This is a genomic window from Acinetobacter sp. VT 511 (assembly GCF_001077515.1).
Taxonomy (GTDB): Bacteria; Pseudomonadota; Gammaproteobacteria; order Pseudomonadales; family Moraxellaceae; genus Acinetobacter; species Acinetobacter schindleri.
Map to the genome: position 1 here is coordinate 115,344 of NZ_LFRE01000089.1, position 57,671 is coordinate 173,014.

56 protein-coding genes, 2 pseudogenes and 1 riboswitch (2 of these 59 cut by a window edge) are annotated in these 57,671 nt (G+C 43.5%); of the genes and pseudogenes, 33 read left to right on the forward strand and 25 right to left on the reverse strand.

Annotated features, from left to right (window positions below; all coding sequences use genetic code 11):
• A protein-coding gene (locus ACS72_RS13305) for a multidrug effflux MFS transporter (RefSeq protein ID WP_048882374.1) crosses the window boundary here: on the forward strand, positions 1–867 show its 3' portion. 342 nt of this gene lie to the left of the window's left edge; 867 of the gene's 1,209 nt are visible here — the last part of the coding sequence; its start codon lies off the left edge, out of view; the stop codon is at positions 865–867.
• A gap of 48 nt (positions 868–915) precedes the next feature.
• Here the strand turns inward: ACS72_RS13305 and ACS72_RS13310 are convergent, their stop codons facing one another.
• A complete protein-coding gene (locus tag ACS72_RS13310; protein WP_048882375.1) occupies positions 916–1,623 on the reverse strand; it encodes a nitroreductase in 708 nt (235 codons plus the stop codon).
• An 890-nt stretch (positions 1,624–2,513) separates the two neighbouring features.
• Here ACS72_RS13310 and gltS point away from each other — a divergent pair.
• Together gltS and ACS72_RS13320 are read left to right on the forward strand one after the other, a co-directional pair.
• Positions 2,514–3,752, forward strand: coding sequence for a sodium/glutamate symporter (gltS, locus tag ACS72_RS13315; protein WP_048882376.1), 1,239 nt, complete (start codon positions 2,514–2,516; stop codon positions 3,750–3,752).
• A gap of 55 nt (positions 3,753–3,807) precedes the next feature.
• Complete coding sequence (locus ACS72_RS13320) at positions 3,808–5,283, forward strand: sodium:alanine symporter family protein (RefSeq protein WP_005222998.1); 1,476 nt, start codon at positions 3,808–3,810, stop codon at positions 5,281–5,283.
• Between the two features lie 52 nt (positions 5,284–5,335).
• On the opposite strand, the gene chrA is transcribed toward ACS72_RS13320, so the two are convergent.
• Positions 5,336–6,544: a chromate efflux transporter gene (chrA, locus tag ACS72_RS13325; protein WP_048882377.1), complete on the reverse strand. Its 1,209-nt coding sequence runs from the start codon at positions 6,542–6,544 to the stop codon at positions 5,336–5,338.
• A 122-nt stretch (positions 6,545–6,666) separates the two neighbouring features.
• On the opposite strand from chrA, the gene ACS72_RS13330 reads away from it, so the two are divergent.
• The 7 genes and pseudogenes from ACS72_RS13330 to ACS72_RS13355 all read left to right on the forward strand — a co-directional run bounded on the left by ACS72_RS13330 (position 6,667) and on the right by ACS72_RS13355 (position 12,572).
• Positions 6,667–7,665 carry a patatin-like phospholipase family protein gene (locus tag ACS72_RS13330; RefSeq protein WP_005222992.1) on the forward strand — a complete coding sequence of 333 codons (999 nt, stop codon included), beginning with the start codon at positions 6,667–6,669 and terminating at the stop codon, positions 7,663–7,665.
• Positions 7,666–8,009: 344 nt separating this feature from the next.
• A complete protein-coding gene (locus tag ACS72_RS18235; RefSeq protein ID WP_171249867.1) occupies positions 8,010–8,186 on the forward strand; it encodes a hypothetical protein in 177 nt (58 codons plus the stop codon).
• A gap of 296 nt (positions 8,187–8,482) precedes the next feature.
• Positions 8,483–9,004 carry an acyl-CoA thioesterase gene (locus tag ACS72_RS13335; RefSeq protein ID WP_004814807.1) on the forward strand — a complete coding sequence of 174 codons (522 nt, stop codon included), beginning with the start codon at positions 8,483–8,485 and terminating at the stop codon, positions 9,002–9,004.
• Between the two features lie 132 nt (positions 9,005–9,136).
• A complete protein-coding gene (locus ACS72_RS13340; protein WP_008307536.1) occupies positions 9,137–9,700 on the forward strand; it encodes a TetR/AcrR family transcriptional regulator in 564 nt (187 codons plus the stop codon).
• A gap of 31 nt (positions 9,701–9,731) precedes the next feature.
• Positions 9,732–10,919, forward strand: coding sequence for an MFS transporter (locus ACS72_RS13345; RefSeq protein WP_034593102.1), 1,188 nt, complete (start codon positions 9,732–9,734; stop codon positions 10,917–10,919).
• Between the two features lie 13 nt (positions 10,920–10,932).
• Positions 10,933–11,826, forward strand: a complete 894-nt coding sequence (locus ACS72_RS13350; RefSeq protein ID WP_004891841.1) for a LysR substrate-binding domain-containing protein — start codon at positions 10,933–10,935, stop codon at positions 11,824–11,826.
• A gap of 129 nt (positions 11,827–11,955) precedes the next feature.
• A pseudogene (locus ACS72_RS13355) lies at positions 11,956–12,572 on the forward strand (glutathione S-transferase family protein).
• 74 nt (positions 12,573–12,646) lie between these two features.
• Here the strand turns inward: ACS72_RS13355 and ACS72_RS13360 are convergent.
• Positions 12,647–14,251: pseudogene (locus tag ACS72_RS13360) on the reverse strand (bifunctional 3-(3-hydroxy-phenyl)propionate/3-hydroxycinnamic acid hydroxylase).
• Between the two features lie 366 nt (positions 14,252–14,617).
• Entirely contained in the window at positions 14,618–14,854 is a 237-nt protein-coding gene (locus tag ACS72_RS13365; RefSeq protein ID WP_008307546.1) for a hypothetical protein, read from the reverse strand.
• A 398-nt stretch (positions 14,855–15,252) separates the two neighbouring features.
• Here ACS72_RS13365 and ACS72_RS13370 point away from each other — a divergent pair, with 398 nt between their 5' ends.
• The 5 genes from ACS72_RS13370 (at position 15,253) to ACS72_RS13390 (ending at position 20,037) form a co-directional block, all read left to right on the forward strand.
• The gene (locus ACS72_RS13370; protein WP_034593104.1) at positions 15,253–16,275 is read left to right on the forward strand and encodes a GTP-binding protein; all 1,023 of its coding nucleotides are present in this window, start codon (positions 15,253–15,255) and stop codon (positions 16,273–16,275) included.
• Positions 16,276–16,356: 81 nt separating this feature from the next.
• Positions 16,357–16,887: a YaeQ family protein gene (locus tag ACS72_RS13375; protein ID WP_004814824.1), complete on the forward strand. Its 531-nt coding sequence runs from the start codon at positions 16,357–16,359 to the stop codon at positions 16,885–16,887.
• An 87-nt stretch (positions 16,888–16,974) separates the two neighbouring features.
• Positions 16,975–17,598 (forward strand): MgtC/SapB family protein, encoded by a 624-nt coding sequence (locus tag ACS72_RS13380; protein ID WP_004814826.1) that lies wholly within the window; start codon positions 16,975–16,977, stop codon positions 17,596–17,598.
• Between the two features lie 79 nt (positions 17,599–17,677).
• Positions 17,678–18,016, forward strand: coding sequence for an FKBP-type peptidyl-prolyl cis-trans isomerase (locus tag ACS72_RS13385; RefSeq protein ID WP_004814829.1), 339 nt, complete (start codon positions 17,678–17,680; stop codon positions 18,014–18,016).
• A 173-nt stretch (positions 18,017–18,189) separates the two neighbouring features.
• Positions 18,190–20,037, forward strand: a complete 1,848-nt coding sequence (locus ACS72_RS13390; RefSeq protein ID WP_048882378.1) for a diguanylate cyclase — start codon at positions 18,190–18,192, stop codon at positions 20,035–20,037.
• On the opposite strand, the gene ACS72_RS13395 is transcribed toward ACS72_RS13390, so the two are convergent.
• Positions 20,038–20,505, reverse strand: coding sequence for a GNAT family N-acetyltransferase (locus ACS72_RS13395; RefSeq protein ID WP_048882379.1), 468 nt, complete (start codon positions 20,503–20,505; stop codon positions 20,038–20,040).
• 409 nt (positions 20,506–20,914) lie between these two features.
• On the opposite strand from ACS72_RS13395, the gene ACS72_RS13400 reads away from it, so the two are divergent.
• From ACS72_RS13400 to ACS72_RS13410, 3 genes are all read left to right on the forward strand, one after another.
• Complete coding sequence (locus ACS72_RS13400) at positions 20,915–21,406, forward strand: hypothetical protein (RefSeq protein ID WP_048882380.1); 492 nt, start codon at positions 20,915–20,917, stop codon at positions 21,404–21,406.
• A gap of 227 nt (positions 21,407–21,633) precedes the next feature.
• The gene (locus tag ACS72_RS13405; RefSeq protein WP_048882381.1) at positions 21,634–21,906 is read left to right on the forward strand and encodes a hypothetical protein; all 273 of its coding nucleotides are present in this window, start codon (positions 21,634–21,636) and stop codon (positions 21,904–21,906) included.
• Between the two features lie 166 nt (positions 21,907–22,072).
• The gene (locus ACS72_RS13410) at positions 22,073–22,570 is read left to right on the forward strand and encodes a DUF2505 family protein (RefSeq protein ID WP_048882382.1); all 498 of its coding nucleotides are present in this window, start codon (positions 22,073–22,075) and stop codon (positions 22,568–22,570) included.
• A gap of 63 nt (positions 22,571–22,633) precedes the next feature.
• Here ACS72_RS13410 and ACS72_RS13415 read toward each other — a convergent pair whose 3' ends face one another.
• Positions 22,634–23,914 carry an MFS transporter gene (locus ACS72_RS13415; protein WP_048882383.1) on the reverse strand — a complete coding sequence of 427 codons (1,281 nt, stop codon included), beginning with the start codon at positions 23,912–23,914 and terminating at the stop codon, positions 22,634–22,636.
• 335 nt (positions 23,915–24,249) lie between these two features.
• Between ACS72_RS13415 and def the strand changes: the two genes are divergently transcribed.
• Positions 24,250–24,726: a peptide deformylase gene (gene def, locus ACS72_RS13420; RefSeq protein WP_048882384.1), complete on the forward strand. Its 477-nt coding sequence runs from the start codon at positions 24,250–24,252 to the stop codon at positions 24,724–24,726.
• A gap of 9 nt (positions 24,727–24,735) precedes the next feature.
• Here the strand turns inward: def and ACS72_RS13425 are convergent, their stop codons facing one another.
• From ACS72_RS13425 to sdsA, 7 genes are all read right to left on the reverse strand, one after another.
• Positions 24,736–25,173, reverse strand: coding sequence for a YbjQ family protein (locus tag ACS72_RS13425; protein WP_005222964.1), 438 nt, complete (start codon positions 25,171–25,173; stop codon positions 24,736–24,738).
• A 3-nt stretch (positions 25,174–25,176) separates the two neighbouring features.
• The gene (locus tag ACS72_RS13430; protein WP_048882385.1) at positions 25,177–25,533 is read right to left on the reverse strand and encodes a YbjQ family protein; all 357 of its coding nucleotides are present in this window, start codon (positions 25,531–25,533) and stop codon (positions 25,177–25,179) included.
• A gap of 110 nt (positions 25,534–25,643) precedes the next feature.
• Positions 25,644–27,104 (reverse strand): multidrug efflux RND transporter AdeIJK outer membrane channel subunit AdeK, encoded by a 1,461-nt coding sequence (adeK, locus tag ACS72_RS13435; RefSeq protein ID WP_048882386.1) that lies wholly within the window; start codon positions 27,102–27,104, stop codon positions 25,644–25,646.
• Positions 27,104–30,283, reverse strand: a complete 3,180-nt coding sequence (locus tag ACS72_RS13440; protein ID WP_048882387.1) for an efflux RND transporter permease subunit — start codon at positions 30,281–30,283, stop codon at positions 27,104–27,106. Before ACS72_RS13440 ends, adeK begins: the two co-directional genes overlap by 1 nt.
• 12 nt (positions 30,284–30,295) lie before the next feature.
• A complete protein-coding gene (locus ACS72_RS13445; RefSeq protein WP_048882388.1) occupies positions 30,296–31,564 on the reverse strand; it encodes an efflux RND transporter periplasmic adaptor subunit in 1,269 nt (422 codons plus the stop codon).
• Between the two features lie 744 nt (positions 31,565–32,308).
• Positions 32,309–34,351: a site-specific recombinase gene (locus ACS72_RS13450; protein WP_048882389.1), complete on the reverse strand. Its 2,043-nt coding sequence runs from the start codon at positions 34,349–34,351 to the stop codon at positions 32,309–32,311.
• A gap of 15 nt (positions 34,352–34,366) precedes the next feature.
• A complete protein-coding gene (gene sdsA / locus ACS72_RS13455) occupies positions 34,367–35,344 on the reverse strand; it encodes an All-trans-nonaprenyl-diphosphate synthase (protein ID WP_048882390.1) in 978 nt (325 codons plus the stop codon).
• 456 nt (positions 35,345–35,800) lie between these two features.
• On the opposite strand from sdsA, the gene rplU reads away from it, so the two are divergent.
• The 8 genes from rplU to ACS72_RS13495 all read left to right on the forward strand — a co-directional run bounded on the left by rplU (position 35,801) and on the right by ACS72_RS13495 (position 42,143).
• Positions 35,801–36,112 (forward strand): 50S ribosomal protein L21, encoded by a 312-nt coding sequence (gene rplU, locus ACS72_RS13460; RefSeq protein ID WP_004814860.1) that lies wholly within the window; start codon positions 35,801–35,803, stop codon positions 36,110–36,112.
• Positions 36,113–36,131: 19 nt separating this feature from the next.
• Positions 36,132–36,386 (forward strand): 50S ribosomal protein L27, encoded by a 255-nt coding sequence (gene rpmA / locus ACS72_RS13465; RefSeq protein WP_004814861.1) that lies wholly within the window; start codon positions 36,132–36,134, stop codon positions 36,384–36,386.
• A gap of 240 nt (positions 36,387–36,626) precedes the next feature.
• Entirely contained in the window at positions 36,627–37,319 is a 693-nt protein-coding gene (gene lolA, locus ACS72_RS13470; RefSeq protein WP_048882391.1) for an outer membrane lipoprotein chaperone LolA, read from the forward strand.
• Between the two features lie 167 nt (positions 37,320–37,486).
• A complete protein-coding gene (locus ACS72_RS13475) occupies positions 37,487–38,248 on the forward strand; it encodes a DUF3298 domain-containing protein (protein ID WP_034593111.1) in 762 nt (253 codons plus the stop codon).
• Positions 38,249–38,348: 100 nt separating this feature from the next.
• The gene (serS, locus tag ACS72_RS13480; RefSeq protein WP_008307578.1) at positions 38,349–39,620 is read left to right on the forward strand and encodes a serine--tRNA ligase; all 1,272 of its coding nucleotides are present in this window, start codon (positions 38,349–38,351) and stop codon (positions 39,618–39,620) included.
• 73 nt (positions 39,621–39,693) lie between these two features.
• On the forward strand, positions 39,694–41,067 hold the full coding sequence (cysG, locus tag ACS72_RS13485) for a siroheme synthase CysG (RefSeq protein ID WP_008307579.1): 1,374 nt from the start codon (positions 39,694–39,696) through the stop codon (positions 41,065–41,067).
• 34 nt (positions 41,068–41,101) lie between these two features.
• On the forward strand, positions 41,102–41,578 hold the full coding sequence (locus ACS72_RS13490; RefSeq protein ID WP_004814872.1) for a tRNA (cytidine(34)-2'-O)-methyltransferase: 477 nt from the start codon (positions 41,102–41,104) through the stop codon (positions 41,576–41,578).
• 175 nt (positions 41,579–41,753) lie between these two features.
• Positions 41,754–42,143: a hypothetical protein gene (locus ACS72_RS13495; protein ID WP_008307582.1), complete on the forward strand. Its 390-nt coding sequence runs from the start codon at positions 41,754–41,756 to the stop codon at positions 42,141–42,143.
• A gap of 81 nt (positions 42,144–42,224) precedes the next feature.
• Here ACS72_RS13495 and ACS72_RS13500 read toward each other — a convergent pair whose 3' ends face one another.
• The 6 genes from ACS72_RS13500 to rpoD form a co-directional block, all read right to left on the reverse strand.
• Positions 42,225–43,616, reverse strand: coding sequence for an APC family permease (locus ACS72_RS13500; protein ID WP_004814876.1), 1,392 nt, complete (start codon positions 43,614–43,616; stop codon positions 42,225–42,227).
• Between the two features lie 268 nt (positions 43,617–43,884).
• Complete coding sequence (locus ACS72_RS13505; protein ID WP_004814878.1) at positions 43,885–45,069, reverse strand: iron-containing alcohol dehydrogenase; 1,185 nt, start codon at positions 45,067–45,069, stop codon at positions 43,885–43,887.
• A 1-nt stretch (position 45,070) separates the two neighbouring features.
• Positions 45,071–45,604, reverse strand: coding sequence for a hypothetical protein (locus ACS72_RS13510; protein WP_004891919.1), 534 nt, complete (start codon positions 45,602–45,604; stop codon positions 45,071–45,073).
• Between the two features lie 75 nt (positions 45,605–45,679).
• A complete protein-coding gene (lipB, locus tag ACS72_RS13515) occupies positions 45,680–46,339 on the reverse strand; it encodes a lipoyl(octanoyl) transferase LipB (protein ID WP_004814882.1) in 660 nt (219 codons plus the stop codon).
• A gap of 166 nt (positions 46,340–46,505) precedes the next feature.
• Positions 46,506–46,793, reverse strand: coding sequence for a YbeD family protein (locus ACS72_RS13520; protein WP_004814884.1), 288 nt, complete (start codon positions 46,791–46,793; stop codon positions 46,506–46,508).
• Between the two features lie 113 nt (positions 46,794–46,906).
• Entirely contained in the window at positions 46,907–48,793 is a 1,887-nt protein-coding gene (gene rpoD / locus ACS72_RS13525) for an RNA polymerase sigma factor RpoD (protein ID WP_004891926.1), read from the reverse strand.
• 398 nt (positions 48,794–49,191) lie between these two features.
• Between rpoD and ACS72_RS13530 the strand changes: the two genes are divergently transcribed.
• Together ACS72_RS13530 and ACS72_RS13535 are read left to right on the forward strand one after the other, a co-directional pair.
• Positions 49,192–49,398 (forward strand): PA3496 family putative envelope integrity protein, encoded by a 207-nt coding sequence (locus ACS72_RS13530; RefSeq protein ID WP_004814888.1) that lies wholly within the window; start codon positions 49,192–49,194, stop codon positions 49,396–49,398.
• Positions 49,399–49,470: 72 nt separating this feature from the next.
• On the forward strand, positions 49,471–49,995 hold the full coding sequence (locus ACS72_RS13535; RefSeq protein WP_004814890.1) for a YecA family protein: 525 nt from the start codon (positions 49,471–49,473) through the stop codon (positions 49,993–49,995).
• 78 nt (positions 49,996–50,073) lie between these two features.
• On the opposite strand, the gene ACS72_RS13540 is transcribed toward ACS72_RS13535, so the two are convergent.
• The 5 genes from ACS72_RS13540 to ACS72_RS13560 all read right to left on the reverse strand — a co-directional run bounded on the left by ACS72_RS13540 (position 50,074) and on the right by ACS72_RS13560 (position 53,271).
• Positions 50,074–50,514 carry an ABZJ_00895 family protein gene (locus ACS72_RS13540; protein WP_048882392.1) on the reverse strand — a complete coding sequence of 147 codons (441 nt, stop codon included), beginning with the start codon at positions 50,512–50,514 and terminating at the stop codon, positions 50,074–50,076.
• A 185-nt stretch (positions 50,515–50,699) separates the two neighbouring features.
• Complete coding sequence (locus tag ACS72_RS13545) at positions 50,700–51,122, reverse strand: ABZJ_00895 family protein (protein WP_048882393.1); 423 nt, start codon at positions 51,120–51,122, stop codon at positions 50,700–50,702.
• Positions 51,123–51,152: 30 nt separating this feature from the next.
• Positions 51,153–51,770 carry a DedA family protein gene (locus tag ACS72_RS13550; protein WP_004814896.1) on the reverse strand — a complete coding sequence of 206 codons (618 nt, stop codon included), beginning with the start codon at positions 51,768–51,770 and terminating at the stop codon, positions 51,153–51,155.
• A gap of 84 nt (positions 51,771–51,854) precedes the next feature.
• On the reverse strand, positions 51,855–52,133 hold the full coding sequence (locus ACS72_RS13555) for a hypothetical protein (protein WP_048882394.1): 279 nt from the start codon (positions 52,131–52,133) through the stop codon (positions 51,855–51,857).
• Between the two features lie 205 nt (positions 52,134–52,338).
• Positions 52,339–53,271, reverse strand: a complete 933-nt coding sequence (locus ACS72_RS13560) for a rhodanese-related sulfurtransferase (protein ID WP_004891935.1) — start codon at positions 53,269–53,271, stop codon at positions 52,339–52,341.
• 188 nt (positions 53,272–53,459) lie between these two features.
• On the opposite strand from ACS72_RS13560, the gene ACS72_RS13565 reads away from it, so the two are divergent.
• Together ACS72_RS13565 and ACS72_RS13570 are read left to right on the forward strand one after the other, a co-directional pair.
• The gene (locus ACS72_RS13565; RefSeq protein WP_005222926.1) at positions 53,460–53,948 is read left to right on the forward strand and encodes a DUF1289 domain-containing protein; all 489 of its coding nucleotides are present in this window, start codon (positions 53,460–53,462) and stop codon (positions 53,946–53,948) included.
• A 44-nt stretch (positions 53,949–53,992) separates the two neighbouring features.
• Positions 53,993–54,604, forward strand: a complete 612-nt coding sequence (locus ACS72_RS13570) for a LysE family translocator (protein WP_004814902.1) — start codon at positions 53,993–53,995, stop codon at positions 54,602–54,604.
• 65 nt (positions 54,605–54,669) lie between these two features.
• On the opposite strand, the gene ribB is transcribed toward ACS72_RS13570, so the two are convergent.
• Entirely contained in the window at positions 54,670–55,329 is a 660-nt protein-coding gene (gene ribB / locus ACS72_RS13575) for a 3,4-dihydroxy-2-butanone-4-phosphate synthase (protein ID WP_004814903.1), read from the reverse strand.
• A gap of 106 nt (positions 55,330–55,435) precedes the next feature.
• Positions 55,436–55,590: riboswitch (FMN riboswitch) on the reverse strand.
• Between the two features lie 170 nt (positions 55,591–55,760).
• Here ribB and ACS72_RS13580 point away from each other — a divergent pair.
• Together ACS72_RS13580 and ACS72_RS13585 are read left to right on the forward strand one after the other, a co-directional pair.
• A complete protein-coding gene (locus tag ACS72_RS13580; RefSeq protein ID WP_048882395.1) occupies positions 55,761–57,566 on the forward strand; it encodes a DUF2157 domain-containing protein in 1,806 nt (601 codons plus the stop codon).
• Positions 57,563–57,671, forward strand: partial view of a GDYXXLXY domain-containing protein gene (locus ACS72_RS13585; protein ID WP_048882396.1) — the 5' portion only. 476 nt of this gene lie beyond the right edge of the window; 109 of the gene's 585 nt are visible here — the first part of the coding sequence; the start codon lies at positions 57,563–57,565; its stop codon lies beyond the right edge, outside the window. Before ACS72_RS13580 ends, ACS72_RS13585 begins: the two co-directional genes overlap by 4 nt.

Genomic DNA, 57,671 nt, shown 5'->3' on the forward strand with positions numbered 1-57,671 from the left:
GGATGTGTTGGTGTGGTAATTGCCCGCGCTGCGATCCGTGATCGCCTGGATATGCATTCAGCAGCTCAGGCTTTTGCTAGCATGATGATTGTCAGTACGATTGCTCCAATTCTAGCGCCGAGTATGGGTGCCTGGGTATTACTGGTATTTGAATGGAATATGATTTTTGTATTGCTGATGCTGTTCGGTCTGGTGATTCTAGCATGCGTACATTTTTTCTTTAAAGAAACCCTGGAGCCAGAGCGCCGTTTGCAATTGAGTTTTACCCAGGTCATGAGCCTGTATCAGGCAATTTTTCAGGATGAAAGTTTCAGAAAGCCAATGTTTGCTGGTTGTTTTTCCAGTGCAGTCCTGTTCTGTTATATCACCTCATCTTCAGCGATTTTGATGGATCATTTTCATTTAAGCGAGCAGCAGTTTGCCTATGTCTTTGGTGGTAATGCAGTCGGGATCATGCTGTTTTCCACCCTGAATAAAAAGCTGGCACATCGGTTTGGGATTTTAAGTCGTTTAAGAATCGGAACGACCTTACAACTTGGTGGCGTAATTGCTTTGTTGGTGCTGGGAATAATTGAGACTGAATCTCTAATTCTGGTCATTATGGCCATGTTTATGGTGGTAGCATCCATTGGTTTTACCGGGCCAAATGCTATGGCAATTGCGATGTCTGAGCAAGGTGCACGTGCCGGAACTGCCAGTGCCATTATGGGCAGCATGCAGTTTGCCTGTGGTCTGCTTGGCGGGATTCTGCTGAACTTTATGTGGTGGAATGCTTTATTTAATATGGCGCTGGTAATGGCGATCTTTGTTGGGATTGCGGCAGCGACCATTTATCGTCTGCGGCTGCCGTCACCTAAAAGGGATTAAACTTAGGGACGGCATAACTGCTCAAGATAAGCTTACAAGTTCAGGCGATTAATCATTTAAAAAGACAGCAAAGTCCTCAACCGGCACACGTGGTGTAATGAAAGTATTTACAATATCCTCCGGATCTGCATAGCCGAGAGCCATACCGCAAACCAATTCTTCATCTTCAGGAGCACCCACCACGTCTAGCACAATAGGATGAAAATGGTTCCAAGCTGCCTGCGGGCAAGTATCTAATCCACGTGCTTTAGCTGCCAGCATCACGTTCTGGATCATCATGGAAATATCCATTTTCGAGCCAATGCCTAATGATTTGTGTACAGTAAAAAATAAACCTACTGGGGCATCAAACAGCTGGAAATTACGCAACTGCTGGCGTGCCATTTTCTCTTTTTCGCCTTTCTGAATATTCAGCAAGCCATACAGTCCCCAGCCATTTTCACGGCGACGGTCAATAAAAGGTGAAAGCCATTGTTCAGGATAATAAGAGAAAGTTTCTTTATATTGCTCAGCCAGTTTTGGATTCTGATAAATTTCCATTTGTGCCTGACATACTTTCTCGACCAGTTCATCGCGTTTTTTACCTGTAAGTACATAGACTTTCCAGGGCTGGGTATTGGTACCGGAAGGTGCGCGACTGGCAACCGTTAAAATATCTTTCAAGGTATTTTGATCTACAGGCGTATTCAGAAAAGCACGAACTGAATGACGGGAAGTGATGGTTTGATCCACAGCATTGACGATTGTTTGATCCATATGAATTGTTATTTCCTTGATGATAGGTTCTGACTATAAACTAAACAAATGATAGTAGCTGATGCGATGAAGTAAGTTCATCCATAAGTAAAGGTTAAACTAAAAATATTGGTTTTTAGGAATTGATCAATACTTCATATCTCTAAAACATGCAGCTGCACCTCTTATTCTCGGCTAAATCCAATATTAGCTATCTATAAATTAATTTTTTCTTAAATATCTTGTGATTAAGATAAATAAAACTTTAATAAAAATGTTGTATAAGCAATATAGACTACAATAATCCTAATAAAATAGATCGAAGCTTCAATGAATCTCCATTAAATATGCGGTATTTATAATGAATTGTTAAAACTTTAAAATAAGGAAAGATAGATCAAAAAATTATCTATTTATGAATTATTTTTATGAAAAGTCAGACTATTGTTAATAAAAAACAATAATACAGTGCATTAAGACACCGCATAATGTCCGACTTTTCATCTGAAGGTTCATTCTAAACATTCTGAACGGATCGTAAATATAAAAAACTGTGGTTATCGCGGTATTTCTGTAGCGTATCTGTGGGTTTGGAATGAATTTAAAAATATTGTGCTTCGAGATCCTGCAGGATGATGAAGCTTTTATCTCATCTTTCGATGCAGAACCGACTGTTTAACAGCCTCAAGATTTCGCACATTGTATTTTTAAGATGGTCTTAGGGTTATATGCAATCTGCCAGATTGCATTAACGAATTTGAATCAGGTGCTGAATTGTTTTGTTTTTCTAAAAGAGATTACTGTCCGTGTTGACTGATATAGGGTAGGGAGGTGGACATCATCCACTAAACTTAGGTCAAAAGATTACTTTTAGAACAACAAAAATTCAGAATCATCTTGGGCAAATAATTATGGATTTTACTTTTAACGCATTTTATACCTTGATTGCTGCAGTGATTGTCTTATTGCTCGGTCGTTTCCTGGTTAATAAAATCGATTTTTTAAAGCGCTATAACATTCCAGAACCTGTTGCAGGTGGTCTGGTTGCAGCGATTATCTCCCTGATCATCCATAGCTTGTGGGGTTACAGTATTACCACAAGTGCAGAATTGCAGACCAGTTTTATGCTGATCTTCTTCGCATCGATTGGTTTGAGTGCAAACTTTGCCAAGCTGCGTGAAGGTGGTATTGGTCTGGTGATCTTCCTGATCGCAGTTTCAGTGTTTATCATGGTACAGAACACTGTCGGTATGACATTGGCTAGCCTGTTGGGTATTGATCCACTGATCGGTCTGATTGCAGGCTCAATTACACTCACTGGCGGTCACGGTACGGCAGGTGCATGGGGCGAGATTCTGGAAACGCAACATGGTATCCAGGGTGCCTTGGTGATTGGTATGGCCAGTGCAACTTTTGGTCTGATCATTGGCGGTATCATCGGTGGTCCTTTAGCGAAAATGCTGATTAGCCGCCATGAATTAGCCACGCCTCGTACTGCGGCTCAGGTTGAAAAACGTGATAATACTCCGCTAGATGTGAATTCAACTGAATACATTCCATTTGAATATCCACACCGCGTACGCCTGATTACCGCAGATAATGCGATTACTACACTAGGTCTGTTTGCAGGCTGTCTGGCATTTGCAGAATTTATGACCGGTTTCAGTAAAGGCACTGCATTTGAACTGCCAACCTTCGTTTGGGCGCTGGCTGGTGGTGTGATCCTGCGTAACGTGCTTGAAGGTGTATTTAAGGTTAAGGTCTTTGACCGCGCGATTGATGTATTTGGTAATGCCTCATTGTCACTTTATTTGGCAATGGCATTGTTATCTCTGAAATTATGGCAATTAGCCGACCTTGCTGGCCCACTGATGGTGATCCTCGGTGCACAGACTATTACCATGGCACTGTACGCAGCATTCATAACCTTTCGTGTCATGGGCAAAAACTATGATGCGGCTGTCCTGGCAGCAGGTCACTGTGGTTTCGGTATGGGGGCAACACCGACGGCAGTTGCAAACATGCAGGCCATTACCAATATGTACGGTGCATCACATAAGGCCTTCCTGATTGTACCGCTCTGTGGTGCGTTCTTCGTAGACTTGATCAATGCCACTGTGATTCAGGTAATTCTGAAATTCTTTGTATAAGGATAGATATGCAGAGTCATAACAATAAATCTAAGACGGATAGAAAGGATTGAATATGAATGAACAGCTCAATGAAACCCTGCTGGGTTGGGTCAATGCCCTAAATGGTCCACTTTGGGATTTTCTGGTCGTCTTCCTAGTGGCAGTGGGTATTCTGTATACCATCATGACTGGGGCCGTACAGATTCGTCTGTTCTGGCACAGTATGAAAGTCATGAAACGCAGCCGGAATGAAACCAAGGATGAGCATGGGATCACACCATTCCAGGCCTTTGTAACGGGTTTGGCTAGCCGTGTAGGTGTGGGTAACGTTGCTGGTGTTGCGATTGCCATTGCCATTGGTGGTCCAGGTGCCGTGTTCTGGATGTGGTTTACCGCTTTTCTGGGGATGAGTTCGGCATTTGTTGAATCTTCATTGGCACAGCTGTTCAAGATTCGTGATACCCAGAACAAGCAGTTCCGTGGTGGACCAGCGTATTACATTACGCAAGGTTTGAAACAGAAATGGCTGGGTATCCTCTTTGCTATCGCGCTGATTTTGACGTACGGCTTTGTCTTTAATGCGGTGCAGGCCAATGCGATTATTGGTGCAACTTCACATGCCTGGGGCTGGGATCAAGCGAATCTGAACTTGCCATTGGGTGGTTTTGACCTTGAAGTTTCATGGTTAGGTCTATTTCTGGTCTTGATCACTGCGGTGATCATTTTCGGTGGCATCAAGCGGATTGCAAAAGTTGCTGAAAGCTTTGTGCCATTTATGGCGCTTCTCTATCTGATTGTGGCGCTTTATATTGCTGTGATCAATTACGATATGCTGCCATCTATCTTCCAGCTGATCTTCACTAAAGCGTTTGAGTTTGAAGCTGCTGCAGGTGGTTTCTTCGGTGCCATGGTTTCTATGGCGATGATGATGGGTATCAAGCGTGGCCTGTTTTCTAATGAAGCAGGGATGGGTTCTGCGCCGAATGCTGCTGCTGCGTCGGATGTAAAACATCCGGTGAATCAGGGCCTAGTACAAATGCTCGGTGTATTTGTAGATACCTTTGTGGTGTGTTCATGTACCGCGATCATTATTCTGGTGTCTGGACTGTATGAAAATGCCGGATTTGAAGGCGTAACCCTGACCCAGATGGCACTAGAAAGCCAGATCGGTGCTTGGGGGGATGACTTCCTGGCATTGATTCTATTCCTGTTTGCATACTCTTCCATTATCGGGAACTATGCCTATGCAGAAGGGAATGTGCAGTTCATCAATAACAATCCAGGTGTGATGATGATCTTCCGTATTCTGGTACTGTTCATGGTGTATTTCGGTTCGATTGCCAGCGTACCACTGATCTGGAACATGGCGGATCTGTTCATGGGTGTGATGGCAAGTATTAACCTGATTGCGATTCTGTTATTGATGCCATTTATCCTGATGCTTCTGAAAGACTATACTGGTCAGTTAAAGCGTGGGGTGAAAGAGCCAGTGTTTAAACTGGATCAACATCCTAAGTTTAAAGACAAAGTCAAATCCGATATCTGGTAAAACCCTATTGAAAAAGCCCCGAATCATTCGGGGCTTTTTTATGGCTCCAGTTTTATAAAAAACTGAGATAGCTATAATAGACTGCGAAGCCTGCAATCAGGCTGAACCAGAGTGGAAGTTTTGACCGTAGCAGGTAAATCATCACGATTATAAATACCACATCTTCCCAGCGCTTCAGATAACTTTGTCCAAGTTGCAGGACCAGATAAAGTAACAGTCCGACCACTGCTGCATTAATCCCTGCCACTGCATGACGGATCACAGCTTGCTGCATCAGCCAGGACCAGTAAGGTAAGCTTGCAAAAATCAGCAAGAATGAGGGCAGGAAGATAGCAATAGTCGCCAGTAGGGCATTGAGCCACAGCTGATCGGTCCAGTCCAATAAAGCACCAAGATAACTAGCAAAACTGAACAGCGGACCAGGCATCAACTGGGCAAAAGCATAGCCTAGGTCAAAAGCCTGTGCACTGACCAGCTGGGTGCTGACAAAGTCCTGATGAAGCAGGGGTAAAATGACATGTCCACCACCAAAGACCAGAGAACCTGTTCGATAGAAATCGGCAAAGAAACCGAGTTCAGACCAGTGCAGGTACTGAACCAGAAGGGGGATACTTATGAAGGGTAGCAAAAAGGCGATAAACCAGTAAACTGCATGATTTTTCTGAATATAGGGGGTGTCTAGAGTGGCATTTTTCACTGGTGTCGATTGTAACAGTGCTTGACTTTGAAACTTGCTCATCACAATACTGATCAAGCCAGCCAGTAGAATCACCAGGATCTGGTTAAAGCTGAGTGGGACGACAGCCAGAAAGATTGTGGCAGCGATCATTAGACTATATTGCCACCAGGATTTACAGAAGCTACGCAACATTTGCCAGAATGCCCAGCTGACCACTGCAAACACAATAAGCTGGATCACATGAAAGCTATGTGAGTTTAAAATATGAAAGTAGCGCTGTCCGAGCACGGCAACCAAAGTCATTAACAGTGCAGATGGCAAAGTAAAACCTAGCCAGGCCATTAAGGCACCGCTATAACCTCGTTGCATATAGCCGATGCCGATCCCGACCTGACTGCTACTGGGTCCTGGCAGTAATTGGGCCAATGCCACCAGTTGTTGATATTGGGCATCATTCAACCAGTTCAATTGACCGACCATCTTATGGTGAAAAAATACTAAATGTGCAGCAGGCCCGCCGAATGCGGTACATCCAAGCTTGAAGAAAGTCAGAAAAATCTGATAAAGGGTAGGTGACTGCATGGTAATACAGGTTTAAATAGCTACAAGTTATTCAAACTGTATGACAAATTTACGAAATTCAACAGTTAATTTAACATGGTGTTTATACACTATGCAGCTATTAAAATGAGGATAAGTGCTGTATGCGGAACTATGGGTTGAGCTTCATCATGCTGGGACTGTTTTTAAACGGCTGTCAGAGCATGCCTGATCAGCGAGTGATGGCAGTGAATGCAGGTATTCAATCCAAGCAAATGCAGTACAGCACAGCACAAGCACGTCCGAATCAAATCGATTTTCTGAAGATTAAAACGACCGAGCAGCGTCCTGTGGTTGCGCTGGTTTTAGGCAGTGGTGGTGCTCGTGGTTATGCGCATATTGGCGCGATTGAGGTACTGGAGCAGGCAGGCATTCAGCCGGACATGATTGTGGGAACCAGTGCGGGCAGCATTGTTGGTTCTATTTATGCCAGTGGCAAACCTGCGATTGAGCTGCGCAATATTGCGCTGAGCATGAAAGCCAATGATGTCCGGGATTTCAGAATCGATCTAAAAGGCTTCTTTGATGGCAAAAAAGTCGAAGACTATGTCAACTTGCAGGTAGATAATGTTCCTTTACAGGACCTGAAGATCCCCATGTTTGTGGTGGCGACAGACTTGAAAGAAGGCAAGAAAGTCGTATTTAATTATGGTAATACCGGTCAGGCGGTACGTGCATCGGTCGCGATTCCAAGTATGTTCATTCCCACCATGATTGAAGAAAAGGAATATGTGGATGGCGGTCTGGTTAGTCCGGTACCTGTAGATGTTGCTCGTGAACTGGGTGCAGATATTGTCATTGCCATCGATATTCTGGCGCAGCCGATTCATACCGAAACGACCAATGTCTGGGGCTTGTTTAATCAGAACATCAACATCATGCAGAAGCGGCTTGCCTTTGAAGAATTAAAACATGCGGATGTAGTGATCCAGCCAGACTTGCGTGAGAAAGGACATATTTTTGATGTGCGTGGCAGAACCATGACTATGGAAGCGGGTATTGAAGCGGCACGGGGGAAATTGCTTGAAATTGAACAGGTATATCAGAAATATGATTATGCAAAGGGACATCAGATTCCACAGTTACTGGCCCGTGAAAAATAATCTCTAAAGTAGCTATTCAATTAAAACCCTTATTTGTAATAAATGAGGGTTTTTTAATTCATATATTCAAAAAAATAATAAGAATTACTTATAAGAAAATATCAATCTATAGAAAATATGAGCTAAGTGTTATTAAGTATATATTAATAAAAAACAATCAGCCTTAAAAATATAAGCTGCTGAAATTTAAATAAATTACTAGAATTAATGTATTATTAAAGTATATATTTTTAGAATTTTATATGGTTATTTATATACTTAAGTTTATCAATTGTTTGAAAATTCAATCAGTCATGTCAGAATGCAATTGATGAAAACAGATAAGATCAAATCTGGGGTGATATATGAATAATCTTGAAGTCGGGCAGCAGGTCAAACTGGCTCAGTTTGAGCAATACATCTTTAAAGTAACTGCTACACATCAGGATGGCACTTATACCGTAGAAATACAGCTCGACGGTCAGCAAGTATTGAGTTATCAAAATGTCGCTCAGGAAATGTTAAGACTCAGTGCTGACTAAAGGATGAGTAAAAGAATTTATCTATGAGAAGTTATAAAAACAGTCTGGATAAATTCTTAATTCAATCTATATGCAGATTATTCATCATGAAAATAATAAGTGAATAATGATTTTCTGAAATACAGGTTCGATGGAATATCATTCAAGCTGCTTCTATTATATTTATTTCTGTATGAAATCATTTTTCATATAAATAATAATGATGGATTTTTTGCCGAATAGAACATTTAATTAGCAGTAAAAACGATATAATAATGTGCTTATATCATTGTCATTCAAAGAGTTCAAAGAAAGCGATGGCCCCATTAGATCAAATTGCACCAGCTTCAGACGATCAGTCAGAATTAACAATGACTGTTCTTATGACGCCAGACATGGCGAATTTTTCAGGAAATGTCCACGGTGGTACCATTCTGAAATTGCTGGATCAGGTTGCTTATGCCTGTGCGAGCCGCTATTCAGGCAGTTATGTGGTTACGCTGTCTGTGGATAAAGTGAATTTTAAAGAACCTATTCACGTGGGTGAACTGGTGACTTTCCTGGCGAGTGTGAATCATGTGGGTCGTACTTCGATGGAAATCGGGATCCGTGTAGAGGCGCAGAATATCCAGAAACGTACTGTGCGTCATACCAACAGCTGCTACTTTACTATGGTGGCAGTCGATGAAAATGGTAAACCGCAACATATTCCGCCACTGAATCTTGATAATGACTGGAAACGTTGTCGTTTTGAAGCAGCTGAACAGCGTAAGATTGCTCGACTGCAAGAAAATCATCATCCTTCTTGCAGTATTTATAAGAAAACAGCCCACAGCTAATTTCTATAAAGTGAAAAAAGACCTCAAATTAGAGGTCTTTTTTTGGCCTGTGCTTTTCATACGGACTGGTCATAACCTTATAAATCATCTAATATGAAACGATACGTATCGTTTCGTTTTTTGACAGATTATATGACACTAGAAGAAAAAGGCTCACGTCGTCAGAAATGTATTTTGCAGGCGGTGGCGGAAGCATTGACTGAATATGAATATCATCAGCTCACCATTGAAGATGTCGCTGCACGGGCGGGGGTGGGTAAGTCCACCATTTATCGCTGGTGGAAACATAAGTCTGAACTGGTTCTGGATACCTTCAGAGCACATACCGCGTCTATTTTTGATCTGGATTTTTCCAGGTCCTTGGAAGATAACCTGGTACAGCAATTAATACGGTTATCTCAGGCACTAGATCATCCGGTAGGACGGGCATTACTGGTGGTGATGGCTAATCATCGTGAACTTGCAGGGGAATTTTTCACCCAGTATCTGCTACCGCGTCGAGAACAAATGCGCGGCTTGATCCAGCAAGCGATTGAGCGTGGAGAAATCTGTGCGGACTATAATTTTGAATTGATGCTGGACTGTTTGTACGGGCCGATTCACTACCAGATTATCTTTTTTAACAAAATGCCGGATGAAAACTATATCCGCGCGCTGGTTGCACTGATACTCCAGCCTGCAAGACCTCAGGCCTGATTTTAGAATTTTCTGTATATAGTTGGTTTTTATGTCTAGCACGACAGCTCCCTTATGGAATCGCTCATTTATTTTGTGCGTACTGAATAATTTATTTCTGTTTACCTATTATTTTGCCCTGATCGCGATTTTGCCAATCTACATCACCACAGATCTGGGTGGAACGGTGAAAGAAGCGGGCTTGGCGCTGACCTTATTTTTGGTGTCTTCTATTGCCATTCGCCCTTTTTCAGGCTTGATTATTGAGAAATTGGGTAAGAAACTGGCGATGCGTGGGGCAGGACTCTTATTTGCGCTGTTTGCCTTTAGTTATCTGCTGATTGATAGCATGAGTTCACTACTGATCGTGCGTTTTCTGCATGGCATCTGGTTCAGTATTTTGACTACGGTGACCGTACCGGTAGCCAATGACTTTATTCCGGATCAGCGTAAAGGGGAAGGGATGGGTTATTTCGTCATGTCGACCAATCTGGGCGTAGTATTTGGTCCGCTGATTGCCTTGACTACGATTCAGTTCACCAGCTTTCAGATGCTGTTTGGCATTCTCGCCGTCCTGATCAGTTTGGGTTTGATTTTTAGTTTAATCTTGAATATTCGAGAGCTGCCTCAAGCGAAACTAAAAACCGCAGAAAAATCGCGATTAAGCTTGCAGGATATTATTGAAACTAAAGTCCTGGCTGTGAGCTTTGTAGCACTACTTACTGCATTTGCTTATTCTAGTATTACCAGCTTTATTACGGTCTTTGCAGAAACCAAGCAGCTGCTAGCCTATGTCAGCCTGTTCTTTATTGTCTTCGCGTTGTCCATGTTGCTGGTACGTCCTTGGGTCGGTAAGTTTTATGACAGTAAAGGTCCAGACGCCGTGATCTACCCATCATTGATCTTTTTTGCCTTAGGTCTGGTGCTGGTCACTTTAGTCAATAATCAATGGATGTTGTGGCTCTCCGCTGTTTTCATTGGGATTGGCTATGGTTCACTTTTCCCATGCCTGCAAACTCTGGCGATTCAGGCGGTGGAGAAACAGCGTATGGGACATGCCATCTCAACCTTCTTTACCTTGTTTGATCTTGGTTTGGCAGTCGGGTCTGTAATGATGGGTATTTTTATAGCGCATTGGGGGTATCAAACCACATATATGTTATGTGCGATGATCGTGATATTGACTCTGCTGGTCTATCGATACACCATATCCAAAAAACGAAAAAAAGTAGCGATATAACAGGAATAAGAACATGGAACTTAGACATTTACGTTATTTTTGTATGGTTGCACGCGAACTCAACTTTACTCGTGCTGCGGAAAAGCTAAATACAGTGCAGCCTTCTCTTAGCCAGCAGATCAAAGATCTGGAACAGGAAGTTGGGGTCAAGCTATTAGAGCGTTCTAACCGTAAAGTTGAGCTGACCGAAGCAGGAGAGGTATTTCTCAAAGAAGCTTTGCAGAGTCTGGAACATGCTGAACGGGCGATCCAATTGGCTCGCCAAGTCGCAGAAGTGGAAAAAGAGCATCTGGATATTGGCTTTGTACCTGTGGCAGAAATGAAAATTTTCCCTTACATCATGCCGAATATCCGTGCGCATTTTCCGGATTTAAAAGCCCAGTTTCATAGCCTGACCGATGCTGAACAGTTCTCATGGCTTCGCCAGGGGACAATTGATATCGCTTTTACCCGCTATCCAGATCCTTCAGCAGAATTTGAATCGATCAAGATTTTTGATGAGCCATTAACCTTGATCGTACCGCGCGACTCCGATGTAAGAGATATACCTGCCTTAAGTATCAAGAATTTTGCAGGACGTAACTTTGTGATCAGTGATGAACAGGCTTCACCTCAGCTCTTTAATATCATCCATGAATTCTTGAAGAAGTCAGGTATTAAGGTCAATGTGGTACAACATTCCACCAATATTTTGCTGAATGTGAATCTGGTCGGTATGGGAGTAGGCTGGAGTTTAGTGCCGGCTTATGTCATTCCGTTATTAGGTGAAAATATTATGGTGAAAAAGACCATCGAGCCGCTCCCGATGATTGGTTTGTATGCGACTTATCGCAAGGATCAGAAACATGAAGTGATTAACCTGATCCTGAAAGTGTTAAAAGAAAAATTCTGCCTGGATTTATTTTAATTTAGGGAGAGGGATCGGCTAGGGAAACCGACACAGATGAGGATGAAATGATTGGTAGCATATCCTCACTCATCTCGCTCTAAAATAACGCTATAGTCAGGGAATAAAATAAAGCATAGGTTCACGATTATGATGACCTTATATAATAATCCGCAGTCTCGCGGCCTGACTTTGCTGCCCTTGCTGAAAGAGCTGGAGATTGAAAATCAGCTTGAGCAGATTGAAATTGCTTATACTGAGATGCACCAGCCAGCTTATGAGCAGATTAATCCCATGGGTAAGGTTCCATGTCTGGTGGATGATGGTATTGTCATTTCAGAAATGGCAGCAATTTATGTCTATCTGGCAGATAAATATCGGGAGAAAGGTCTGGCACCTGCACTAGATGACCCTAAACGCGGGGCTTATCTGAAATGGATGTTCTTCTGCCATGGTCCTTTGACTGAATATATTGATATCAAAGCCTCAAGGTACTTCAGACAGAGATCGAAAAGAATCGTAGAAGCCTGAGCTTTGGTCACGAAGATTCTGTGTTTAGTTTCCTTAAGCACGAAATACAGAAAGCGAATCCATATTTACTTGGTGAAAAATGTTCGGCTGCAGATTTATATGTGGCTTATTGTTTAATCTTTGCTATTTCCTCCGGAATATTACCACCTTTTGATGAGTTCAAGCCTTTTCTACAGCAGATGGCGTACCGTGATTCACTCAAAGATATTCCATGGTTTCAGCGATACCGTACTTAGCTGAAACCTTATTTATTGTCATCCATACATAAAAAAACCACGCCGTAGCGTGGTTTTTTAAGTCAGGTCAATTATTATTTAACATGAAGCTTGTTGAACAGCGCCTTGCTTGTGCTTTCCATAGATTGAGGAATGGCAAGAGCTGCTACGAAGCGGTCTGGACGCAGGATGACGATAGAATCTTTGGTCTTGCCAAACCATGTATGGATATCAGTGCCGATATCACCAATGGTAATAACATCTTCATATTGCTTGCGCTGTTGATTAGACAGCTGGACCGCAGGAATGACCTGAATGAACTTCACACCAAGTTTTTTCCATTGCTGCATTGATTCCTTGTTTAAGCCCTATTTCGGATCTACACCCCAGGCAATGATAGCAAAATCATTACCAATGACTTCATCCAGTAATACTGTTTCACCAGATTCCAGTTTGACCTGTGGCTGAATGAACATTTTGCCAACTGGAGAATCTTTCTGAGCATTCGCCAGTAACGCACCATCATGATATTTCGGCATTGGTTTAAAGCGCATTTCCAGCAGGTACTGTTTGATTGGCTTAATATAGTTCAATGCATAGGCAATACCGTCACGCACAAAACCTTGCCATTTTTTCGGTGGCGCAAGCACGTGCCCTGCCATGACTGAAAGATCGATCATCGCTTTGGCATGGTCCTTACGTTCTACCTGATAAGAGTCCAGCAAGTCTGGACCTGCTTTGCCTTGTACCACTAGTGCTACTTTCCAAGCCAGGTTAAAGGCATCACGCATACCGCTGTTATAGCCTTGACCTTGCCATACAGGCATGATGTGCGCAGCATCACCGGCAAGCAGAATACGGTCGGCACGGAATTTGTCCGCAATACGCGCATTATGGGTATAAACACGCTGACGGATCACTTCAATACCATCAGTATTTGGCAGGACTTTAGACAAGAGTTGGGCAATATTTTCTGGCTTGCTCAATTCTTCCTGCGTTTCACCTGGCATGACCATGAATTCGAAACGACGGATACCGTGAGGCAGGGCAGCAGATACATAAGGGCGCACCGGGTCACAGCACAGGTAAATATGCGGGGTTGCCAATGGGTCATTGTCGATATCGATCACAATCCACTGGTTTGGTGCAGTTTCACCCTCAAATGGAATATTTAAAGTACGACGCACATAAGAGTTACCGCCATCGCATGCGATCAGGTATTGCGCACGTACAACTTCTGAGCCGCCATCTTTAGTCTGGACATTTAGTGTCACGCTGTCAGCATCCTGGCTGAAATGAGTCAGGTGACGAGAGAACAGTACTTCAGTTCTCTTATACTTTTTTAGACCTTGCAGCAGAACATTGTCTACCTGTGGCTGAATAAATGCATTACGGCGAGAGAAGCCAAACTCACGTGTCAGTGGTTGAATATCCGCAAAACAGCGACCTTTTGGAGTCAGGAAACGCATCGCATGGTTGGGTGTAGTATGTGGAAGGACCTGATCCACCAGACCTAATGATTGAATCGTACGCAATGATTCATCATCAATGCCAATTGCACGAGGGTAATCAATCAGGCTGTCCAGCTGTTCAACTACAGTGACCTGTACACCCTGTTTACTCAGGTAGTTGGCAATCGTCAGACCTACCGGACCTGCACCCAAAATGGCTACTTCAGTTGTGTAATTTGCATTGCTCATCGCAAGGTTCCTTAAATCCGTCCAGAATGAAGTTGATTAAGGGCTAAATCCAAAGTCTAAACAAGCTATGCCATAGTCGGTGCTACATAGTTATAATGCATGGTTAAAAAACAATTTTAATATTTATATTATTGATAAATATTAAAATTAATTAATATATCTCATAGTCGGGAGTGATTTAATAATCATCATTTATTATGATGGAAAGTAAAAATAGCTTAGAAAAATGGCTGAATGCAGAGGTCTGCAATCAGCCATTTAAAGTTCCTGTAGAGTATGGACTATAAATCCACTGGAGAGTTACCCAACAGGAGCTATGAGTACCCGAATGAACGGCTACTCATTATCGGTAAAAGCAAAATTGCCTTATTGAGCAGATGATGCTTTTGGTGTTTTAGTTGCAGGTTCTGCAGCTGCTTCTGAAGCTGGTTGTTCTGCAGTCGCCGGAGCAGTTGCAGCTTGAGTTTCAGGAAGCTCCTGAGTGCTCACGACCACTTTTTCTTCTTCAGTTGTTGCTTTGCTATCTGTGGTTTTAGTTGCTGCGAAGCTAGTTGCCGCTGCTGCGCTGAGTGTAGTTGCAAGTAGAATTTGAGCATAGTTCATGTTTGGCATCCTTATAGGTTTTATTCACAAGTCATTTATTGCGTTGACCATCACATCAACACAACAGGGATTTATGCTAGGGGCTGAAAATTCGTACCGCAATTGATTTAACAGAAGGTACAGAACAATATATACGTCTGATATACAAAACTCAGAGTTATGTTTTATTTTGGTTAAATTTAACCCCAAAAAATCAATTAAAATGTTTTAAAACATTTCATATTTGGTTAAATTTTAAGCTTGTGTCAGTGGTTGTCTACGCTGAAAATTGGTAAAAACTGACAGAATTGAAGTTTTGAAGAACTTACTAGTTAAGTCAGTAAATTAACTCCCTGTAAGCCAAATGGCATTGTTATAATGTATCAATTTCTTCATTTTCATTGCTATGTGAGCTCGCCTTGAAACTCCTTTCTCCTTCATCTGCAGTGCCCGTGCATATTATTTCCGGTTTTTTAGGGGCAGGAAAAACCACACTACTGAAGCATTTGCTCAGTCAAAAGCCGGAAAATGAAGTCTGGGCAGTATTGATGAATGAGTTTGGTCAGATTGGCGTGGATCAAGCCTTATTACCACAAGATGAAGGCTACGCAGTCAAAGAACTATTGGGTGGCTGTTTATGCTGTAGCAGTCAGTTGCCAATGCAGGTGGCATTGTCCCGATTATTATCTGAATCCAAGCCAGATCGACTGTTTATTGAGCCGACCGGGTTGGGGCATCCAGCGCAGTTATTGGAACAGCTCACAGAACCGCACTGGCAGACTCATCTGAAGATGCAGGCATTAATGACTGTCGTCGATGGTTCGCGTTTGCATGATCAGGCCTGGACGACCCAGAACCTGTATGCCGATCAGCTCAAGGCTGCACATATTGTCATTGTGTCGCATACCGATTTAATGACTGCAGAAGATCAGGAAAGTTTGAAACAGCTACAGCAGGAGTACCAGGCTTATAACCAGGTCTGGTTATTTAGTGCAAATGGCCAGATTGATATTGAACAGCTCAAGCAGGACTATATCGGTTCTGTTCGTCAGATTCAGCCCTTGTTAAAACAGCAGCGTTCCCTTGGTGCAGATGAGGTTGCAGTGAAAATCCAGCAGCTACCTTATCATTATGTGGAATCCGCACAAGGTTATGCAGTGGCTGGCTGGAAGTTGCCAAAACGCTGGCAGTTTGATTTTTATGATCTGCTTGATTTGCTCTGTGAACAGCAGGACTGGCTACGTATCAAAGGGATTTTTAATACCAATCAGGGCTGGAAAAGCTTTAACTTTAATCCGGAGCAGTTTAACTATCAGTCAGCAGAAGAGGGTATTGATAACCGGGTCGAGATTATTTACCAGACTGAACGTGACTGGCTGAATTTTGAAACTGCGCTGATGCAATGCCGGATTGATGCGGAAGCAGGACATTCTGCTAGCTAAATTTTCTGGCATGGCGATAAATCTGTTCAGCAAAATCGATATAAATCTTATATGCTAGGCGCCAAATTTGAGGATTGTGTTATGGCGCTTAAAGCAACGATTTACAAGGCTGACCTGAATATTGCCGATATGGATAACCATCGTTATGAAGACTATCAGTTAACGATGGCATTGCATCCTTCGGAAACCATTGAACGTCTAATGGTGCGTGTTTTGGCTTATGCACGTTTTGCTGGTGAAGCGCTTGAATTTACTAAAGACCTGTTTGAAACTGATGAACCTGCTCTCTGGGAGAAAGACCTGACCGGTCAATTGATACAGTGGATCGAAGTCGGCTTGCCCGATGAAGATAAGGTCAAAAAGGCAAGTGCCCGTTGCAAGAAAGTTGCAGTCGTGGCTTATGGTACTTCTGTCGATGAATGGTACAAGCGCAGTTCTAAACTGAAGACCCTATCCAATGTGGAAGTTTGGAAGCTGTCTCCGGCCAGTACCGAAGCGGTACAACAACTGTGTGAACGCACTATGCAGTTGCAGCTAAACATCATGGATAGTGAATGGACTTTGATTGGCGATCAGGCACAGGCTGTAATTGAGTGGGAACAGTTACAATAACAACTCACAAGGATGCAAGTTTCGACTTGTATCCTCGCCCCAATATTTCGTATATCTGGAGAGAATAATAAGTTCCAGGGACGAAGCATGTATCATGAACTTTATGATTTGCTGTTAGCAGTCGTGATTGGTGCAGTTATTGGGGCAGAACGGGAATATCACAGTAAGTCTGCCGGACTGCGCACCATGATCATGGTCAGTCTGAGTTCCTGTCTATTTACTATTATTTCCTTAAAAATCGGCGTCGCCAACCCCGACCGTCTGGCAGCCAATGTCTTAACTGGCCTGGGTTTTCTGGGAGCCGGAGTGATTTTAAAAGATGATAACCGGATTTCTGGTATTACCACTGCAACCACAATCTGGATGACAGCTGCACTGGGCATGGCAGTCGGTGCGGGCTATGAACTGTTAAGTGTCTGGGCAACGGTGATCGTGCTGATCGTACTGGTTCTACTGGTCTACGTGCAACGTGGGATTGAGCATCTGAATCAAGAACGTAACTACGAAATTGTCTGTCCTTTTGAGCAGCATGAGCCGGATCATTATGAAAAACTGTTTAAACAATACAAATTAAAAGTCATTCATTCCAGCCAGCAAAAAATCGACCGACGGATCACAGGCCGCTGGATCCTGATGGGTTCGGCTAAAAATCACCAGAAATTAACCCAGTATTTATTACAGGATAAGAAGATTCAGGAACTCAGCTTTTGATCCATTGCAGTTAAAGTCTGAGGAATTTGGCTCAATCGTGTTTATACTAGGGCTATTTGCAAAATGAAGGATATTGGCGATGACCAAAGAACTAGAAATTATTGACCTGGTGGTGGGTGAAGGTAAAGAAGCGGTAAAAGGTGCACTGATTACAACGCATTACACTGGCTGGCTGGAAGATGGAACCAAGTTTGATTCATCGCTGGATCGTGGCAACTATTTTGAGACGGTCATCGGCACTGGTCGTGTGATTAAAGGCTGGGATCAAGGCATCATCGGCATGAAAGTAGGGGGCAAACGTAAGCTGATCGTACCTGCTCATCTGGCTTACGGTGAACGTAAAATGGGGAACATTATCCCGGCAAATTCCAACCTGATTTTTGAAATCGAACTGTATGACGTTAAAACACGTGACTGATATTATGTGACTTTCTGAACAGTACAATATGTCAGGAATTCAGCAGCAGGATAGCTCGTCGGTTATCCTGCTTTTTTATATGAAAAATCATTGGCAATATCCAACATTCCACGTACATTAGAATTAATAACAGTAGCTACAGGATGGCCTTTTTGCTCAGGTTTAGGGGGATTATGCTGATATTGGCATCGTGGTTGATGCTGATATTTTTGATGGGGACTACACGGATCGTGTGGGCTCAATATGATGCTGCTCCAGAATCTTATTTCCTAGCTCATCAGAATGAGGTCACCGAACTAAAATTTGATGAAGATAGTACCACCTTGTTGCAAGGCAAATGGCAGTTCTATCCACGTCAGTTCATTGAGCAACCAGATCCTGAACTCGAATCACAAGTAGTTGAACTTCCAGCTTCATTCAAGAGTCTCACCGGAACCAATGCTACTTATGGCACTTTTATTAGCCATTTTAAAATTCCCAAAAAATTTATCGGACAACGTTTAGCGATTCAGATTCCGAGTCAGTATGGTGCTTATAGCATTTATTTAAATGGGGATATCTTGCTGCGTCTTGGTGAAATCAGTAAAACCCCGACCGGGCAGGTGACTGAAAAAGCACCTAAGATTGCATCTTTTGTGCCACAGAATGAATATTTCACCTTAAGTATTCAGGTTTCCAACTATACTAATTTGCATGGCGGACTAGAAAAGCCGCTGAAAATTGGCCCCTCTGCGACCATTAACCGACAGTTTATGTTGCAAATGATGAGTATCGCCGTGGTCTGTGGCACAGTGCTGGGTGTAGGACTATTTACTATTTTATTTTCCCTGTTTCGCGGATCTGTGGAGCGAAACAGCCGCAGTGTATTTATTTTTGGCTTATTTATTATTTTTTTGGCACTGCATAATCTGTTTTCTGCGCCGCATCCATACGCCATTGTTAGTAAAATCAGTTGGTTATGGGGCGCTCGTCTAGAATATCTGTTTACTTTTCTGGCAATCTTATTCTTCCTGAGCTACATGTACCTGTTTAAGCCGCGTTACATCCGACGTTCAATTTATTACGTAGGTGCGGGATTACTGATTTTTAATATCGCAGTAACATTGTTCAGCACACCGGAAGTTTTTGAGCGTCTGGCTTTGTATAGTGTTATCTATGGTCTGGTGATACTGGGTAATTTTATTTACGGGTTTTATGTGACACTTTCTCAAGGGGATGAATATTCGTCCACTAACCTGTTTGCCATCATCTTTCTGTGTGTGACTTTTCTTAATGATTATCTGGTATTACTGAATGTAATTGAGAGCGTACATCTGTCATTTATTTCGACCAGTCTGTATGCCTTGATCATTATGTTTCAACAATCTCGTAATTATGCCCATCAAACCTACTATACCGAGCGACTGAATAATAAATTAATGGTCTTGAACAGTTCACTGGATCAGAAGGTTCGAGAAAGAACAGCACAGCTACATGAACTGAATACCAAACTGCAATATCAGATTAATGTCGATGCATTGACTGGCGCCTATAACCGGCGTGCCTTAAATGAAGAAATCCAGCGCCTGTTTAATCAGACCATTCAACATCCTGAACAGACCTTGTCCTTTGCCATGATCGATGTGGACTACTTTAAAAAATACAATGATTACTATGGTCACTTAAAAGGTGATGAAGTATTACAACGGCTGGTTCAAGTGATTCAGCAGGTTCTACCTAAACAGGGGTATCTAGCGCGTTACGGAGGGGAAGAATTCGCAATCCTGTTACATGATATGCCGATTGCTGAAGCCCAAGAAATTCTTGAAATTGTCCTGCTTGCAGTGCGGGCAGAGCAGTTAGCGCATGATAACCGCGGGGATGATAAAGATTATGTTACTGTAAGTATAGGGGTTGCCTATATGGATGCTCATCATCCTTATGCAGATATTCATACACTAATGAAAACAGCAGACCAGCATCTGTATGAAGCCAAACTTGCAGGTAGAGACCAAATCAAAAGCAAGGCTGTTGCAGCCTGATCAGAACTGAGGATAGGTGCTGGAAGATAAAGCTTTGAACAGGTGCAACGCAGGTTCATCCTGCATGTGGGGAGAAGTATTCTTAAAACCAAGTTTAGTATAGTAGGGCAATGCAGTTCGTGTAGTTTCAATTTCGAGACGGTCAATTTTTTTAGGCGTCATAAAATCCAGCATGTAATAAAATAACTGTGTTCCATATCCCATGCGCTGCATACCGCTACTTACATAATGCATGCGGATTTCTCCCTGATCACTCACCATCAGAAAACCGACCACTCTGTCATGTACGGTATACACCCAGCAATCGTTATATAGCATTTCCACAATCAGGGTGGAATGGGTAAATGCTTCAAGCCAGGTTTGTATACGGGTTTCCTCACGTTGATGATCCATGACACAGGAGCGAATACTATCATGAACAACATGTACAATTTGAGGAATATCCTGAACCTTTCCTTCACGAATCATAAGGCAAATTTAACTAAACTAAATAATAACGAGTGTTTCATTTAGCAGCATCTAGAGTATGAATGAAAGTCTGAGATTGTTATATTTTTATGGAATTTTCCGGCAAAAAAACTCTTTATACAGTGTTTCTGTGGCGCATTTGTGTGGCTTGTTTAAATTGTTAGACAGCGTGTATTGATTTTTATTCGCATTTCCATTAAAGCTAAATTCTTTAGTCAGTATAAAAAATATTTTAGAAGTATTTAAAGAAATCATACTGTAGTGGGAAATATAAAGTTTTCGAAATATTTTGAAATGACTAAAGTTGGGTATTTTTCAATCAATATGTTATGGTTTGTAAATGAACTGTAATTGAGTAGATCTGTAGTTACAGATTGAAGATAAGAAAAATGAATAAGAGGCTTAGCCTATGGTCAAAGTAATGCTTATTATCTGTAGTGTTTTGGTGATGTATGTTGCCTGGATAATCGCCTTCAAAATCTATAAAGCCCGCTATCATGGTCAGCGCTTAAAGCCTGAAGCAGTGCCGCCATCTTCCCAAGATCAAACGTCTATTTCTACTGCACAAAAGCCACATGAACTGGCTATGACGGTAGATGCTTATGAGCTAGAACTGTTCGATGATATCGCTAAAATGTTATTCAAGCAGCCCGCGATTATTACCGAGCGTACTCATGCTGAAGGTTTGCAGCAGAAATGGTTGAATCGAATGCCGTTGCAGACCAATAGTGTGATCCGAAAAATGGACTTGGGAGAGTGGTCTATTTACTGGAATTTTTACGGTCAATCCATCGAGTATTATGTGGGACGTTATGGAGTTTTCTATACGCATGTGGACCGGCATGGAGAAGAACATCGATATGAACATCGTTTCGAGTCAGACCATGCACATTGTGCCTAATAAAGTTTTGAATGAATACGGATAACTGTTCAGGTTGATGTAATCTGTTTGGTCTATAACTTTCTTAACTATTAATAGCCCTCATTCTTGTTTTCTGTCTATTGATGAAGCAGTGCATATATTCTATAGGATCGAGGTCCTCAGCTATATGTCACTGTGCAAATATCCCTATCTGTTATTCGCAAGCAGTCAGCATGCTAAAATCTGCTTTTGTCAGGAGCACGACAATGCTGATTGACTTCCGGCAGGCCCAACTGAGTCTTTTTACCGAATTGGCACGGAAAATTCAGGCACAGCCGCAGCAGTATCTCCAGTTTGATTCGGTATCAGATTTTTATAAGGTCATTTGGCTGAATGATTTTCCGAAAGGTACGACTTGGTATACCTCTGGGCTGGATGATGGTGCAGATGAGTTTGAAGCTGTCATTTGCTATTCTGGAGCCAAGCTGATCATCAGTAGTGGCGTGAAAACTCAAGTGTGGTTAAAGGTGGATGATTGACTTATGTGCCTTAATTTACCTAAACACTGCATAATGACTCTGGATCAGAAATTCAATTTAATACTGTCGATATACAGCAAAGTTATCTGATCCTGAATTTGGCTTTATAATAAGCTTCCCCAATACAAGCCACATCCACAATTTAAAAAATAAAAAGGAAAACCACATGGCACATCAATTTACTGTAAAGGCAAACATCAATGGTATTTCTATTGATGAATTCAAGCGTCTGGTCAGTGATATCAGCATGCACGAAGCGGTCTGTCGTCGTATTCCGGCGCAGAACATGGAGATTCTGGTTTCTGAGAAACAGGGTGAAATTTATACCTTGAAACGTGCATATAACTTGGACGTGAATATTCCAGATATCGCAAAAAAACTGTTACGTGATGCTTTTCGTCTGCAACGTACCGACATCAGTAATCTGGAACATTTAACTTCTACAGTGGAGCTTGGTGCGAACCTGCCAATCGAAGCGACTTGCCAACGTGCAGTAAAAGGTGACGAACGCCAGATTGAGTTTCAACTGGACTGGACCGTAAAAGTAAAGGTGCCCTTGGTCGGCGGCATGCTGGAAAAACATGCGGAAGGCGAAATCCGCAAATTTAGCCAGATTGAAATCAGCATCATTGAAGATGAAATCCGTAAAAGCCTGACTGCCTAAATGGCAAAAAGGTCAAACAAAGAGCCCATATTAGGGCTCTTTTTTATCACAATATTTTATTGATCAGATTGCTGATTTTTCAAATTTACTTCTATAAATCAGGGCAGTGAACAGGGTCACCAGACATACAGTCCAGACATAGTACATTGCACCAATATTGCTATACAGGCTAAGCCATTGTACGAGTGGCAAGGTAATTCCGCCGGCAATAGCATAGGCCAGATTGTAAGAGAAAGAAATCCCGGTAAAGCGGATCTGTGCCGGGAACATTTTTACCATGCTGTAAGACACCATCCCGACTGTACCGGAGCTTAAACCTAACAACATATACAGCATGAACACGGTTGACGGTGCAACATGGCCTAGGCTGTTATAGAAAATGCCCGCCATAGCCGCAACTAGAAGGGAACCAAGCAGAATGACACGCCCAGCACCAAAACGATCGGCCAATACACCTGCCAGCACACAGCCTACCATTTGCATCACAATCGCCGCACTTTGCATTTTGAAAGCATCGGCACGTTCAAAACCAAAAGCACCGACCAACAGGTTTGGCATCGCCAGAATCAGCACCACTACACAGCCCGTCAAGAACCAGGTAAAAAGCATTCCAATCACGACACCGGTTTTATGCTTTGCCAGAACCTGTTTCACCGGCAATTCTTTTGCCAGTTCTTTTTTGGCCTGCATGGCTTTAAATACCGGTGTTTCTTTCAGGTAACTTCGCAGGTACAACGCTACAAAACCAAAAATACCACCGAGGATAAAGGGAATACGCCATGCCCAGTCTTTAATTTCTGCTTCAGAGAACTGTAAGGAAATAAAGAGTGACATCAAGGCTCCCAGCAGAATCCCGAGTGACAGGCCTGCGGTAAGCACACCATTGGCAATCCCGATACGGCGTTCAGGGACATGTTCAGAAACAAAAGTCCAGGCAGCAGGAATTTCACCACCAATGGCAATTCCTTGTAGCACACGCATTAACAGCAACAGAATTGGCGCTGCATAACCAATGCTTTCAAAGGTCGGCATGATCCCGATCATCAGGGTAGGTAGTGCCATTAACAGAATTGACAGGCTAAACAGTCGTTTACGTCCAATTAGATCACCAAAATGTGCCATCACTACACCACCCAATGGACGGAAGAAATAACCCGCAGCAAAAATGCCGTAGGTATTCAACATGGCCCAGAAAGGACTGAGTGTGCTGGGGAAGAACAGCTCTGAAATGAGCTTGGCATAAAATACATAGATGACAAAATCATAAAACTCGAGCGCGCCGCCCAGTGATGAAAGTCCAAGAGTGCGTTTATCTGCTTGTGACAGGCGCGGAGGTGCATCCATGCTGAAATCCTTAATCCATTACTGAGTATTTGTTTGATTTTAAAAGAAACATTTTTTATTGAATAATCAATCTTTCTTTGCTAAAAATAAACTAAAAGTTATAAAAAAAGATATTTATAAAATGCTTTGGAATAATAAAAGTTGAAATTGAGTAAAGAACTGAACTAAAAAATAGAGATGACTGATTTTTTAGTTCGTATTGATGTTCTTTCCTGATCAGGCTATTCGTTTAAAAAGTTTTCAGTGATACAGATTACAAAAAAATCTGCTTTGGAACGCGCTAAAACTGGCTTATAAAGAGTAGAGGCACTGCCTTAAATGAAGAGAGATTTGACATGACTGTGTTAACCGTGGCCAGGCAAGGTGAGGCAATTTTAGGACTCGTTGCAACTGCTGTGGCAGATTCGGAATTCGGCAGTGAGTGGCTGTATCAGCTCAATAAAGCCATGATGGATACCATGCTTGACCGTCAGGGGGTAGGTATTGCTGCCCCGCAAGTGTATATTTCCAAGCGGATCATTATTGTCGCTTCACGTCCAAACCTGCGTTATCCCGATGCACCGTATATGGAAGCAGTGACAATGCTCAATCCGGAAATTGTGCATGTTTCTGAAGCACAAGTTCTGGGCGAAGAAGGCTGTTTAAGTGTGCCGGATCAAAGAGGCAAAGTTGCTCGGGCACAAGATATCCGGGTGCGTTATTACACTATGGAAGGTGTGCAGGTTGATGCTGAATTTAGTGGCTTTGCTGCACGGATTGTGCAGCATGAAATCGATCATCTGAATGGAATATTATTCACTGAGCGACTTTGAATCTAAGACTTAAGGCTTTTTAATGGCAGTGCCATAAGCAAAGACTTCCACCATTCCACCTTGCATGCCCAGTTCCGTAGTACTCAAGCGTAATCCCATAATCTGAGTAGCACCGATTTTCTCAGCTTCACGCTTCAGGCGAACAACAGCTTCCCGGCGTGCACGTTCCACAATACTTTCATAGCTGACCAGACGTCCACCCAAAATGTTCTGAATATTGGCAATCACATATTTAAAATAATCATGGGAAATCACTACATTGGAGCTAATCAGCTGACCTTCAAATTCTGAAGTTGTAAAACGGTGAGTATCCAGCACAATATGAGCAAGCCGTACTTCCTGTTCCGCCAGCTCTTTTAGATGTTTTCGTTCATAATAACGACCAAAGCCAAAACCTACCGAAAACAGCAGGGCAAAAACGACAAACTGAAAAATCAGGTTATCCATAGCTTAACCTGCTGACGGGAAGGGATCTGGAAGCTTTGGAACATTCGGCTCCACTACCACCGCTGTACCATATACAAACAGTTCAGATGCACCCTGGGCGATGTTAGACGTTGAGAAACGAATGCCGACAATTGCATTGGCACCCATCTGACGAGCTTTTTCAATCATCCGGTTCATCGCTTCTTGGCGCGATTCTTCCAGAAGTTCGGTATAGGCAGTCAGCTCACCGCCAACAATATTTTTCAAACCTGCAAGCAAATCACGGCCAACGTGTTTACTACGTACCGTACTGCCATAGACCACATCGATTTGACGGCTAATAACATGTCCCGGGACGGATTCCAGATTACTGAGTAGCATAAGGGATAGAGAACCTGATTCTGTTCCTTTGAAGATAAGAAACTCCACGATAAAAAGCAATAAAAAAGCCCACCGAAGTGAGCTTTTTCAATAAGATCGAAAACCGAGACTTACTGCTGATTTGCCTGTTTACGTTCAGCTGTAGATGGCGGGTATTGAATTGTATCTGAGGTATTGGTTTTTAAACCACCACCCAGAGATTTGTACAATTCTACCTGGTTGTTCAGATTCGCCTGTTCCAGCAATAACAAGCCTTGTTCGGCTGCATACGAAGTACGCTGTGCATCTAAGACAGTTAAATAGCTGTCAATCCCAGCACGGAAGCGGGCGTTGGACAGACGATACGTCGTATTAGTTGCATCCACTAGACGACGTTGTGCAGCTAAACGGTCGCCAATGTTCTGACGCACTGCTAGTGCATCGTTGACTTCACGGAAAGCAGATTGAATCGATCTTTCATAATCAGACAGCGCGATTTGCTGGTCTGTTTCTGAAATTCTGATATTTGCTCTACGTGTACCCCAATCAAAGATCGGAATATCCAGACTAGGACCCAGCGACCAGACGAAACTTCCTGATTTAAACAGATCGCTTAAGTCAGCTGAAGCATAACCCGCTGAACCGGTCAGACTGATGGTAGGGAATAAACGGGCACGTGCAGCAGCAATATTGGCACCTGCAGCAGACAGTTGATATTCTGCAGTACGGATGTCTGGGCGGTTCACCAGCAGATCACTTGGAAGACCTGAACCCAAAGCGGATGCTGTGGTAATCCGGGTCACTCGATCAGCTGGCAGTAAATTCGCTGGTACAGACTGGCCGACAAGTAGATTTAGCAGGTTTTGTGCCTGTGCTACCTGAGTCTTGTAGTTCGCTACATCATTACGTGCAGTTTCTACAGAAATCTGTGCCTGACGAACAGGAACTTCACTGTCGATGCCCACATCGAAACGTTTCTTGTTGAGGTTAAAAGACTCAAGCTGGGTTTGCAGGGTTTGATTGGCAAGCCTCAAGTTAGCATTGGCAAATGAATAATTTAACCATGCCTGTGCTACCTGACTGATCAGCGAGATTTGTGTTGCATCACGCGCACTCGCAGTGGCCAGATAAGTATCTAAAGCATTGTCTTTCAAACTGCGTACACGCCCCCAAAAGTCAAGTTCGTAGGCAGTCACACCTAGACCAACATTATAGGTTGTCGTTGCACCACGGCTTTGTGTACTCATGGTGTCCTGACGCAATACACTGCCACTGGCACCAATCGTTGGAAGCTGATTATTTTCAGTGATCTGGTACGCTTGCTGCGCACGCTGAATATTCAGCGCTGCAGTACGTAAATCGCGGTTATTGTTTAAAGCTAAATCAATAACTTGAACCAAGCGTTGATCAGCAAAAAAATCTTTATAACCTTGCTCAGCAACGGAAGTGCCTGAGGCAGAACCGATATAGCTTTGCGGAATGTCGGCTTGTGCCACGGGCTCTGGGCCACGCATGCTTTGACAAGCTGTCAAAGCAAGCGCAAGTGCAGAAACCGCAATGCCACGACCTGAAACAGACCATACTTTATGCATCACGAGGTTTGCTCCTGTTTATTTTGTTGTTTTGGTTTGTACTTGAACACCGTCCGGATCCAGACATAGAAGACTGGAATAAAGAAGATACCCAACAGTGTTGAACTGATTACACCACCGAGTACACCATAACCGACAGAGTGCTGGCTACCGGCACCGGCACCTGAAGCAAGTGCTAGTGGAAGTACACCAAAACCGAAGGCAAGGGTGGTCATGATAATTGGACGTAAACGCATTTTTGCTGCATGCAGGGTCGCATCAAACAACTCTTCGCCCTGTTCCTGAAGCTCTTTGGCGAATTCCACAATCAAGATTGCGTTTTTCGCAGAAAGACCAATTACGGCAATAATCGCTACCTGGAAGTAGATGTTATTCGACAGGTTCGGGTCTTTAAACAGAATCATACCGCCAAAGGTCAATAGTAATGCACCCACGATGCCTAATGGTACAACCAGAAGAACCGAGAATGGAATTGACCAGCTTTCATACAATGCAGCCAGACACAGGAACACGATCAACAGTGAAAGCGCGTACAAGAATGGTGCCTGTGCGCCAGACTCACGTTCTTCCAGAGACAGACCAGTCCATTCATAGTCGAAACCTTGCATGCCCATTTCAGGAAGCTTGGCAATGATTTCTTCCATCGCACGCATTGCATCACCTGAGCTCACGCCCGGTGCCGGTGTACCCTGAATGTTCATCGCAGATACACCATTATAGCGTTCCAGACGAGGCGAACCATAAGTCCATTCACCCGTTGCGAATGCCGAGAACGGAACCATTTCGCCACGGTTGTTACGAACATACCACTGGTTCAGGTCTTCCGGCATCATACGAGAGCTGGCTTCACCCTGAACGTACACTTTTTTCACACGACCACGGTCAAGGAAGTCGTTGATGTACGAACCACCCCACGCCATGCTCATGGTGCTGTTAATTTCAGCAACACTGACACCGAGTGCACCGGCTTGTGCATGATCGACAATGACACGGTACTGTGGAGTATCTTCCTGACCATTTGGACGCACACCAGCGAGACGCGAGTCTTGTGCTGCCAGCCCCAGAATCGTATTACGTGCTGCCAGAAGTTGCTCATGACTTTGACCACTTGCAGCTTTGAGCTGTAAGTTAAAGCCAGCCGATACACCAAGTTCAGGCATCGCAGGAAGCTGCAATGGCATGATATAAGATGCATCTTTGACAATCATGTTCAACGCCATACCACGTTGAATAATGGCACCGACTTGAGCTTCCGGACTGTTACGCTCTGACCAGTCTTTCAGTTTAATAAACGCTAGGCCTGCGTTTTGACCCACACCGGTAAAGGAGAAACCTGCCACACTAAACACGGACTCGACATGCTCTTTCTCGTTTTCCAAGAAATAATTCGTCATGGTGTTAACCACGTTGTCAGTACGTTCCAGTGTTGCATTTGGTGGTAACTGAACCAGCGTCATAACGACACCTTGGTCTTCATCCGGTAAGAACGAAGAAGGCAGTTTCTGGAATAACAGCACAATAATACCCAGTACCACGGCATACACCACGCCTGAGAAAATCTTGCTGTGAGTCATACGGTTGACGCCGCCCTGATATTTCACAGAAACCTTGTCAAAACTGCTATTAAACCAGCGGAAGAAACGCGCAAATATACCATTACTTTGCGGCTTGTTCGGATCATGCTGTTTCAGCAGGGTCGCACATAGGGCAGGGGTAAAGGTTAATGCCACTATCAGCGACAAGACCATTGCTGTGACCAGCGTAATCGAGAACTGACGATAAATAACCCCGGTGGTTCCACCGAAGAAAGCCATTGGAACGAATACTGCCGATAGCACCGAGGTAATACCAATCAGTGCACCAGAAATCTGTTTCATCGACTTTTCAGTTGCAGAAACCGGATCCAGATGCTCTTCCACCATGACCCGTTCGACGTTCTCGACCACAACAATCGCGTCATCGACCAGAAGACCAATCGCCAGTACCATGGCAAACATGGTTAGGGTATTAATCGAGAAGCCAAAAACGTTAATCACCGCAAAGGTACCCAATACCACGACTGGAACTGCCATGGTTGGAATAATGGTAGCACGCCAGTTCTGCAGGAACAGGAACATGACCAGGAACACTAGAATAATTGCTTCGATCAGCGTTTTAACTACACTCTTGATCGACAGTTCAATAAATGGCGTGGTGTCAAAAGCCAGTTGGTCGACCATGCCTTGCGGATAGTTCGGACGTAACTGCTCTAAGCGTTCTTCTACTGCTTGGGCTGTATCAAGTGCGTTAGCACCAGTGGCAAGTTTAATTGCCACACCACCAGCCGGTTTACCGTTAAACTTCGAATCAAACTGATAGTTATCTGCACCGAGTTCAACCCGTGCAACATCACCCAGACGGACTTGTGCGCCTGAAGTGGTGTTTTTCAGGAAGATATTGCTGAACTGTTCTGGAGTTTGCAGCAGGCTTTGTGCGGTGACAGTCGCATTCAGAACTTGTCCTTCAACAGCTGGTGCACCACCGAGCTGACCCACAGCGACCTGAGCATTCTGGGTACGAATGGCAGTCGCAATATCACTTGGCGTGACTTGCAGGCTCGCCATTTTGGCTGGATCAAGCCAGATTCGCATAGCATAAGAACCACCAAAGACCTGAACTTCACCCACCCCAGCCACACGGCTTAAAGGTTCAGAAATGTTCGAATTTACATAGTCTTTGATATCATCGGCGGTCATGCTGCCATCAGGTGAATAGAAAGCCAATACCTGCAGGAAGCTGGCGCCTGATTTGGTAACACGCACACCCTGACGCTGTACATCTTCAGGAAGAAGTGCAGTCGCAGACTGTAGTTTGTTCTGAACCTGAACCTGTGCGATATCAGGATCGACACCTTGTTCAAAGTTCAAGGAAATAGACGAAGAACCGTTACCCGCACTGTTAGATGAGATATAACGCAGACCATCCAGACCATTCATTTGCTGCTCGATGATCTGAGTTACAGTATTTTCGACCGTTTCAGCAGATGCACCTGGATAAGTCGCAGAAATCGTAACTGTAGGCGGTGCAATGGTTGGATACTGGGCAATCGGCATTTTGGTCAGGGTCAAAATACCTGCCAGCATGATGACCAGTGCAATCACCCAGGCAAAGATAGGACGATGAATAAAAAATTGAGCCATAAACCTTACTCCTTATGCTTTGGCAGCAGGTTTTTGTTCAGATTGTTCTTTTGCATCATCCGCTTTTTGCGCTGCACCAGGTTGTTGGGCAGTGGGTTGTGCAGCACCCTGTGGTGCAGCAGCTTGAGGCTGGTAAGGTTTAGCCACGACCTGTTGTTCCGGTTTTACTTTCGCAATACCATCTACAATCACTTTATCACCCGGCTTCAAACCTTCAGTCACGATCCAGTTTTGGCCTTGTGTACCCGCAGTAGTGACTGGGCGTGGGATTACCTTATTATCAGCACCCACTAACATCGCCATAGCTTGACCGGTAGGCGTACGTGTTAATGCTGCCTGAGGAATCAGGTAAGCATTTGGTACTTCACCCTGAACGATTTGCGCAGTAGCAAACATACCTGGTAGCAACAGGTGATTCTTGTTCGGGAATACTGCACGCAGTGTCACTGTACCAGTTTCTGGATTCACGCTGGCATCAGAGAATGCTAAACGGCCTTCAACCGGATAGATGCTGCCATCTTCCAGTTTTAACTTCACACGTGTGTTATTAGAGCTGTTCAGGTCACCTTTACTCAACTGCTGACGCAGACGCAGCAATTCCGCGCTTGACTGATTAATATCTACATAGATTGGATCCAGACGCTGAATGGTTACCAGCGGCTCTGGCTGGTTTGCAGTTACCAGCGCACCTGCAGTGATTGAAGAACGGTTAGTCTGACCAGAAATTGGCGCACGTACAGTTGAATAGCCTAAGTTAATTTGAGCATTACGCAATGTTGCACGGTTCGCATTCAAATCAGCTTCAGCCAGTTTAACCTGCGCTACAATGTCATCATATTCCTGCTTGGAAATCGCGTTAGTACCAACCAGTTGACGGTAACGACCTTCTTTAACACGTAACACGCCCAGATTTGCCTCAGCACGTGCAATTGCTGCACGAGCATTGTCCACTGTGGCACGGTTAGTACTAGAGTCGATTTCATACAGCGCCTGACCTTCACGGACATAGCTGCCTTCGCTGAATAAGCGTTTTAGCACGACACCAGTCGCCTGTGGACGTACTTCTGAAATCTCAAATGCTGTTGTGCGACCTGAGAGTTCAACAGACTGCTCAACGCTTTGTGGCTGTGCAACCAGCACACCAACTTCAGTCGGTGGCATTTGCTGTTGAGCACCAGCTTGCTGGCCCTCTTTAGGATCTTTGCTACAGCCAACAAGCGCGATACTTGTTGCTAATGCGCAAGCAGTCAGGGCAGGTGCCCAAAGCTTTGCAGACATCATTGTTCCACCTCGATTAGATTTTTATCTAAATTTTTTATTTGTAACTTATTGTATTTAAAAAATTAAATACAATGACAAGATCCAAATAAAACTTATACTCCGGTCGGCGATTACTTCTGGAGGAAACTATATTCACCAAAGGTTTTTTAAAATTCTTATGCCCATCACACCATCAGTTTATGAGGAAGATATTGCTGGCTGATGTAAATCACCAAACGTCATAACTGGAATGGGCAATCTGTATTGTTCAATTTATGAAACATCCAGAAGGCCATACTGAGGCAATCAGAATTTTAAGTCGCCATTTGAGAATAAATCCTCCAAGAATTCCGATACATATAAAATTAAGTTTGCATACTTTATATACCAAACTGGGGCAATACACCAGCAGATGGTTAAAAGTAATACAAATGGCATGCCATATAGGCACCTTATGGCTGCGGTCATTTAATACAGACAGATCTCTGTGCAGTACTTTATTTATTCAGCAATCAGCAAATCAAACTTGCTATAAACTGAATCAAGATGAACGAACACACTGAAAATCAAATAAAAAAACCGATAAAAAGCAACAAGTAGGGCATGCCAGATATCCTTGTTCTTTCTAACCGACATGATACCGGTTAACCGTCTGTCCTGAAGTGTACTTGTCAGTACACTTTTTTTCAAGTGTGCGTAATTTATACAAAATCCATATTTTTATTAGGTAATTCTGTTGATAAATCAACAAGAATTGTCTCAGTTTCAACCTTTGCTGTTTGTATGATTTTCGTCAATATCAACATCTTGCTTTGGTGGCCAGAAGAAATCGCTCGGTCGAGTCAGGAAATGGGTCATGACTAGTTTCGCCAGTGGTTTCCATTGTTCGAAACGCACCCGACGCGCACGTAATGCCACAATAATGGTCAGACTAAAACTGACAAACAGGTTAGTCAGACCAATCAGTAGAACACCTAGAAACGAAACCACCACCAGGCCGATATCAGGCCCATTAATATTTATTAGTCCTTGAATAAAGTTGGCCGAAGCAAAAGCAATATGACGAATATCCAGCGGCATACCGAGAATAAAACCAATGGTGCCCATACTGCCGAGCATGATCCCGAAAATAAAGTTACCCCCCAAGGCTCCCAAATTACGTTCCATATATTCGGAAAATTTGTTTAAGCGCTCTTGTCCCATCAGGTTAGCCAGACGAGCATGCGCTTTCAGACGTGGTCCGACCTTACGATATACCGCCATATTGTCAAAATAACCTGCGAGCAGGCCAGACAGGAACAGGCAAACCCCGGCAATTGCAGCATGTGGAATCGCAAGTGAAGTAAACGGATTCAGGTCATGTAAGGTCTTGGCCGCTTTGGCATGATTCATTAAAGGTTCATGAAGGGCAGCATCCCACATAAAGGTCAGCAAGGCAGCAACGGGTATGGCAATCGAAATATTTCCCAGAATTGCTACGAACTGGGTCCGAATGATATTCACAATCAGTGCAGCCAGTTCAGCGATCTGGGCGGTTTTTGAACCCTTACGCTGTTGTACGGTAGAAGCCAGTGCAGCTGCGGTCATCGCGGGCTGTTTGGTCGCTACAGTGAAATGCAGTACATGGATGAGCATAAAGCCCAGTGAATAATTCATACTGTAGCTAAAAGCTTGCATGAGCGGTGCCATGGTGACACGTGCCATGAGTATCTTCAGGGTAGCCATAGTGGCAATAATGACCCCGGCACCCGCTGCGGCCTTATACATGGCCAGGAAGCCCTGCTTGTCGGTACTTACATAATGCTCTCCAGTTTTGGAAGCATTCTCAGTCACCTGTAAAGCCAGTAATTCGCTGTTGGTCGCCAGCAGGGAGCGGACACTACGTTCACTATAAAGTGCTTCAGTAATATCTACCAGAAAATACCCCATAGACTGATAACGCAACTGGTCATCATCCATGATCATATTCAGCAGAATTTCAATCCGTTCCAGACATTGTTCCAGCAGGGCCAGCATGTAGGTCAAACTGACACTTACGCCAATGCGTTTGGTGGAGCGGCGAATTTTCGCGACGACATCATGACATTGCTCAAGCATCACCATTGCCTGAGAAGCGTCTGGTGGCAGGATTGAATCCACCAGTTCTACATTGTTAAAGCGCTTTTTATATTCCTGAATAAATTCATTGATCTCACGGTTCTGAATCAGAAAAGGCGATTCATATTCCATCAGTTCAGGCTGAGCATTGATAAATTCAGGATGCAGGGCAATACCACTGACGCGATATGACAGGATAGTCAGTGCCTTGATCAGTTCATCTTTAATCCGGGTTTTTTCAGGCTGATTAGAATGACCCTGATTCATCACGCTAAACAGTCGCAGCCAGTCTTCATCGGCCAGATAGTCGAGCCAATAGCGGTCACTGCGTTCATGAAATACCCGACGCATCAGTTCCTGCAGGCTTTTGTCATCCGGAATCATGGGCAGAATATGTGCACCAATACGCTGATTGAGCTGATTCCAGAAACCGTCCAAGGATAAAATACCTGTATCAGAAAACAGGCTGGTCTGTTTGTAGCGGTTAATCACGCGCAGCACAAAGGTCTGCAGGGTAGAAACCGCATTGGGGGTGATCAGTAAGGACTGTAAAAATGCCTGAAATTTTTCTTCGATTTCTTCGGTATTCTTGCTGTCTATTGGTCGTATACGATTCACGAGTTCAATTAACAGGTTTTCATCCAGCTTTGCCTGAGGCTGCTCAAGCTGTTGCTGCATGCCGTGGAAAATATCGAGAAACTTAATATGCATAGGCGAGGTGGGTATCTATTGGATGCGATGAAGCGCAAGTTTAGCCAGGTTAATCAGCGCCTGACGGTATTCAGAATCCGGCAATAGATCCAGTGCAGCGATCGCAGCTTCGGTTTCTTCAGTCGCACGCTGACGGCAGTAATCCAGAGCACCGGATGCATTGACAATATGAATCACCTGTTCAAGGTGGTCAGTACCGCCCGTTGCAATGCTCTTACGCACAACCTCGAAGTCATTCCCAGAGGTATTCTTCAGTGCCGCAATCAATGGCAAGGTCGGTTTACCTTCCATCAGGTCATCCCCGATATTCTTGCCCAGTGTTTCTGCATCTGAGGTGTAATCCAGAATATCGTCAATGATCTGGAATGCATTTCCAAAGTGACCGGCAAAAGTTCGTAGCGGGGCACGGAACTCTTCTTTACCAGTCAGGATGGCAGCACCTTCAGTCGCCAGTTCAAATAGGCGAGAAGTTTTACCATGAATAATATTTAAATACGTTTCTTCAGTTGTTTCAGGCTGATGTTGCGATTGCAACTGCAATACTTCACCCTCGGCAATTTCACAGGTACCAGTTGAGAAGTCCTTGAGTAAGACCATATTGTTCAGATCAACCAGCAGGTCAAAGGCACGTGAGATCAGGAAGTCACCGACCAATACGGCAGTCTGGTTATTCCAGGTCGCATTCGCAGTTGGACGGCCACGGCGCAGGCCAGATTCATCCACGACGTCATCATGTACCAGCGTTGCGGTATGTAGCATTTCAATGATCGCTGCGAGTTTACGATGCTGATCCAGATCATCTGCGCCACAGGCTTTGGCTGCCAGTAAACACATAATCGGGCGCATACGCTTGCCACCTGCTTCAACCACATGTTTGCTCACTGCCATGACTAAGGCAACTTTTGAAGTAATCCCCTCATTAATAAATGTGTCCATCGCAGCAAAGTCATGTGCCACAGGAGCGAGAATATCTTGCTTAAAGTCGATGGTCATGTGAAAGGAAACCTCTAGTTTGGTAAATCTCAAGTCGGTAGTTTAACAATTTATAACATCCATGAAACATAAGAAACGTACAAACTCCACTAAAAATCAGTTTTTTATGATGAATATAATCCATCCAGCCTGATTCTGGTGGCTGACTGTACTCTATCGATTTACCTTTACGGATCATGTACTCCGAAATTTGTGGCTCAGTATACTACTCAAAAATAACCGTCCGGCTCTGTTGATTTTTGTAGCAAAAAATTGCATGAGTGTCTGATTTTACTAAAATTAGTATAATCTCAAAGAGATGGATAAATGTATTCATCAATATTTCTATAAAATGGCTTGTTGTTTATACGAATATCCCTTAAAATCTTTGCCCTTGTATAACCCCCAGTGGCGTACGTTTTAAGACCGGTATATCCCTTTATCGGCACGACGACACGGGCATATTTGGAGTACATTATGTACGCAGTAATCCAAAGCGGTGGTAAACAGCACCGTGTAGTTGAGGGTGAAACCCTTAAAGTTGAATTATTGAAAGCTGAAACTGGCGCAACTGTTACTTTTGATGACGTGTTGATGCTTGTAAACGGTGAAAGCATTCAAATCGGTGCTCCAGTGGTAGCTGGCGCTAAAGTAACTGCAGAAGTAGTTAGCCATGGTCGTCACGACAAAATCCGCATCATCAAAATGCGTCGTCGTAAGCACTACCGTAAACAACAAGGTCACCGTCAATGGTTTACCGAGTTGAAAATTACTAGCATTTCAGGCTAATTACTAGGAGTAATGAGACATGGCAACTAAAAAAGCCGGTGGTTCGACTAAGAACGGTCGTGATTCGAATCCTAAGATGTTAGGTGTTAAAGTTTACGGTGGTCAAACTGTAACTGCAGGTAACATCATCGTTCGTCAACGTGGTACTGAATTCCACGCTGGTGTTAACGTAGGTATGGGCCGTGACCATACTTTATTTGCTACTGCTGATGGCGTAGTAAAATTCGAAGTGAAAGGCCAGTTCGGTCGTCGCTACGTATCTGTTGAAGCATAATCTGCGACAATAGAAAAAACCCACAGATTCTGTGGGTTTTTTTATGCTTGAAGATTGACGAGTCAGTCTGAAACATATGGCTGAAGAATAAACGGTGATCTTCATCATGATGAACAAAAGCAGGGATTTTGCATTAATAACAATACAAAACTTCTTATTTTCTATCATCTTAGTTTTTGAAATTCGTTTAAGATGAGCCATTAGATAAATAGCGATATGCAAATACAAAAAGGTGAGATTATGAATATGCTTCGTAAAAATGTATGTGCCATAACAATCGGTGCGGCAACACTGGCTCCTGTCATGAGCACGACTGTATTTGCCGCAACTGCAGCGACGGAGCAGCAAGCCACTGCCAATCTGGTGAAGCAGCTCAGTAATATCCGTAGCTTAACGGCAAACTTTGAGCAAACCACCAAGATTACCAATCCGAAAGCAACTCAGAAAAAAGGTTTGAGCGCCCAGCACATGAACCAGACCTTTAAAGGTGTGATGAAAGTGCAGCGTCCGGGTAAATTCTATTGGGAAACTACAGCACCTTCGAAACAGACAATTGCTACCACAGGAAAAACTGTCTGGATCTATGACCCAGACTTGCAGCAAGCCGTTCGTCAGAGCCTGGATGAACAAGTCTCCAATACACCAGCATTATTGCTCTCTGGAAATACCAACCAGATCATGCAGTCTTATCGTGTGACACAGCCAAACAAAGGCAAGACCTATTACAAGCTGTATCCAAAGGCAAGTGATGGTGTGTTTGAAAGCCTGACGATTAGCTTTGGCGCTAACAAGGCACCGAGTCTGATGATTCTGGAAGATTCATTGGGTCAAACTACCTATATCAACTTTAGCAATGTGAAAGTGAATGCCAGCATTCCGGCATCTACCTTTAATTTCACACCGCCTAAAGGAACGGACATTATTGATCAATAAGCATCAATATCAGCAAAATAAAAAAGCAACCTTCGGGTTGCTTTTTATTTGCCAATAATAGAAATGGATTTGGAGACATTACAAGGTTTGCCTATATCTGGAGATTCAGGCGTTTTAGAATAAACAAAATTCAAGTCAATTAAATTATTAAATTTCAGGTGCTTAGGATGAAAATGACTTCATTTAAAACCGGCTGGATCAGCTGTATTTTATGTTTAAATGTGGGGTTGTTTGCCTGTCAGCCTCAAACGTCTTCAGTCAATGCATCTGCGCAAACAGAAGAAGCAGGGCAAATACAATCCAAAACCATTCCAGTGAAAGGTGTTAATCAGGTCGTGTGCGAAGTAGAGAGTTGTGTGCGCTTTGATCTGCAAACTGTAGATACCAATATAGCTTGGATTGACCAGTATTTTATAGAGCGTATCCAGCGTACCGAGCCAGTTGCCTTTAACAAAGTAAGCAGTGATAAAATCAAAGCAAAGGATCAGTCAAAATCTTTTGAGCAGCGTTCCATTCAGATCAGTTACCTGAATCAGCATGGTCATCTGGTGACTTTTATATTCAAAACTGCTCATCAGCCTAGACGTGCAGCACAGCCACAATCTCATACTGAATACGTCAATCTGGACCTTAAGCAAAAGAAACGTCTGGCTCTTTATCAAATTATGCTGGGCAATACTGAAGAAAAGTTAAAACAAAGCTTGTATCAAGAAAACAAAGACTGGTTGGATCGTGCCCAAGTAACATCAAAGCAATTGGAATTAAGTGATAATTATTATTTTGACAGTCAAGGCTTGGTACTGATTTATCCAGCAGGTGAGTTGAGCAAGTCCACAAGTGTGATGGTAGAATTAAAAGTACCTTATACGGCATTAAACGGGATCATCCGACCTGAATATTTATCCATTTTGCCAAAAACAACCCCTTAAATATTGTGCTAATAAGGCGCAGCCATTCACCAGGTCACTGTATTTTTTGCCGTTAAGAGCTTACACTATAGCCAGTTTTTTTCTTATCTAAAGATTGGCTATGATCGACCCGAAATTACTCAGAAATAATATTGAGGCTGTAAATTTAGCCTTGGCAAAACGTGGTGTTCAACTGAATGTCGAGGAGTGGGCATCACTTGAAGCTCGCCGTAAAGAAATTCAGTCCAAAACTGAATCGCTACAAGCTGAGCGTAATGCGGGTGCGAAACAAGTTGGCCAAATCAAAAAAGCCGGTGGCGATGCGTCTGAAATCATGGCACGCATGTCTGCAATTGGCGATGAAATTAAAGCAGCAGAAGCAGCACTGGCTGAATTGCAAGCTGAACTGGAAGAAAAATCCCTGTCTATTCCAAACTTGCCAGATGAATCTGTTCCTGAAGGTAAAGATGAAAATGACAATGTGGAAGTCCTGAAATGGGGTACACCACGCGAATTTGATTTTGAAATCAAAGACCATACTGACCTGGGCGAAATGATGGGCGGTCTGGAATTTGAAACTGCGACCAAACTGACTGGTTCACGGTTTAGCGTTCTGAAAGGTCCTTTAGCGCGTCTGCAACGTGCGATTACCCAGTTCATGCTGGATACCCATACTCTGAAAAATGGCTATACCGAAGCCTATGTTCCTTATTTGGTGAATGCAGACTCTTTACGTGGGACTGGTCAATTACCAAAATTTGAAGAAGATCTGTTTAAGCTGCAAGGCGAGAAAGAATTCTACTTGATTCCAACAGCTGAAGTACCTGTAACCAACTTCGTGCGTGATGAAATCATCGATGCTGACCGTCTACCACTGAAATATGCAGCACATACCCCATGTTTTCGTAGTGAAGCTGGCTCTTATGGCCGTGATACCCGTGGTTTGATCCGTCAGCACCAGTTCGATAAAGTTGAGATGGTTCAGATTGTAAAACCTGAAGACTCTATGCAGGCACTGGAAGAGTTAACTGGTCATGCAGAAGGTATTTTGCAGGCATTAGGTCTGCCATACCGTAAAATCATTCTGTGTGGCGGTGATATGGGCTTTGGTGCATGCAAAACTTATGACCTTGAAGTCTGGGTGCCAAGTCAAAATACGTATCGTGAGATTTCATCTTGCTCAAATATGTGGGATTTCCAGGCACGCCGTATGAAAGCGCGTTACCGTGCTGACCAGAAAAAAACTGAATTCGTACATACGCTGAATGGTTCAGGTCTGGCTGTAGGTCGTACTTTACTGGCAGTCATGGAAAACTATCAACGTGCTGATGGTTCAATTGAGATCCCTGAAGTACTGCGTCCGTATATGGGTGGTACAACTTACATCGACTAAATGTCGGTGTATGCACCAAAATGTGCATGAAAATTGCTTAGACAGTCAGATTTAAAACTTTTTGAGGCATTTTGTGGATATCTTTCCAATCTCGTTAAAGTTGCAACAGCAACCTTGTCTGATTGTCGGTGGTGGACATATTGCATACCGTAAAGCGGTATTGCTACAGAAAGCAGGGGCAGTCATTTCGGTGATTGCACCTGAGATCGAAGCGAGTCTGCTTGAGATTGTTCAAGCGACCGCCGGTCAATATGTTCAGGCACCTTTCAATTCTGAAATTCCTCTACGTTCCTACCGTCTGGTGATTGCAGCGACCAATGATGCTGGAGTCAACCGTCAGGTGTTTGAAGACTGTGAAGCTGAAAATGTGCTGGTCAACAGTGTTGATGATCCGCCGCATTGCCGTTTTATGGTACCGGCGATTATCGACCGCTCACCACTGATTATTTCAGTAGCCAGCAACGGTACTTCACCAGTATTGTCTCGTCAGATCCGCACCCAGCTTGAAGCTACCATTCCGCATGGTATGGGTAAACTGGCTGAGTTCTCTGGTAAGTGGCGTAGTGCAGTTAAAGCCAAGATCACTAATCCCGATGAACGCCGTATCTTCTGGGAAGACTTGTACGCTAGTCCTTTGAAAGAACAGGTGTTTAATGACAATCTGGCTGAAGCTGACCGTCTGATTGAACAAGCCTTGAATGAATGGCAAAAGCCAAAAGGTGAAGTTTATCTGGTCGGTGCCGGACCGGGTGATCCAGAGTTATTGACGCTAAAAGCCTTACGCTTGATGCAACAAGCCGATGTGGTGATCTATGACCGTCTGGTTTCTGCACCGATTATGGATCTCTGTCGCCGTGATGCAGAGAAGATCTATGTCGGTAAGGCGAGGTCTAATCATGCGGTGCCACAAGAAGGAATTAATGCCTTACTGGTAAAATATGCCAGTGAAGGTAAGCGTGTCTGTCGTCTGAAAGGCGGTGATCCGTTTATCTTTGGTCGTGGCGGTGAAGAGATTGAAGAGCTGTTTGCTGCGGGCGTAGCTTTCCAGGTTGTTCCAGGTATTACTGCTGCGTCTGGCTGCTCAGCCTATGCTGGTATTCCATTAACTCACCGTGATTATGCGCAAAGCGTGCGTTTCCTGACAGGCCATTTAAAAGAGGGTTCACCAGAGCTGCCTTGGAATGAACTGGTCTATGAAAACCAGACACTGGTACTGTATATGGGACTGGTTGGACTGGAAAAAATCTGTGCACAATTGATTGAGCATGGTCAGCGTCCAGATATGCCAGTAGCCCTAGTCTCAAAAGGCACCACACCAGAGCAAAAAGTCGTGGTGGGAACGCTCCAAGATATTGCATCGAAAGTGAATGAGCACCATATTCAGGCACCAACTTTGACTATTATTGGTGAAGTGGTGCGTTTACGTGAAAAATTGAAGTGGTCCTAAATGGCCACTGAACTCCCAAAAGTAGAGAAAAGCTGTGATCCATGTTGTTTTATATGAACCTGAAATTCCTGCCAATACAGGTAATATTATTCGCCTATGCGCAAATACGGGAGCACAGTTGCATTTAGTCAAGCCGCTGGGCTTTGAACTGGATGACAAAAAGCTAAAACGTGCTGGTCTGGATTATCACGAATATGCCAATATGCAAATCTGGGAAAATATTGAAGAATGTTTGGCAGACTTAGCTTCTCAAGGCATTGGTGCAGATGCGGTCTATCCATTGACGACTAAAGGTTCTGAAACCCCACATACTTCAGACTTAAATCGTCCTGTGGCTTTGTTGATGGGGCCGGAAACACGTGGTCTGCCAGAAAATGTGCGTATGATGTTCCCGAAAGAACACTGGATCCGTCTGCCAATGGCTGAAAATTCGCGTAGTCTGAACCTGTCTAATGCGACAGCAGTGATTGTGTACGAAGCCTGGCGTCAGCAGGGGTTTAAAACGCTTTAATTAGTATTCTTTCTTTTAAGAAGCTGCCAATTGGCGGCTTTTTTTGATTTGTGTAACAAGGCTTGTGCAGTGGTTGGTCATTGGGCTTATCTTCGGTATAAATAATTTGAGAACACAAAAAAAGGAAAAAAACTTGAATAAGGGGTGGATCACAGCGAGTTGTGCGGTTTTATTAATGTTTAGTGGAGCAAGCCAGGCACAGCCAGAACCACAACAGCCAGTAGAAGAGGTAAAACCGCTTACTCAGGAGGAAATCAGGCAGGGTATGGCAGAGATGCAGCAGCAACTGAATGAGCGTATTGAAGCTTGGGGTAAAACCCTTAGCAAAGATGATTTTGAATGGAGTTGGCGCGGACGGATTCTGAATCAACTAAAACGTCAGGAAGTGTGTAATATCTTCCAGGGTGTGGTGAATGAAACCTATCATCTGGCTGTACAGAACAAGGCGCGTTTGAGTCCTGAAAGTCAGGAGGTTTTAAAAAATCGTAATCTATTTATCGAACGGCTTGGTTATAAAGACAATATTGTTGATACCCGCATGGGCTTTAACTGTCGTCTAAAATGATTTTGAACTGAACTAAAAAATAAACACGTCAGAACTAAAAAAGGCGCATCAAGCGCCTTTTTTATTTGAATAAGAAGGATATTATTTATCATCAAATTCATTGTGCTGAGGAGCAGGGTGCTTGAAGCCTTTGGTCTTATAACCCAGGTACAAGATACCGCCAAATGCCCAGATCAGACCGTATTTAAGCGAAGCTTCGTCGACTTCTAGCCATAATGCAAACACTGAAATGAAGCCAAGTAAGGGAACGACGACAAAATTCATGATCTCTTTGGCACTCTTCGTGCGGCCATCACGCAGTGCATAACGTGAAATCACCGACAAGTTGACGAAACTGAATGCAGTTAACGCACCAAAGCTGATCAGTGACACGACAAAGTCAAGATCCATGAAACCAGCAGTTAAAGCAACTGCACCAGCGATCAGGATATTGTATGACGGTGTGTAGTTTTTCGGACTAATGTGACCAAAGATTTTTTTGTTAATTACGCCATCACGACCCATTACGTACATCAGACGAGACACACCCGCATGCGCTGAAATACCGGAAGCCATAACTGTCACAATCGCAAAGTAAAGTACCACTGTCTTAAATGCCACACCACCTACTGCTTGTAAAATATCAGGCTGTGTTGCAGCGATATCTTCAAAGTAGGTTTTTGGATCATTCGGGAAGAAGATCTGCATGAAGTAAGTACTGATGATGAAAATGATACCCGCTATTAATGCAGTCAAGAAAATCGCTTTAGGCAAAGTTTTTTCAGTATCTTTGGTTTCTTCAGCCAGTGAACTTAAAGAGTCAAAACCTGTAAAAGAAAAGCACAGTAAGGTTGCACCGGTAATCAAGGCAGCAACAGAGGTAAACTCATTCCAGAATGGCTCTAAACTCCATAATTGATACTTTGCATCGACTAATGTGCCGTCTGCATTTACACCACCTTCCAGAAGTTGGTAAACCATCCAGGTGAAGTATGCAATGACGCCCAACTGTACAAATACAATCATACTGTTGAAGTTGGCAACAAATTTTGCACCGCGGAGGTTAATCGCAGTCATGAACGCTGTTAAACCAATGACCCAGACCCAATGATTCATATCTGGGAAAAGTGCTTCCAGATAAATCACCGCCAGAATGATATTGACCATTGGCGATAACAGGTAATCCAGCAAGGATGACCAACCCACCATGAAACCTACGTTCGGGTGGATGGATTTTTGCGCATAGGTATAGGCCGAACCCGAAGAAGGGTAGCGACGAATCATATGACCATAGCTCAAGGAGGTTAACAAAATTGCAATCAGTGCAAAAATGTAAGAGGTAGGAACGTGGAAGTTACTTTCTTCAGATACCAGACCAAATGTATCAAACAAGGTCATGGGTTGAATATAAGCTAAACCAATAATAATGATGTGCCAGAGTCCTAGCGTTTTTTGCAGTTTAGCTGCCGATTGAGTCCCAGAGATATTAGTCAACGGCGTTATCCTCTTAATCGTTGATCAAGGATCAGTCATATTGAATAAGGATCGTTTGAGACGAACGATCCCCCCTACAGTTTTCTATAAAAGTCCGCCAATCTACTTGAAAAGAACGGCTTTTGCTAGCTATTTTTTTGACTTTTGTCCTGCATAAAATGTGCCATTCAAAAAAAGAAATCGAATTTTTTCTTATGCAAGATAAAAGCCTGATGCTTAAAAAAACATCAGGCTAGAATTTCGGCTATATTGGCTTATTTTTCAGTAATTACCAAGCCTTTTTTAAGATGGTTTTCAAATCTTCCAGGGTGGCTTCTTTCGGGTTATAAATGATGGAACCATCATTCAGGGCTTTCTCTGCCACTTCATCGAGCTGGGCTTCAGAAACCTTACCTGTTTCACTTAATGTACGTGGTAATTTAGTCAGGGCATAAATACGGTCACGCATCGCCTGAATGGTTGCAATCGCTTTATCGGCACGCAGATGCCCCGGGGTCTGTGCATAAATATCAGGGCCAGCCAGTGGGAGAAGCAGCTCTGCAATCTTGCCACCATTCACTTCCTTGTTGTATTCCAGGACATAAGGCAGGAACAGGTTCATACATAGTCCATGTGGCAAGTGAGCCACCGCACCGAGCGCATGACCGAGTGAATGCACCAGACCAACCATCGAGTTCGAGAAAGCGATCCCAGCCATGGTAGAAGCTTGTGCCAGTTCCAGACGACCTTGAGCATCAGACGGATTATCCAGCACCTTAAACAGATTCTCACTGACTTTCTTCACTGCTGCTGTGGCATAAGCATCTGAAATCGGATTGGCTGCCATACAGGTATAGGCTTCGACCGCATGGGTCATCGCGTCCATTGCAGTCATTGCGGTTAAATGCGGTGGCAAAGTCTGGGTCATACGTGGATCAAGAATCGCAGCATGCGGCATCAGATAATAAGATGCGAACGGCATTTTCAGGTTCTTTTCAGTATCCGATACCACTGCAACCATGGTTACTTCAGAACCTGTTCCAGACGTGGTTGGAATCACGAAAAATGGTTTTAAGGGCTTTGGTAGGTTATGTGCGCCAGAATATTTAAGCAAGTCATCGCCACCTTCAGAGACCAGAATGTTGGTCGCTTTTGAGGTATCGATAACTGAACCGCCCCCGATGGCAATAATCGCATCGCAGTTATTGTCACGATATAGTTGTGCAGCACGACGTACTGTACCTAAGCTCGAATCGGGTGGGACATCATCAAAAATCGCTGCAATCTCTGCATCCGTCGATTCAAAAGCAGCTTCAATCGGTGCAAGCAGATTATTGGCACGTACGCCTTTATCGGTAATGATGAGTGGACGTTTGGCACCTAATGTCGAGAGTTCAAACGGAATATGTTCGAGCGCAGCATGACCGGCAATCACCTTGACTGGACAGAAAAATTCATAATAAGGCTTGGTCATGTTAGGCACTCCGTTTCAAATAAGATTGAGCAATTTTTAAATAGATGCTGCTTGCTTCAGTTAATTTTTCTTTCAGGCTGAGATTACTTGGATATTCTTTGACAGCCAGTTGTGCCACCATTTTCGGCAAAATCAAGGCTTCCATTTTATTCAGACAACGCACCAGACGAATAGCATAAGAGATATCACCATCGGCAATCATGCGGTCATGGGCAAAGGCCTGTGAGGTACTTTCCTGGAATGAAAAGACCAAAAAGGCATGATGCAGATGCTTAAAAGTGATCGTAAGGTCAGGCACAGTGTCCATAGATTTCACGAGTTCAAGTTGCTTCTCTTCAGTAACCCGGGCAATAAATGCCGGGCCGTGGGGGAAGACTTTCATGGAAAGACTGAAATTCGCCGGAAACTGGGCAACTTCCTTTTTGATTTCTTCATCGACCTGGCTTGCCATGACTAAGCCTCTGCCAATCACATCCATCATGAGTTTGACATAGGCCTGTTGCAAAGCAGGTTTAACGGATTTAGTTGCAATCACGTGATGATCCCTACCTGGAATATTATTTGTTTAGAGTAATTACTCTAATTTATTTATTGTTGAAATGCAAAGGCTTTATCTTTGCTCGACGCTAACGTCCTTAAAGTAACCGCTGCTGGTTAAAGTTTCAATAATTTCGACACACAAGTCAGCAAATTTTGGCGGGTTGTTGACCAAGTCGTTAATGCGGACCATTTCCAGTCCTGCATAGCCACATGGATTGATGGTATGGAAACCTGTCAGGTCACAGTCAATATTCAAGGAAAGACCATGATAGCTGCGACCTTTACGGATTTTAAAGCCGAGGGAACCAATCTTGCGTTCATTGACATAGACACCGGGTGCATCCGGTTTGGCATAGGCTTCAATATTATGCTTCTTGAGTAGCTCAATCATCAGGTTTTCGGCATAGGACACCAGCGTACGGACATTCCAGCCAAGACGGTTCAGGTCAAACATAAAATACGCCACCAGCTGGCCCGGACCATGCCAGGTGACTTGACCACCACGATCGGTCTGAATTACCGGAATATTGGATGACATCAGAATATGTTCCGGCTTACCCGCTTGCCCTTGAGTCAGGACATCATGGTGCTGCAAAATCCACAACTCATCCGGGGTGTTTTCATCACGGTTTTCAGTCAGGGCTTTCATTTCCAGAAAGCGGTTTTCATAGGGAGTCAGGTCATTATATTGACGAATAATCAGGCAGGGTTTTTGAACCGCATCAGTCACAGTGTGCGTCCTTGGAAAGATTAAAAAATACTGCTAATAATTATAATGATTTCAGCGGCAGATAGGGGAGTGATTGCTCGTCATTGTCTACAGTAAATTCATAAGCATAAAAAAACACGCCCATAAGCGTGTTTTTTTATGTACCTGGCATGAAGCAAAATCAGGTTTAAAGCGCAGTTTTGATCAGCGGACAAGCGGCTAAGTCGGCATAGACCGCATGAACCTGTTCCAGTTCTAGAAAACGGAGCTGTGCAGTGATCGAATGATATTTACCTGTACGTGAGGGCGTAACGGTCATTTTACTGCCATCAAATTCAGGAAAATGCTTTACAAAGATCTCATTTACGGCCTGATGCAACTCAATACCAGCAAGGCCAATCAGTTTGATCGGATAGTCCATCGGGAACACCCAGAGATGTTCCTGTAATTCGCGAGAAGGTGTACGGTCTAACATGGTAGTCCCCTTATTTGAAACGCCTGCAATCATGCAGGCGTTTGGGTCTGTCTTGGCTAGTTAAAATGGAGACCCTGAAGCAAATTTCAAGTCTCCAGAACAAGCATCAAATCTTAATCATTCTCAAGGAATGAACGCAGGTGTTCAGAACGGGAAGGATGACGCAGCTTACGTAAGGCTTTCGCTTCAATCTGACGGATACGTTCACGGGTTACGTCGAACTGCTTACCTACTTCTTCCAAAGTATGGTCAGTTGGCATGTCGATACCAAAACGCATTTTCAAGACTTTCGCTTCACGTTCAGTCAGGTTTTCCAGTACTTCACGTGTCGCTTCTTTCAGGCCTTCTGACGTTGCCGCATCCACAGGAGAGGTGATGTTGCTGTCTTCAATGAAGTCACCCAAATGCGAATCTTCATCATCACCGATCGGTGTTTCCATCGAAATAGGTTCTTTGGCGATTTTCAGTACTTTACGAACCTTCACTTCGTCCATTTCCAGACGTTCGCCCAGTTCTTCCGGAGTAGGTTCACGACCCATTTCCTGAAGCAATTGACGAGATACACGGTTGATCTTGTTAATAGTTTCAATCATGTGTACTGGAATACGGATAGTACGTGCCTGGTCCGCGATTGAACGGGTAATCGCCTGACGAATCCACCAGGTTGCATAAGTCGAGAACTTGTAACCACGACGGTATTCAAACTTGTCTACGGCTTTCATCAGACCGATATTGCCTTCCTGAATCAGATCCAGGAACTGCAAGCCACGGTTGGTGTATTTCTTCGCAATCGAAATGACCAGACGTAAGTTCGCTTCAACCATTTCTTTCTTGGCACGGCGCGCTTTCGCTTCACCCACTGCCATACGTTTGGCGATGTCTTTGATGTCACGAACTTTCAGGTCAAGTTCTTTTTCAATGTCCGCAATCTTTTGCTGGAATGCTAGCACGTCAGGACGTACTTTTTCCAGATAAGCTTTTTGATCAGCAGGCGCTTTTGCAATTTGCTCATCTAACCAGGCTGGATTAGATTCCTGACCCGGAAAAGAAGTACGGAACTGGGTACGGTCCATGCGGCCACGACGGACTGCATAACGCATTACTTCACGTTCTGCACTACGGATCTGGTCGTGGGTACCACGAATCATTTCTGAAATGATATCGAACAGGCGCGGTGTGAACTTAAACATCATGAACACAGTAGCTAAAGCTTGCAGTGCTTCTTCTGCTTCTTTGCTGTTGCGGCCATGCTTTTCAATGACAGCCTTGGTATTTTTCCATGCATCTGAAAGTTCAGCAAAACGAACTTTAGCGATTTCTGGATCTGGACCTGAATCACCTTCAGAATCGTCATCACTGTCAGACTCTTCTTCATCTTCCTCATCATCCAGTTTTACATCTTTGGTTGACTTGGTAGTTGCTTCTTCATCTTCTTCGATGTCAGCGACTTCTTCCAGCACTTCTGGAATATCATCATCAGTTTCAGGGTCTAAATAACCTGAAAGCAGGTCGGCCAGGCGACGTTCGCCAGCTTCATAATCTTTGTATTCTTGTAGTACAACTTCTACGGCATTTGGCCAGTAAGCAATGGAGTGAAGAACGTCACGGATCCCTTCTTCAATACGTTTTGCAATGCTGATTTCGCCTTCACGCGTTAAAAGTTCAACAGTACCCATTTCACGCATATACATACGTACTGGGTCAGTTGTACGACCTGGCTCATTTTCTACAGATGCAAGTACTGCTGCAGCTTCTTCTTCTGCAACTTCATCGGCAGCTTCTGCAGTATCCTCAAACATCGCATCATCAGATTCAGGCGCGCGATCATGTACCGGAATGCCGACGTCATTCAACATCTGAATGATATCTTCAATCTGTTCACTTTCTGTGATTGAGTCCGGGAGATGATCGTTAACCTCAGCGAAGGTTAAATAACCTTGTTCTTTGCCTCGGCTAATCAGAGCCGCTACTTGCGAAGTAGGGGAAGTCATATCGCTCATCTTTGCTTACTCTTCGTTGAATCTGTGACAGTAAAAAATCGTACAACTCTGCACGACTTAAGCTCATTAAATTTAGTGAATAGCCTACATATTTCATCAGATTATTCAGCATCGAGGCTGTCTGACAAAATATTTAAAATGAAATTCAGTAATTTAAGATGGGGATGAATTTGTTATTTTCAAGTCCAGCCCCGGCGTATCTGTATCTGACCAAAAATATAATAGTCAAAAAATATAAGGACGCAGGGTGGATTATATCATGCCATACAATTTACTTGGAAAAAAAGCCCTAATTACAATTTTAAGATACTAAAATTTAAATAAAACTTGACAAGTATTTTTAGGCAAGATAAATAGCGCCTAGGACCCTTTACATTTTTCACAATGAGGTAGTTTTAGTGTCTTCTACAGATTTTGAACTAGATGATAACTACGGTGATGATGATGTTAGCTTCGATGAGGCTTCCAGCAAGCTCAGCGCAAAAGAGTCGTTGGAAAAACGTCGTTTGATTGATGACCTGTTGACTCAACGCCGCCTCGAGCGCGAACTCAAAGATTTTGACTATGACTTCGACGATGACGATGACTTCGACGACGAAGATTAAGCAATTCGGATTTAGCATGGCCTGAATAAATGCTATGCTAGGCCTTTCGGAATTTCTAAGTTTGGATATTAGATGAGTGCTTTAGATTTAGACCTGTTGAGTGACTATCTGGATGGCGACCAAAATGAGTATGGTCTGGATTTTGCGGCAACTCACGGTTTCCTGTGTGCAATTGCAGTAGGTCCGCAGTTTGACAGATGGCTGGATGAGCTTTTTGATAACAATCAGAAAAAAGTTCCAGCAGCAATCATCGAACAGGTTAAAGTATGGCTGGAATCTATCCGTCAAAGCTTGGCCAATGAAGAAGGCATCACTTTCCCGTTTGAAATCGAGGAAGCGGATACCGAATCAAGTCTTGGTGACTGGAGTGTGGGCTTTGTTGATGCCATGTTCCTGAACGAAGAAGCATGGTTTGCAGAAGAATTTGAAGAACAGCTGGTGGATTTAACCCTGCCAATCATGGTCTTCAGTGGGATTGATGAAGAAGACCCACAAATGGAAACTTTCCGTCGTAACGGCCAGTTAATGGACGAGCTTGCGGAAGAAATTCCAGAAAACCTGAATGAATTGTATCTGATGTATCATACACCAGATTAATTCTCCCAAATGAAAAAGCACCTTCGGGTGCTTTTTTCATATTTGCTTTTTTTATATCTGTAATTTTAAGCTAAGCAGTTATTCCTTGGCCTGTTTTTTTGCTTCCAAACCTTTAAGAGCGCTTTTACTCATCCAGCCGAAACATAAGGCAAGGACAACATATTGAATCGCCAAGCCTAGCAGCAATACGCTTATCCAGATGCCAAAAGATAAAGATTCCAGCATACTGAGGATAATTTCCCGTTGTTCTGCAATACCCAATATTGATAAGGATAAGATCAAGCCAATGAGTACGCTAATGCCTAGACACCCCCAAATTAACTGTTTTTTCTCTATAGCACTTGGTAGACGCTGTTGATCCTGAACAAATTTGATCGCTGCCGCTGCCCCTGCACCGAATAATGCCGGGATGGCAGTGCTGCTGCCAGGCAAATCGATAAACATATTTAAACCAGCGACAATCAGAATCGCGACCAGATAAACTATAGTGAAATAGCCAAAATATTTTTTAATCATCATTTTTATCTCGAATATTGTGTTTTTATTGTTGTTGCTTGTGTGGTTGAAAATGGGAAAAGCTATACCAACAAGTTTGTTTATTTTAATAATTTGCTCGAATATTGAGCAAGATAAATTAAAAGAATACGACGAATGTCACGTGAAGCATAGAAGGATCACGTGACATGATTTGAACTAGATTGAAATTAAGCGTGTTTCTTTGGCTGTTTAGCCAAGCTATAGCGGGTATAGCCATGATAGGCGACATGAAACAGGGCGGCATGCAAGGCAATCAAGGCAGCGACAATAAATGAATTTGGGCCTCGGCCTGTATAATTCATTCGGCGCAGAATTTCCTCGGTATAAGGGTGCAGCCAGATCATCACCAAGATAAAAATAAAGCCAAGGCTCATGGCAATAATGGTAGAGCCCCAGACCAAGGTATTTTTTTCCTTGGCGTCAGGGACACGCAGTTCCTTATGCACAAAATGCCGGGCACTCAAGAATGCTGCTGCAATTAATGCAGGAATGAAAATAATGGCACCCAAGTTTAACCAATACACAATCATGCCAACCAAAACCAGCAAGGCAAGATAAACGGCTGCAAAATATTTAAGATAATGCGACATCGTTCTGGCCTCCTTAACAGGACTTACTATTCAGGATGGACGATTTTTGCGTTGATGTCTACGGTACAGAACCCAGCCGATAATAATCGCTACAATTGCAATAATGATATAACTGACCTTGCTAAAAATCTGATGCATCAAGTTCTGATTTTCGCCGAAATAAAATCCAATACAGGCCAGAAAAGTCGTCCAGATGATGGTTCCCAAGCTGCTATAAAACATGAATTTCCAGAAGGGCATACGACTCATTCCAGCAGGAATACTGATCAGGGAGCGCACTGCGGGAATCATACGTCCAGCAAAAACAATGCGATGACCATACTGCTCGAACCATGCTAAAGATTTTTTTACATCATCAGATTTAATAAACAGATATTTACCATAGCGGTCGACAAATCTGAAAATCGATTCATGACTGAATTTATAACCAATCCAGTAAAGTAAGGCAGCAGCCAGCAGGGAGCCGAGGCAACCCGCAATGATCACGCCGACCAGTACTAATTGACCTTGGGACGCGGAATAGCCCGCAGATGGCATAATGATTTCAGAGGGAATAGGCGGGAAGACATTGTCGAGGAACATGAGCAGGGCAATACCCCAATAGCCCAGCTGTTCCATAATAGAAATAATCCAGTCAGTCAGATTCATAAGCAGCAGTTAATTGAAAATACTGCTTTTATCCTACGGAGTATTCCAGAGTGGGTAAAGTAGATAAATTGTAGATCGCACAAATTAGCTATGCGTGAGGGTATAGATATAAACTCGACGCAGCAGATAGGCACTGAATACTGGCAATATACTTAATAGCAAAAATTGCACGATGCCAGTGTTGATGTGATAGCCAATAAATAGCGCTAAGATCGCACCAATAACAGTTCCTAGCACAACAATAAAAAGATGTGATTCATGTTCCAGCTGGTCCATGACTTCAACAGTACGCTGTACTTTTACTTGATCCTTGCGTTGAAACTGAACAATATTATCTTCATATTTTGCGTAGGATTTTGTCATTTTGTGTTCCTTTTCATATAAAAAATATATTTATTAATTAAACACTTAGGTTGAAAATGATTACTGCATATAGATTATCAAGACTTTTTCTTTTTAAAGGGGAATCTTGGTAAAAGCGTGTTGAGATTTTTATTTAGATTGTGAAGTTTGTGTAAAAAAAAGCCCTCAAATGAGGGCTTTTATACATCTAGTTACATTCTACACATTATAAACGTTTACGTTTTGCAGCAAGGATTTGTGACTGGCGCATACGGAAGCCTTCTTTTTGCTTCTCAGTTGTTTTGTCAATACAGTACACACAAGATACGCCGTGTTCATAGCTTGGTAATGCTGCCTCCTCAGGAGTGAGTGGCCAGCCACATGCGTGACATTTAGTATTTTGGCCTTCTTCCATACCGTGAGTCACGGCAGTACGGCCATCAAATACGAAACATTCACCTTCCCATAGGCTCTCTTCTGGTGGGGTTTCTTCCAGATATTTCAAAATACCACCTTTCAGGTGATAAACTTCAGTAAAGCCTTCTTGAAGAAGTAAAGAGGTCGATTTTTCACAACGGATCCCGCCTGTACAGAACATGGCAATTTTCTTGTCTTTGTGCTGTTCCAGATTCTGTTTCACGTATTCCGGGAATTCGCGGAAAGTTTCAGTTTTCGGGTCAATCGCACCCTTAAATGTACCGGCCTTGTATTCGTAGTCATTACGGGTATCGACCAGAATCACGTCATCACGCGCAATCAATTCGTTCCATTCTTTAGGATCAAGGTAATGACCGACAAGATCACGTGGTTTAACAGGAACACCTAAAGTCACGATTTCTTTCTTCAGTTTGATCTTCATTTTACGGAATGGTTTGTCAGAGCTATGAGACTCTTTGTATTCCATTTCGTTGAAACCTTCGTCCAGAAGGAACTGATGTACTTTGTCGATGGCTTCACGGTTACCTGCAACGGTACCGTTAATGCCTTCGCCTGCCACAATTAGAGTACCGCAAAGGTCGATGGTTTTTACCAGGTCAAGGAGGCGTTGCTGAAGACCTGCGGGGTCTTGAACTTCCTTAAATTGATAAAGTGCGGCAACAACCCAACCAGTCGTCGCTTGCTGTTCTACAGGTGCAAGCTGTTCTACAGTAGCGTTCATGGAATACTCCAACGTAGCATGATATTTGAAAGGCGCACATTTTAACGTGATTTGCATGATTATGCGAGTAAAACCCATAGCATTTATAGGGACTTCAATTCATGCAGGAGAGCGTGTATAGTCTTGCCCGACCCGGTATTATTACAGACCTGCCTGTGCTGAAATGATCAGCAATGTTGGAGTAAGTTTTGAGTTCAGATCGTCGTATTGCATCTTTAACCCCATGTGCAGGGCGTTGCTCGACCGTATTTGGTGATGCGGTATGTCGCGGTTGTCGCCGTTTTAATCATGAAGTGATTCAGTGGAATACCTATACGGCTGAACAGCATAACGCAGTATGGCAACGTCTGGATGCTCAACTTGATCAGATTCTAGTCCCGATGCTGCCTCTGGCAGATATGGCCCATGTCGAGAAATTTGTATTGTCCAAGCGGGTGCGGTTGCGTGATGATGCCAGTAAAGGGCGTAAGCTCTATCATGCATTAAAATTGTGTGAAAAAAACCGGCATTTGACTGATGAGAGTGGCCTAGGCATTCATTACAAACAGGTACGTCCGATTTGGGATGAATTTGAACGTCGAGTATTGGCATTGGCAAAAGCCAGTTATGATCTGGCATTCTTGCGTGCTGATGGGATGAGTCAGCATCTGATCCAGATGGAAGAAGAGGACGAGTAGGTCCTCTTTTTTTATACTGACTATATTAGACAAGGAGAAATGGGGTGAATATTACCGAATATCTGCTGTATTGTCTGGCCGTAGTAATCATGATCGCGACACCCGGGCCAGTAATGTTACTGGTCGCTAGTGCCGGGCTCAAAGGCGGCTATAAGCATGCCTTGCAGACTATTTTCGGGACTAACTTTGCCTCACTGGTTCTGATTGGTTTATCCATTCTCAGTCTAAAAGGTCTTCTGGTTGTTAACGAAAATTGGCTGAATGGCATTAAGCTACTTGGCTGTTTTTATATTGCCTGGCTGGGAGTTCAGATTTTCAGGGAAATCTGGCAAGGGCAGGGATCAACTGGACCACAAAGCCTGCAGCCTGTACAGGGCGGCTTTCGTACCGGTTTTCTGGTAGGTATTTCTAATCCCAAGGATATTATTTTCTTTGCCGCCTTTTTTCCGCAATTTATAGGCATTAGCCCAAACCTCGATTTAAGCTTGGTGATTCTGACAATCAGCTGGATTGTTCTGGATTTCCTCACCCTGTCACTGGTGTATCTGGGGTTTCAGCGATTATCTCGGTCTCAGCTTTATCCGCATTTACTGGGGCTATGCGGCTTGATCTTGTTAATGGTTGCACTGTATGGAATTTATTCCATCTTCAGTTAATTCAATCAATATATACGACACAAAAAATCCCGAACCAAATGCCGGGATTTTCTTTTTAAATAGACTTATATATTGTGTTGCTGGCGATACTTTACCAGTTCGTCAATAGTAATTACGATTAGTTGATGCGTCTGTGCATATGACAGAACCTGAATACCAGAAGCCATGCTGCCATCCGGATTAGTCAGTTCACACAACACGCCGGCAGGTTTTAAACCAGCCAGACGCGCAAGGTCAATAGTACCTTCAGTATGACCACGCCGGGTTAAGACACCACCTTCACGGGCGCGTAATGGGAATACATGACCAGGACGATTCAGATCACTGGCAACTGCCCCGTCTTTAATCGCTGTTTTAATTGTAGTCGTGCGGTCTTTGGCAGAAACACCGGTTGTTACACCCTCTGCTGCTTCGATACTTACAGTAAAGGCAGTTTTAAACTGACTAGAGTTATCTTGTACCATTGGTGGCAACTCTAAATGATTTGCCAGCTCATCGGTCAGACATAAGCAAACGATGCCTGAACCATCACGAATCATACGCGCCATGGTTTCTACAGTTAAAGTTTCAGCTGCCACAATCAGATCGGCTTCATTTTCACGGTCAAAATCATCCATGACCAGGACAGGTTTGCCTTGGCGGAGATCTTCGAGTGCCTGAAGGATACGTTGTTCAGCAGGGGCTAAAGCAGAAAAGAAAATTTCGGGTTGAATCAAACTTGACATTGAAATGCTCACCTAAAGTAAAAATATGATTGAACATTTCAGGACTGAGTGAAAATAGGCTTATAGCAAAAACAGGTGTATGCACGGCATACAGCCTTGGTGCTGCTTTCGTCTTCTTTCATCCGGACTATACCGTCGGCTCTGGATTTGCACCAGATCTGCAGATCAATCGAAATTGACCGCTCGTGGGCTAATTCAAGCCTAATTATAAAAAGCTGAAATTACCACCGGTGGGGAATCACACCCCGCCCTGAAGCGATGTAAGAACATTATAGTCCTGATTTTAAAAAGATGGGATGGTTGAAATGGAAAGTAATTTGCAGAATTTTAGATAAACAAAACAGATAATCTGAATTACCCAGGTTTTTAGCAAATTACTGGAAACATGCTATGGTGTGAGGAAGATTAGAAATCCTTCAATCATTCTAACAATGCATAAAACTGAGCTGATCCGAAATAATCAATTTTCGCCCTTGCTGTTCTGCAATGTAGAAGTACTACGTTATTTAAAAATCTTGGGCTTGGCACTCATCACGGTCAGTTTGCTGTATTTAATGGCAGCGAACTGGTGGATGCTGCCGGATCCGGTTCAGCTGGCAATCCCGATGCTGATTTTACTCTGTAGTGCAACAGCAAGTATTTACTTCGACCAGCAGGAATGGGTGAGACAGAGTCTGGATACAGTATCTGGTCTCATGCTGGGTTTAAGTCTGGCAATGATTGGGCAGATTTATCAAACTGGCGCAGATAGTTATCTGTTATTTTTGCTCTGGTCAGCCTTGCTCTTACCATGGCTCTATCGCTCCAATATTGGCATTTTTGTCATGCTTTGCGTAGTGAGCCAGCTGACGTTGTATCTGTATTTTAAACAGAGCTTCTGGATGGGAAGAGCAGAAGGGTTGTATTTGCTCGGTCTAAATTTGCTGACAGCACTTAGCTTTGCGTATGCCATGCGCTATTACGCGCTGCTACGTTTTCTGTTTATCGCATTTGTGATCGTGATTTCGATCAGCAGCATGATGCAGTTTATTCATCACTCTAAGCTGATCTATTTAGCTTCTTCAGTTGTTTTACCGACAGGTGCCGCATTTTATTTTTATAGGAAACATCAGGCGCTAGAAGTCATTCTTCTCATTGCAGGTTTGGCTGCCAGTGTGAGCTTCTGGGTATTTGAACTGGTTGAAAATCAACTGACCAATTCAGCTACTGGACTATTTGTGCTAGCTGTGCTGATTTTTGGCTGGTTTGCCTTAATTAGTTTTGCTTTAAATAGAATTTTTCCACAAACCAAATTTTCTGTGATTCCTCTGGCACTCGGTGCCTGGATTTCGGGAATTATTCTTGCAGTCCTGTTACTGACTTACTGGGAAGCATTTTCGATTTTAATGGGGATCATTTTTATAGGCATCGCCTGGCAACTGCTGGGTCAGCAGGCTTCAGTTTTTATGCACCAGTTTGCCTATTGCTTGTGGATCTGTGGTCAGGCAGCAGTTTTAATTCATACAGAACTGCTGACCGACAGTATAGTTGTAGTCTGGCTGCTGCAATTATTAATGCTGGGGCTTACTACCATCAAACGGATGCACTGGTCTATTTTGACCCTACAGCTGCTGATGACGCATGCATTAGCAATCGTGGTTCTGGTCTTAGAGAATTCTTTTAAACATGATGACATGGTGATCCGTATCATACTCAGCTTGAACTATGTCATTTTCATCGGAATATTCCTAACAGCGCGTTATTGGCAATCTTCGCATTATCAGAAAAGTATCTTTCTCTGGATGATCGCCATGCTGACAGGTTCAGCGGTGGTTCAGGCGCTAACTGGATTGGAGCATTGGCAGAGCATCGGACAGATCAGCTTTGAGCAAGTCTTGCTATTTTATATTCTTCCGAGCTTATTGTTGTTCAGTTTTATTTGGCAAAACTGGCAACAATTTTCTGAAAAATGGCTGTGGTTAATTCCGGTTCTGGGTTTATTACTGATCCTGCTGGGCTATTTTGAAATTTTTATCATTATGCTGCTCATGGCTTGGGCTGTAGTCTATCAGCAACGAATGATTCAAGCCCTATCGATTTTATTGCTGATCTTTTGGTTATGGATGCTGTATTACAATCTGGGGCTGAGTTTCCTGGTAAAGAGCCTCACGATTTTCATCTCAGGTCTCATGGTTTGGTGCATGGTCTATGGCTTAAAGCAGGTAAGGATTAGATCTGGTCAGGAGGAAACTGCATGAAAAAGTTTCTTCCTCTGATTCTGGCCGGATTCAGTATTCTGCTCTTTGTGGGGCTGATCCTCAAACATGAAGATCATTTAGCGAACAGCCAGTCCATCTTTGTTG

What these genes read in the sequence shown, in the direction of transcription:
- ACS72_RS13310 (WP_048882375.1), bottom strand. Translation starts at nt 1,623, where the DNA reads ATGGATCAAACAATCGTCAATGCTGTGGATCAAACCATCACTTCCCGT.
- gltS (WP_048882376.1), top strand. Translation starts at nt 2,514, where the DNA reads ATGGATTTTACTTTTAACGCATTTTATACCTTGATTGCTGCAGTGATT.
- ACS72_RS13320 (WP_005222998.1), top strand. Translation starts at nt 3,808, where the DNA reads ATGAATGAACAGCTCAATGAAACCCTGCTGGGTTGGGTCAATGCCCTA.
- chrA (WP_048882377.1), bottom strand. Translation starts at nt 6,544, where the DNA reads ATGCAGTCACCTACCCTTTATCAGATTTTTCTGACTTTCTTCAAGCTT.
- ACS72_RS13330 (WP_005222992.1), top strand. Translation starts at nt 6,667, where the DNA reads ATGCGGAACTATGGGTTGAGCTTCATCATGCTGGGACTGTTTTTAAAC.
- ACS72_RS18235 (WP_171249867.1), top strand. Translation starts at nt 8,010, where the DNA reads ATGAATAATCTTGAAGTCGGGCAGCAGGTCAAACTGGCTCAGTTTGAG.
- ACS72_RS13335 (WP_004814807.1), top strand. Translation starts at nt 8,483, where the DNA reads ATGGCCCCATTAGATCAAATTGCACCAGCTTCAGACGATCAGTCAGAA.
- ACS72_RS13340 (WP_008307536.1), top strand. Translation starts at nt 9,137, where the DNA reads ATGACACTAGAAGAAAAAGGCTCACGTCGTCAGAAATGTATTTTGCAG.
- ACS72_RS13345 (WP_034593102.1), top strand. Translation starts at nt 9,732, where the DNA reads ATGTCTAGCACGACAGCTCCCTTATGGAATCGCTCATTTATTTTGTGC.
- ACS72_RS13350 (WP_004891841.1), top strand. Translation starts at nt 10,933, where the DNA reads ATGGAACTTAGACATTTACGTTATTTTTGTATGGTTGCACGCGAACTC.
- ACS72_RS13365 (WP_008307546.1), bottom strand. Translation starts at nt 14,854, where the DNA reads ATGAACTATGCTCAAATTCTACTTGCAACTACACTCAGCGCAGCAGCG.
- ACS72_RS13375 (WP_004814824.1), top strand. Translation starts at nt 16,357, where the DNA reads ATGGCGCTTAAAGCAACGATTTACAAGGCTGACCTGAATATTGCCGAT.
- ACS72_RS13380 (WP_004814826.1), top strand. Translation starts at nt 16,975, where the DNA reads ATGTATCATGAACTTTATGATTTGCTGTTAGCAGTCGTGATTGGTGCA.
- ACS72_RS13385 (WP_004814829.1), top strand. Translation starts at nt 17,678, where the DNA reads ATGACCAAAGAACTAGAAATTATTGACCTGGTGGTGGGTGAAGGTAAA.
- ACS72_RS13390 (WP_048882378.1), top strand. Translation starts at nt 18,190, where the DNA reads ATGCTGATATTGGCATCGTGGTTGATGCTGATATTTTTGATGGGGACT.
- ACS72_RS13395 (WP_048882379.1), bottom strand. Translation starts at nt 20,505, where the DNA reads ATGATTCGTGAAGGAAAGGTTCAGGATATTCCTCAAATTGTACATGTT.
- ACS72_RS13400 (WP_048882380.1), top strand. Translation starts at nt 20,915, where the DNA reads ATGGTCAAAGTAATGCTTATTATCTGTAGTGTTTTGGTGATGTATGTT.
- ACS72_RS13405 (WP_048882381.1), top strand. Translation starts at nt 21,634, where the DNA reads ATGCTGATTGACTTCCGGCAGGCCCAACTGAGTCTTTTTACCGAATTG.
- ACS72_RS13410 (WP_048882382.1), top strand. Translation starts at nt 22,073, where the DNA reads ATGGCACATCAATTTACTGTAAAGGCAAACATCAATGGTATTTCTATT.
- ACS72_RS13415 (WP_048882383.1), bottom strand. Translation starts at nt 23,914, where the DNA reads ATGGATGCACCTCCGCGCCTGTCACAAGCAGATAAACGCACTCTTGGA.
- def (WP_048882384.1), top strand. Translation starts at nt 24,250, where the DNA reads ATGACTGTGTTAACCGTGGCCAGGCAAGGTGAGGCAATTTTAGGACTC.
- ACS72_RS13425 (WP_005222964.1), bottom strand. Translation starts at nt 25,173, where the DNA reads ATGGATAACCTGATTTTTCAGTTTGTCGTTTTTGCCCTGCTGTTTTCG.
- ACS72_RS13430 (WP_048882385.1), bottom strand. Translation starts at nt 25,533, where the DNA reads ATGCTACTCAGTAATCTGGAATCCGTCCCGGGACATGTTATTAGCCGT.
- adeK (WP_048882386.1), bottom strand. Translation starts at nt 27,104, where the DNA reads ATGCATAAAGTATGGTCTGTTTCAGGTCGTGGCATTGCGGTTTCTGCA.
- ACS72_RS13440 (WP_048882387.1), bottom strand. Translation starts at nt 30,283, where the DNA reads ATGGCTCAATTTTTTATTCATCGTCCTATCTTTGCCTGGGTGATTGCA.
- ACS72_RS13445 (WP_048882388.1), bottom strand. Translation starts at nt 31,564, where the DNA reads ATGATGTCTGCAAAGCTTTGGGCACCTGCCCTGACTGCTTGCGCATTA.
- ACS72_RS13450 (WP_048882389.1), bottom strand. Translation starts at nt 34,351, where the DNA reads ATGCATATTAAGTTTCTCGATATTTTCCACGGCATGCAGCAACAGCTT.
- sdsA (WP_048882390.1), bottom strand. Translation starts at nt 35,344, where the DNA reads ATGACCATCGACTTTAAGCAAGATATTCTCGCTCCTGTGGCACATGAC.
- rplU (WP_004814860.1), top strand. Translation starts at nt 35,801, where the DNA reads ATGTACGCAGTAATCCAAAGCGGTGGTAAACAGCACCGTGTAGTTGAG.
- rpmA (WP_004814861.1), top strand. Translation starts at nt 36,132, where the DNA reads ATGGCAACTAAAAAAGCCGGTGGTTCGACTAAGAACGGTCGTGATTCG.
- lolA (WP_048882391.1), top strand. Translation starts at nt 36,627, where the DNA reads ATGAATATGCTTCGTAAAAATGTATGTGCCATAACAATCGGTGCGGCA.
- ACS72_RS13475 (WP_034593111.1), top strand. Translation starts at nt 37,487, where the DNA reads ATGAAAATGACTTCATTTAAAACCGGCTGGATCAGCTGTATTTTATGT.
- serS (WP_008307578.1), top strand. Translation starts at nt 38,349, where the DNA reads ATGATCGACCCGAAATTACTCAGAAATAATATTGAGGCTGTAAATTTA.
- ACS72_RS13495 (WP_008307582.1), top strand. Translation starts at nt 41,754, where the DNA reads ATGTTTAGTGGAGCAAGCCAGGCACAGCCAGAACCACAACAGCCAGTA.
- ACS72_RS13505 (WP_004814878.1), bottom strand. Translation starts at nt 45,069, where the DNA reads ATGACCAAGCCTTATTATGAATTTTTCTGTCCAGTCAAGGTGATTGCC.
- ACS72_RS13520 (WP_004814884.1), bottom strand. Translation starts at nt 46,793, where the DNA reads ATGTTAGACCGTACACCTTCTCGCGAATTACAGGAACATCTCTGGGTG.
- rpoD (WP_004891926.1), bottom strand. Translation starts at nt 48,793, where the DNA reads ATGAGCGATATGACTTCCCCTACTTCGCAAGTAGCGGCTCTGATTAGC.
- ACS72_RS13535 (WP_004814890.1), top strand. Translation starts at nt 49,471, where the DNA reads ATGAGTGCTTTAGATTTAGACCTGTTGAGTGACTATCTGGATGGCGAC.
- ACS72_RS13540 (WP_048882392.1), bottom strand. Translation starts at nt 50,514, where the DNA reads ATGATGATTAAAAAATATTTTGGCTATTTCACTATAGTTTATCTGGTC.
- ACS72_RS13545 (WP_048882393.1), bottom strand. Translation starts at nt 51,122, where the DNA reads ATGTCGCATTATCTTAAATATTTTGCAGCCGTTTATCTTGCCTTGCTG.
- ACS72_RS13550 (WP_004814896.1), bottom strand. Translation starts at nt 51,770, where the DNA reads ATGAATCTGACTGACTGGATTATTTCTATTATGGAACAGCTGGGCTAT.
- ACS72_RS13555 (WP_048882394.1), bottom strand. Translation starts at nt 52,133, where the DNA reads ATGACAAAATCCTACGCAAAATATGAAGATAATATTGTTCAGTTTCAA.
- ACS72_RS13560 (WP_004891935.1), bottom strand. Translation starts at nt 53,271, where the DNA reads ATGAACGCTACTGTAGAACAGCTTGCACCTGTAGAACAGCAAGCGACG.
- ribB (WP_004814903.1), bottom strand. Translation starts at nt 55,329, where the DNA reads ATGTCAAGTTTGATTCAACCCGAAATTTTCTTTTCTGCTTTAGCCCCT.
- ACS72_RS13580 (WP_048882395.1), top strand. Translation starts at nt 55,761, where the DNA reads ATGCATAAAACTGAGCTGATCCGAAATAATCAATTTTCGCCCTTGCTG.